At 31.7% G+C, this 57,671-nt stretch carries 52 protein-coding genes (1 of these 52 running past the window's edge); 38 read left to right on the top strand and 14 right to left on the bottom strand.

Annotation, left to right across the window (positions count from 1 at the left end):
• On the top strand, positions 1–903 hold the 3' portion of the coding sequence (locus tag ABI549_RS02970; RefSeq protein WP_348074966.1) for a L,D-transpeptidase family protein. The gene continues 798 nt to the left of window position 1, outside the view; the window shows 903 of its 1,701 coding nt (coding positions 799–1,701); its start codon lies off the left edge, out of view; the stop codon is at positions 901–903.
• Here ABI549_RS02970 and ABI549_RS02965 read toward each other — a convergent pair.
• Positions 892–1,599, bottom strand: coding sequence for a murein L,D-transpeptidase catalytic domain family protein (locus ABI549_RS02965; RefSeq protein WP_348074965.1), 708 nt, complete (start codon positions 1,597–1,599; stop codon positions 892–894). The genes ABI549_RS02970 and ABI549_RS02965 overlap by 12 nt on opposite strands.
• 206 nt (positions 1,600–1,805) lie before the next feature.
• Between ABI549_RS02965 and ABI549_RS02960 the strand changes: the two genes are divergently transcribed.
• Together ABI549_RS02960 and gpmI are read left to right on the top strand one after the other, a co-directional pair.
• Entirely contained in the window at positions 1,806–4,280 is a 2,475-nt protein-coding gene (locus ABI549_RS02960) for a DUF5916 domain-containing protein (protein WP_348074964.1), read from the top strand.
• Positions 4,281–4,442: 162 nt separating this feature from the next.
• Entirely contained in the window at positions 4,443–5,960 is a 1,518-nt protein-coding gene (gpmI, locus tag ABI549_RS02955; RefSeq protein ID WP_348074963.1) for a 2,3-bisphosphoglycerate-independent phosphoglycerate mutase, read from the top strand.
• A gap of 62 nt (positions 5,961–6,022) precedes the next feature.
• Here the strand turns inward: gpmI and ABI549_RS02950 are convergent, their stop codons facing one another.
• Positions 6,023–7,300 (bottom strand): acetyl-CoA hydrolase/transferase C-terminal domain-containing protein, encoded by a 1,278-nt coding sequence (locus ABI549_RS02950; RefSeq protein ID WP_348074962.1) that lies wholly within the window; start codon positions 7,298–7,300, stop codon positions 6,023–6,025.
• 147 nt (positions 7,301–7,447) lie between these two features.
• On the opposite strand from ABI549_RS02950, the gene ABI549_RS02945 reads away from it, so the two are divergent.
• From ABI549_RS02945 to ABI549_RS02890, 12 genes are all read left to right on the top strand, one after another.
• A complete protein-coding gene (locus ABI549_RS02945; RefSeq protein WP_348074961.1) occupies positions 7,448–8,122 on the top strand; it encodes a TetR/AcrR family transcriptional regulator in 675 nt (224 codons plus the stop codon).
• Positions 8,123–8,126: 4 nt separating this feature from the next.
• Positions 8,127–9,788, top strand: coding sequence for an ATP-binding cassette domain-containing protein (locus ABI549_RS02940; RefSeq protein ID WP_348074960.1), 1,662 nt, complete (start codon positions 8,127–8,129; stop codon positions 9,786–9,788).
• A 5-nt stretch (positions 9,789–9,793) separates the two neighbouring features.
• Complete coding sequence (locus ABI549_RS02935; protein ID WP_348074959.1) at positions 9,794–11,158, top strand: biotin/lipoyl-binding protein; 1,365 nt, start codon at positions 9,794–9,796, stop codon at positions 11,156–11,158.
• Complete coding sequence (locus ABI549_RS02930; protein WP_348074958.1) at positions 11,155–12,546, top strand: TolC family protein; 1,392 nt, start codon at positions 11,155–11,157, stop codon at positions 12,544–12,546. Before ABI549_RS02935 ends, ABI549_RS02930 begins: the two co-directional genes overlap by 4 nt.
• 47 nt (positions 12,547–12,593) lie before the next feature.
• On the top strand, positions 12,594–13,412 hold the full coding sequence (gene map / locus ABI549_RS02925) for a type I methionyl aminopeptidase (protein WP_348074957.1): 819 nt from the start codon (positions 12,594–12,596) through the stop codon (positions 13,410–13,412).
• A 32-nt stretch (positions 13,413–13,444) separates the two neighbouring features.
• Positions 13,445–13,891, top strand: a complete 447-nt coding sequence (locus ABI549_RS02920) for a GxxExxY protein (RefSeq protein WP_348074956.1) — start codon at positions 13,445–13,447, stop codon at positions 13,889–13,891.
• Positions 13,892–13,941: 50 nt separating this feature from the next.
• On the top strand, positions 13,942–14,715 hold the full coding sequence (locus tag ABI549_RS02915) for a methyltransferase domain-containing protein (RefSeq protein ID WP_348074955.1): 774 nt from the start codon (positions 13,942–13,944) through the stop codon (positions 14,713–14,715).
• A 59-nt stretch (positions 14,716–14,774) separates the two neighbouring features.
• Positions 14,775–16,028: a DUF5103 domain-containing protein gene (locus ABI549_RS02910; RefSeq protein ID WP_348074954.1), complete on the top strand. Its 1,254-nt coding sequence runs from the start codon at positions 14,775–14,777 to the stop codon at positions 16,026–16,028.
• 69 nt (positions 16,029–16,097) lie between these two features.
• Entirely contained in the window at positions 16,098–16,484 is a 387-nt protein-coding gene (gene apaG, locus ABI549_RS02905; protein WP_348074953.1) for a Co2+/Mg2+ efflux protein ApaG, read from the top strand.
• Positions 16,485–16,522: 38 nt separating this feature from the next.
• On the top strand, positions 16,523–16,954 hold the full coding sequence (locus ABI549_RS02900; protein WP_348074952.1) for a hypothetical protein: 432 nt from the start codon (positions 16,523–16,525) through the stop codon (positions 16,952–16,954).
• 159 nt (positions 16,955–17,113) lie between these two features.
• Complete coding sequence (gene pruA, locus ABI549_RS02895; protein ID WP_348074951.1) at positions 17,114–18,739, top strand: L-glutamate gamma-semialdehyde dehydrogenase; 1,626 nt, start codon at positions 17,114–17,116, stop codon at positions 18,737–18,739.
• 187 nt (positions 18,740–18,926) lie between these two features.
• Complete coding sequence (locus tag ABI549_RS02890) at positions 18,927–21,941, top strand: T9SS type A sorting domain-containing protein (protein WP_348074950.1); 3,015 nt, start codon at positions 18,927–18,929, stop codon at positions 21,939–21,941.
• Positions 21,942–21,982: 41 nt separating this feature from the next.
• On the opposite strand, the gene rsmG is transcribed toward ABI549_RS02890, so the two are convergent.
• Positions 21,983–22,612: a 16S rRNA (guanine(527)-N(7))-methyltransferase RsmG gene (gene rsmG / locus ABI549_RS02885; protein ID WP_348074949.1), complete on the bottom strand. Its 630-nt coding sequence runs from the start codon at positions 22,610–22,612 to the stop codon at positions 21,983–21,985.
• 105 nt (positions 22,613–22,717) lie between these two features.
• Between rsmG and ABI549_RS02880 the strand changes: the two genes are divergently transcribed.
• From ABI549_RS02880 to ABI549_RS02840, 9 genes are all read left to right on the top strand, one after another.
• A complete protein-coding gene (locus ABI549_RS02880; protein ID WP_348074948.1) occupies positions 22,718–23,818 on the top strand; it encodes an acyl-CoA desaturase in 1,101 nt (366 codons plus the stop codon).
• Between the two features lie 82 nt (positions 23,819–23,900).
• Complete coding sequence (locus tag ABI549_RS02875; protein WP_348074947.1) at positions 23,901–25,088, top strand: pyridoxal phosphate-dependent aminotransferase; 1,188 nt, start codon at positions 23,901–23,903, stop codon at positions 25,086–25,088.
• Between the two features lie 50 nt (positions 25,089–25,138).
• Complete coding sequence (gene purT, locus ABI549_RS02870) at positions 25,139–26,302, top strand: formate-dependent phosphoribosylglycinamide formyltransferase (RefSeq protein ID WP_348074946.1); 1,164 nt, start codon at positions 25,139–25,141, stop codon at positions 26,300–26,302.
• 3 nt (positions 26,303–26,305) lie between these two features.
• Positions 26,306–26,455, top strand: a complete 150-nt coding sequence (locus ABI549_RS02865; RefSeq protein ID WP_348074945.1) for a hypothetical protein — start codon at positions 26,306–26,308, stop codon at positions 26,453–26,455.
• 4 nt (positions 26,456–26,459) lie between these two features.
• The gene (locus ABI549_RS02860) at positions 26,460–26,780 is read left to right on the top strand and encodes a DUF6370 family protein (RefSeq protein ID WP_348074944.1); all 321 of its coding nucleotides are present in this window, start codon (positions 26,460–26,462) and stop codon (positions 26,778–26,780) included.
• A 293-nt stretch (positions 26,781–27,073) separates the two neighbouring features.
• Positions 27,074–30,319 carry a LodA/GoxA family CTQ-dependent oxidase gene (locus ABI549_RS02855; RefSeq protein ID WP_348074943.1) on the top strand — a complete coding sequence of 1,082 codons (3,246 nt, stop codon included), beginning with the start codon at positions 27,074–27,076 and terminating at the stop codon, positions 30,317–30,319.
• 21 nt (positions 30,320–30,340) lie between these two features.
• On the top strand, positions 30,341–31,486 hold the full coding sequence (locus ABI549_RS02850; protein WP_348074942.1) for an FAD-dependent oxidoreductase: 1,146 nt from the start codon (positions 30,341–30,343) through the stop codon (positions 31,484–31,486).
• 235 nt (positions 31,487–31,721) lie between these two features.
• Positions 31,722–33,422, top strand: a complete 1,701-nt coding sequence (locus ABI549_RS02845; RefSeq protein ID WP_348074941.1) for a DUF262 domain-containing protein — start codon at positions 31,722–31,724, stop codon at positions 33,420–33,422.
• Positions 33,423–35,423 (top strand): DUF262 domain-containing protein, encoded by a 2,001-nt coding sequence (locus tag ABI549_RS02840; protein WP_348074940.1) that lies wholly within the window; start codon positions 33,423–33,425, stop codon positions 35,421–35,423.
• 493 nt (positions 35,424–35,916) lie between these two features.
• On the opposite strand, the gene ABI549_RS02835 is transcribed toward ABI549_RS02840, so the two are convergent.
• Complete coding sequence (locus ABI549_RS02835) at positions 35,917–36,801, bottom strand: phospholipase A (protein ID WP_348074939.1); 885 nt, start codon at positions 36,799–36,801, stop codon at positions 35,917–35,919.
• A gap of 139 nt (positions 36,802–36,940) precedes the next feature.
• Here ABI549_RS02835 and ABI549_RS02830 point away from each other — a divergent pair, with 139 nt between their 5' ends.
• The 7 genes from ABI549_RS02830 (at position 36,941) to ABI549_RS02800 (ending at position 40,262) form a co-directional block, all read left to right on the top strand.
• On the top strand, positions 36,941–37,516 hold the full coding sequence (locus tag ABI549_RS02830; protein WP_348074938.1) for a Crp/Fnr family transcriptional regulator: 576 nt from the start codon (positions 36,941–36,943) through the stop codon (positions 37,514–37,516).
• A gap of 78 nt (positions 37,517–37,594) precedes the next feature.
• Positions 37,595–38,311, top strand: coding sequence for a pirin family protein (locus ABI549_RS02825; RefSeq protein WP_348074937.1), 717 nt, complete (start codon positions 37,595–37,597; stop codon positions 38,309–38,311).
• Positions 38,312–38,349: 38 nt separating this feature from the next.
• Positions 38,350–38,634: a GNAT family N-acetyltransferase gene (locus ABI549_RS02820; protein ID WP_348074936.1), complete on the top strand. Its 285-nt coding sequence runs from the start codon at positions 38,350–38,352 to the stop codon at positions 38,632–38,634.
• A gap of 55 nt (positions 38,635–38,689) precedes the next feature.
• The gene (locus ABI549_RS02815) at positions 38,690–39,097 is read left to right on the top strand and encodes an OsmC family protein (protein WP_348074935.1); all 408 of its coding nucleotides are present in this window, start codon (positions 38,690–38,692) and stop codon (positions 39,095–39,097) included.
• 2 nt (positions 39,098–39,099) lie between these two features.
• Positions 39,100–39,327 carry a (4Fe-4S)-binding protein gene (locus ABI549_RS02810; RefSeq protein WP_348074934.1) on the top strand — a complete coding sequence of 76 codons (228 nt, stop codon included), beginning with the start codon at positions 39,100–39,102 and terminating at the stop codon, positions 39,325–39,327.
• Positions 39,328–39,735 carry an AtaL-like protein gene (locus ABI549_RS02805; RefSeq protein WP_348074933.1) on the top strand — a complete coding sequence of 136 codons (408 nt, stop codon included), beginning with the start codon at positions 39,328–39,330 and terminating at the stop codon, positions 39,733–39,735.
• Complete coding sequence (locus ABI549_RS02800; RefSeq protein ID WP_348074932.1) at positions 39,735–40,262, top strand: NAD(P)H-dependent oxidoreductase; 528 nt, start codon at positions 39,735–39,737, stop codon at positions 40,260–40,262. Before ABI549_RS02805 ends, ABI549_RS02800 begins: the two co-directional genes overlap by 1 nt.
• Positions 40,263–40,296: 34 nt before the next feature.
• Here the strand turns inward: ABI549_RS02800 and ABI549_RS02795 are convergent, their stop codons facing one another.
• Positions 40,297–41,931, bottom strand: a complete 1,635-nt coding sequence (locus ABI549_RS02795; protein ID WP_348074931.1) for a hypothetical protein — start codon at positions 41,929–41,931, stop codon at positions 40,297–40,299.
• A gap of 123 nt (positions 41,932–42,054) precedes the next feature.
• Between ABI549_RS02795 and fabD the strand changes: the two genes are divergently transcribed.
• From fabD to ABI549_RS02780, 3 genes are all read left to right on the top strand, one after another.
• Positions 42,055–42,927, top strand: a complete 873-nt coding sequence (gene fabD, locus ABI549_RS02790) for an ACP S-malonyltransferase (RefSeq protein WP_348074930.1) — start codon at positions 42,055–42,057, stop codon at positions 42,925–42,927.
• Between the two features lie 81 nt (positions 42,928–43,008).
• Entirely contained in the window at positions 43,009–43,686 is a 678-nt protein-coding gene (locus tag ABI549_RS02785) for a peptidoglycan DD-metalloendopeptidase family protein (RefSeq protein ID WP_348074929.1), read from the top strand.
• A gap of 58 nt (positions 43,687–43,744) precedes the next feature.
• Positions 43,745–44,005 (top strand): hypothetical protein, encoded by a 261-nt coding sequence (locus tag ABI549_RS02780; protein ID WP_348074928.1) that lies wholly within the window; start codon positions 43,745–43,747, stop codon positions 44,003–44,005.
• A gap of 37 nt (positions 44,006–44,042) precedes the next feature.
• On the opposite strand, the gene ABI549_RS02775 is transcribed toward ABI549_RS02780, so the two are convergent.
• The 5 genes from ABI549_RS02775 to ABI549_RS02755 form a co-directional block, all read right to left on the bottom strand.
• Complete coding sequence (locus ABI549_RS02775; protein WP_348074927.1) at positions 44,043–44,945, bottom strand: EamA family transporter; 903 nt, start codon at positions 44,943–44,945, stop codon at positions 44,043–44,045.
• A 115-nt stretch (positions 44,946–45,060) separates the two neighbouring features.
• Positions 45,061–46,224 carry a hypothetical protein gene (locus ABI549_RS02770; RefSeq protein WP_348074926.1) on the bottom strand — a complete coding sequence of 388 codons (1,164 nt, stop codon included), beginning with the start codon at positions 46,222–46,224 and terminating at the stop codon, positions 45,061–45,063.
• A gap of 161 nt (positions 46,225–46,385) precedes the next feature.
• A complete protein-coding gene (locus ABI549_RS02765; protein WP_348074925.1) occupies positions 46,386–47,087 on the bottom strand; it encodes an AraC family ligand binding domain-containing protein in 702 nt (233 codons plus the stop codon).
• 56 nt (positions 47,088–47,143) lie between these two features.
• Positions 47,144–48,157, bottom strand: a complete 1,014-nt coding sequence (gene galE, locus ABI549_RS02760; protein ID WP_348074924.1) for a UDP-glucose 4-epimerase GalE — start codon at positions 48,155–48,157, stop codon at positions 47,144–47,146.
• Between the two features lie 78 nt (positions 48,158–48,235).
• Positions 48,236–49,366 (bottom strand): DegT/DnrJ/EryC1/StrS family aminotransferase, encoded by a 1,131-nt coding sequence (locus tag ABI549_RS02755; protein WP_348074923.1) that lies wholly within the window; start codon positions 49,364–49,366, stop codon positions 48,236–48,238.
• 140 nt (positions 49,367–49,506) lie between these two features.
• On the opposite strand from ABI549_RS02755, the gene ABI549_RS02750 reads away from it, so the two are divergent.
• The 3 genes from ABI549_RS02750 (at position 49,507) to ABI549_RS02740 (ending at position 53,414) form a co-directional block, all read left to right on the top strand.
• The gene (locus ABI549_RS02750) at positions 49,507–50,736 is read left to right on the top strand and encodes a glycosyltransferase N-terminal domain-containing protein (RefSeq protein ID WP_348074922.1); all 1,230 of its coding nucleotides are present in this window, start codon (positions 49,507–49,509) and stop codon (positions 50,734–50,736) included.
• 67 nt (positions 50,737–50,803) lie between these two features.
• Positions 50,804–52,945, top strand: coding sequence for a S46 family peptidase (locus tag ABI549_RS02745; protein ID WP_348074921.1), 2,142 nt, complete (start codon positions 50,804–50,806; stop codon positions 52,943–52,945).
• Positions 52,946–53,159: 214 nt separating this feature from the next.
• The gene (locus tag ABI549_RS02740) at positions 53,160–53,414 is read left to right on the top strand and encodes a hypothetical protein (protein WP_348074920.1); all 255 of its coding nucleotides are present in this window, start codon (positions 53,160–53,162) and stop codon (positions 53,412–53,414) included.
• Positions 53,415–53,612: 198 nt separating this feature from the next.
• Here ABI549_RS02740 and ABI549_RS02735 read toward each other — a convergent pair whose 3' ends face one another.
• The 3 genes from ABI549_RS02735 to ABI549_RS02725 form a co-directional block, all read right to left on the bottom strand.
• The gene (locus ABI549_RS02735; RefSeq protein WP_348074919.1) at positions 53,613–53,969 is read right to left on the bottom strand and encodes a DUF1508 domain-containing protein; all 357 of its coding nucleotides are present in this window, start codon (positions 53,967–53,969) and stop codon (positions 53,613–53,615) included.
• A gap of 78 nt (positions 53,970–54,047) precedes the next feature.
• Complete coding sequence (locus ABI549_RS02730) at positions 54,048–55,211, bottom strand: iron-containing alcohol dehydrogenase (protein ID WP_348074918.1); 1,164 nt, start codon at positions 55,209–55,211, stop codon at positions 54,048–54,050.
• 4 nt (positions 55,212–55,215) lie between these two features.
• On the bottom strand, positions 55,216–55,992 hold the full coding sequence (locus ABI549_RS02725) for a type 1 glutamine amidotransferase domain-containing protein (RefSeq protein ID WP_348074917.1): 777 nt from the start codon (positions 55,990–55,992) through the stop codon (positions 55,216–55,218).
• Positions 55,993–56,080: 88 nt separating this feature from the next.
• On the opposite strand from ABI549_RS02725, the gene ABI549_RS02720 reads away from it, so the two are divergent.
• Entirely contained in the window at positions 56,081–56,977 is an 897-nt protein-coding gene (locus ABI549_RS02720) for a LysR family transcriptional regulator (protein ID WP_348074916.1), read from the top strand.
• Here the strand turns inward: ABI549_RS02720 and nadD are convergent, their stop codons facing one another.
• Positions 56,978–57,559: a nicotinate (nicotinamide) nucleotide adenylyltransferase gene (nadD, locus tag ABI549_RS02715; RefSeq protein ID WP_348074915.1), complete on the bottom strand. Its 582-nt coding sequence runs from the start codon at positions 57,557–57,559 to the stop codon at positions 56,978–56,980.
• Between the last annotated feature and the right edge of the window lie 112 nt (positions 57,560–57,671).

Genomic DNA, 57,671 nt, shown 5'->3' with positions numbered 1-57,671 from the left:
GGAAAAGGAACTATTTTAGCGTTAAACTTTACTAAAGACCAACGAATCGAACAAATTATTGCAAATTTAGAACGTTGGCGATGGTATGCGAGCGATTTTGGTAAAAACTATCTTTTAATAAATATTCCAGATTACACTTTACTTGCTATTAAGGACAATGACACCATGCAAAAACAAAGAGTGGTTGTAGGAAAAGACACGAGACAAACACCCATTTTAGAATCGAAAGTCACTAACATCAATTTAAACCCAAACTGGACCGTTCCGCCAACTATTCTCAAAGAAGATATTTATCCAGATGCTATAAAAGACAAAGGAGTTTTTAAGAGAAAAGGACTCACAATTATAGACAACAAAAACAATGAAGTTAATCCATGGGATTGGAAAATGGAAGATGCCAAGAAATACAAATACGTTCAAAATCCTGGGAGAAACAGTTCATTAGGACTCATGAAAATAAATTTTCCAAACAAATTTTCTGTTTACCTACACGACACTAATCATCGGAATTTTTTTACTTTTACTTACAGATCTTTAAGCTCAGGCTGTGTAAGACTAGAAAAACCACTAGAAATGGCTGCTTATCTGATAAATAATCCGGAAAAATGGGATTTAAAAACCATACAAGACACTACCGATATTAATTATTATAACAAACTTCAAAAACTAAAAGAAAAGAGAATTGCAATAAAAAACGCAAAACTCTTAGCAAAAAACCCCCTATTAGTTATTCCTGAAAAAGTATATCCAAAACCAGAGCTAAAAACAATAGTAGTAAAAATTTCTGATGATATTCTTATTCACCAACTATACTGGACCGCATGGTCAGAAAGAGGATCATTAGAGTTTAGAGAAGATATTTATTCTCTAGATTCTGATTTGTATAGTAAACTAAGAAATTAATTTAGATGTGATTTCGTAACTTCTGCTTGGATGATAAATAAATATACAAGATTTATCTTTGATAGTTTTAATAATTTGAGTTTTTAAAGCTTCCGGAATTGCTGGACAGCCCTGACTTCTTCCTAAATAACCTTGCGATTTTAGTATTGACGGATTAGCATAACTAGCACCATGAATAACAACAGCTCTAGAACGAGCATTACTGTTTATTCCTTTTTCTTGTCCGTCAAGTTTCAATGACAATCCGTGTTTTCCGTTGTAAGTTTCTCCAGTTGTATAAAAGCCTAAACTACTCTTGTTAGAACTAGCAGAATTTGAAAAACTATTAGCATACTCTCCGCCAGAATTCATGCCATGAGATACTACTGTATTATATAATATTGTATTATTAGACAAATCAATAACCCAAAGTCTTTTCTTTGTAGATGACAAACTAAAATCAATCACTGTCAAAATATCTTTTTGAACAAGTCCTTTTTCTTTTAACGCATAAAAACCTTCCATTGCTTTTTTGAAGCAAGTAATTTGTGGCAATGCAAAGTGATTAGAATCTAGAGAATGATAAATAATTTCAATCCTAGCCGAAATGTTATTTGCTGTTGCACTAGCAAGTAATTTTGGATCCGTGTTTGTAGTACTTTTTGGGGCAAAAGACATGAAAAACACTAAAAGAAGGGGCAAAATTCTATAAGTCATTGATAATGTATTAATTGTGTTGTTGTTTGTACATGGCAAATATGTAATAAAAAATATTAGCAACCAAATTTTTTTGTTCTTAATCGGTAAAATTTAACATTTCGTCGATTTTTTGTATTTAGTATTTTAGTTAAACAAATCATAAATAACAAGCGCTCACTAAGAATATTTATAAATTTGTCGGCATCATCAAAAAATCAAAAATTATGGCTTACAGACTAATCATCATATTAGCATTATTGTTTAATAAAAATCTCTACTCACAAAACAATTCTATTTCCGACACAGAAAAACAGTCCAATTCTTTAACTTCAGAAAAAAAGAAACTTAATACAATACCATCAGACGAAAAAGTTTTGATAGATGGAGAGCTAGATGAATCTATCTGGCAAAAGGCCGAAATTGCAACTAACTTTGTTATGTTTGAACCAGATAATGGGAAGCCAATTGCTCAAAATAAAAAAAGTGATGTCAAAATAGTTTACGATAACGAGGCTATATATATAGGTGCAATGTTATACGACAACGAACCAAACAAAATCATGAAAGAAATCACACAGCGTGATAATGACGGCTCATCTGATTTTTTTGGCGTAAGCATAAACGGCTATAACGATGGTCAGCAGGAATTTCGTTTTTATGTAACAGCAGCAGGCGTACAATTAGATTGTAATTCTAACTCACAAACTGGCGAAGATTTTTCTTGGGATGCTATTTGGGAAAGCAAAACTAAAATAACTGACAAAGGATGGATTGTTGAGATGAGAATTCCTTATTCGGCACTTCGTTTTTCAAAAGAAAGTGTCCAAACTTGGGGAATTAATTTTCTAAGACAAATTCGTCGTGACAGACAATTATATACCTGGACACATATTGATAACAAAAAAGGATCCTTCGAACAACAAGCAGGAGAATTACATGGTATAGAAAACATAAAAACACCAACTAGGTTATTCTTTTTCCCATACGCATCTATTTACGTTAGTAATGACAAAAAAAATGGGACAAAAACAGAACTAAAAGGTGGTTTAGATATAAAATACGGAATAAACGATGCCTTTACACTCGATGCAATCCTAGTACCAGACTTTGGTCAAACAGCTTTAGACAATCAAATTTTAAATCTTGGTCCGTTTGAACAACAGTTTAACGAAAATAGACCTTTCTTTACAGAAGGTACAGATTTGTTTAGTAAAGGAGATTTATTTTATTCGAGAAGAATTGGTGGAAGACCATCATTAAGGCGAGGTGGGTTAAACCAAGAAAAAGAAACTAATGAAATTATAGAAGAATACCCCTCAAAAGTAAACTTACTAAATGCGCTAAAAATTTCTGGGCGTACAAAAGGAGGACTAGGTATTGGTTTTTTAAATGCAATTACTCAAAAAACTGAGGCGACACTTTTAGACACGATTTCTCAAACTAAACGAAAAGTCATCATCGAACCCATAACTAATTTTAGTATTCTAACATTAGACCAACGCTTTAATAAAAACTCATCAGTTTCATTAGTAAATACGAATGTAACTCGAGATGGGGAATTTAGAGATGCGAATGTAACTGCTTTAGTATGGGATTTAAATACTACAAAAAATACATTTAATCTTTCAGGAGATTTCAAGTATAGTAATGTAAACGAATACAAAAATTTAGACGACAGAAAAGGCTATAATACCTCCTTAAATTTCGCAGAGACTAGCGGAAAAATACGCTTTAATGTTGGCGCTAAATATGTATCTAAAGAATATGACAACAATGATTTAGGAATAAATTTCATAACAAATTACAGTAGCGTATCGGGAAATATTAACTACCGAATGCTAAAACCATCAGAAAATTTAAACGCATTTAGGCTAAACTGGAATGTATATACTGAGTACGAAAATATAACTGGTAAATTACAAGGATTAAACTTAAATACAAACTACCATTTTACTACAAAAAAGAACAATGGATTTGGAGTTGGATTCAATTCAAAACCCATAAATACCTATGATTTTTACTCACCAGGAGCAGAAGGACGATTTGTTACAATTCCTAAAAATTATGGCGCTTGGGTTTATTATTCATCAAATTACAATAAAAAATTTGCAGTAGATATAGAACCCTATTTTACAGAATATTTTGAAGGAGATCGCATAGAATACGGGATAAGTTTTGGCCCAAGATATCGTCTAAACAATAAAATATCTTTTATACTAAACTATAATTTTGGCAAACAAAACAGCGACAGAGGATTGGTAGATTATCAAGGAGACAATATTATTTATGCCCAAAGAGACGTAAATTCATCTACACTAGCATTGTCTACTAAATATGCTTTAAATAACAAAATGACCATCAATATCAACTCTAGATACTACTGGTCTTATGTACAAAACGACAAATTTCTTTCGCTACAAACAAATGGAACCCTAATTGACAGTGATTACACTAATTCTCTAAATCAGGATTTCAACACTTGGAATATAGACTGCTCTTACTCGTGGTGGATATCCCCAGGAAGCCAACTTAACATGTTATATCGCAACACATCTTTAAATAGTCTTTCAGAAATTCAGAATATAGATAAAAACGTATCTCACAATTTCAACTCCTTATTTGGAGACAAACTGCAACATACTTTTTCAATTAGTTTACGATACTTTTTAGATTACAATAGAGCAAAAAGCTGGATATAATTCGTTAAATTTGTAGCTATTCCTGCTGTACACTATATCTTTTCCTTGCTAAAGAAGCAAGAAAAAGGATGTCATTACCATCAGGGCTAAAAAATTGAAATCAATATCAAACTGTATAAGCTTTATTAATTCTTAGCGAACTTTGTAGTTAAATCTCAAAAAATGAACAAAAAAGTAATCCTAATGATTCTCGATGGCTGGGGAAAATCTCCAGACCCAAAAGTATCCGCAATAGACAATGCCAATATTCCGTTTATAAATTCGCTTTACAAGAATTATCCCAGTGCACAACTGCGAACCTACGGACTAAACGTAGGACTTCCCGAAGGGCAAATGGGAAATTCCGAAGTGGGGCACATGAATCTTGGTGCAGGACGAATTGTATATCAAGATTTAGCAAAAATAAATTTAGCTGTTGCTAATCATACCCTAAGTAAAGAACAAGTCTTAATCGATGCTTTTCAGCATGCAAAAGAAAATAACAAACCAGTACATTTTTTAGGACTACTTTCAGATGGTGGCGTACATTCTCATACTTCTCATTTACGAGGATTATTAGATGCCGCACAAGATTTTGGATTAGAAAAAATATTTATTCATGCCTTTACCGATGGTCGAGACGTAGATCCAAAATCTGGAGCGAAATATCTAGAAGAAATTGGAAATTACATATACAATACTCCTGCAAAATTAGCATCAGTTATAGGTCGTTATTATGCAATGGATCGTGACAACCGTTGGGAAAGAATAAAATTAGCCTATGAATTATTGGTTAATGGAAAAGGAAATCATTCTAAAGATGCTGTTTTATCAATATTAGACAGTTATCACAAAAACATTACAGATGAATTTGTTGCTCCAATAATCATGGTCGATAACAATGATAATCCTATTGCAACAATACAAGATGACGATGTTGTTATTTTCTTTAATTTCCGAACAGATAGAGGAAGAGAACTTACCGAAGCCTTATCACAACAAGATTTTCACGAACAAAACATGCACAAACTCAATTTGTACTATGTTACGCTCACAAACTATGACGAAACTTATAAAAATGTAAACATTGTTTACAACAAAGACAATATAACCGAGACACTAGGAGAAGTTCTAGAAAAAGCGGGTAAAAAACAAATCCGAATTGCTGAAACCGAAAAATACCCGCACGTAACTTTTTTCTTTTCTGGCGGACGAGAACAACCTTTTGTTGGAGAAAGTCGCATCTTAAAAAATTCTCCAAAAGTAGCCACATACGATTTGCAACCAGAAATGAGCGCTTTCGAACTTGCTGATGCTTTAATACCAGAATTAGAAAAAAAGGAAGTAGATTTTGTATGTCTTAATTTTGCAAATGGCGATATGGTAGGTCACACAGGAATTATGGCTGCAGCTATAAAAGCATGCGAAGCTGTTGACAAATGTGTCGAAAAAGTAATTACATCAGCATTAGCAAACAATTACACTACCATCGTAATTGCCGATCACGGAAATTGTGAAACCATGATAAACCCTGATGGCACACCAAACACAGCACACACAACAAATCCTGTTCCTATTATTTTAGTTGATAAAGATTTAAAAACAATTCATGATGGTGTTCTTGGAGATATTGCTCCCACTATTTTAGATCTAATGGGAATCGAAAAACCAGAGGTTATGACACGAAAATCTTTATTATAATTTACAAAAAATGATGAAACTGAAAAGTTTCATCATTTTTTTATTTAGTGACATATTGTATGTTAAAATTTACCGTTAATCATTTCAAAGTAGGCTTTTTCAATCCATTCCTGATGATTCGGATGTGCAATTTTAACCATTTGAGAAACGCGTTGAATTAATGTTTTTCCATATAAATCTGCAATTCCGTTTTCGGTAATTACATAATGAACATGAGATCGAGTAGTTACTACACCAGCTCCTTGTTTTAAATACGGAACAATTCTACTATCACCCTTTTTAGTAATTGAGGGCAATGCAATAATTGCTTTTCCTCCATCACTTAAAGATGCTCCCCGAATAAAATCCATTTGTCCGCCCACACCAGAATACATTCTCGCACCAATAGAATCGGCACAAACCTGACCTGTAACATCAACTTCAATAGCCGAATTAATCGCTACCATTTTTGGATTTTTCCTAATTTTTGAAGTGTCATTTACATAAGATGACTCTCTCATTTCAACAAAAGGATTGTCATTTACAAAATCATATAATCGTTGAGAACCAATAAGAAATGTAGCCAAAGTCCTTCCTCGACAAATCCCTTTATAATTGCAATTAATCACATCTTTTTCGATTAAATCTATAACGCCATCAGAAAACATTTCAGTATGCAATCCAAGATTTTTATGATTCGTTAATTTAGTTAAAGCCGCATTTGGAATAGATCCAATTCCCATTTGCAAAGTACTTTTGTCTTCAATAAGTGAGGCAATATAGGTTCCTATTTTATCCTCAATAGGAGAAATAGCATCCATTTCATGTCCATATATTGGCGTGTCAACTTCAACTAAATAATCTATTTCAGATACATGAAGAATTCCATCACCAAAAGTTCTTGGCATTTTTGAATTAACCTGAGCAACCACAGTTTTTGCATTTTCAATAGCTGCTAATGTTGCTTCTACAGAGACCCCAAGAGAACAATATCCATGAATATCCGGAGGCGAAACATGAATAAAAACAACATCTAACGGAACTACTTTTTTTCTAAACAGATAAGGCAGTTCGCTCAAAAAAACTGGCGTATATGATCCGTTACCCGCAGCTAAGGTGTGTCTAACATTTTTTCCAATAAAAAAAGAATTAACATGAAAACTTTCTGACAATTCAGGATTTGCATAAGCGGCTTCCCCTTCTGTATGCAAATGACAGATTTCAACATTTCTTAGTTCAGAAGCTCTTTCGGTCAGTGCTTTGGTTAGTATAGTTGGTGTTGCTGCTGCAGCCTGAACATAGATTCTATCATTAGATTTTATAATTTTTACAGCCTCTATAGCTGAAACATATTTATTCATAATAATTACATTTTGGTATAAACTTAGGATTATAAAGTTACTCTAAATATGACAAAACTCATCTGATAAAACAAAAACATATAAATAAAAGTTAAAATCTCATTATTAACAGTATTACTATTATATTTGCATAAATATATATCAATTATGAATAGTATACTTTCAAATATAAAAATTCAAATAAACGAAAAACTGTATCAAAAAGATCCTGAAACATCAATTTTAGGAAAAAAAATAATTGAACACAGCATTATCCTTATCGATGAAATCGGTTTTGATGATTTTACTTTTAAAAAACTAGGCGAAAAAATAGGTTCTAATGAAAGTTCCATTTACCGATATTTTGAAAACAAACACATGCTTTTATTGTATCTATCATCTTGGTATTGGAGTTGGATAGAATACCGAATGGTCTTATCTACAAACAACATAGAAAACGCATTTGAAAAATTAAAAATTGCTATTACGATTGTTACAGAAAAGATTATCGATGATCGTACTACAGAGCATATAAACGAATCGATATTAAATAAAATAATAATTTGTGAATTTACTAAAACGTTACTAACCAAAGAAATCGACGAAGAGAACAAAGAAGGTTTTTTCCTAGTATACAAACGAGTCATCAATAGAATTGTAAGTATAATTGATCAAGTAGATTCTAACTATCCCTTTGCAAAATCTTTAGCATCTACAATAGTTGAAGGTTCATTACATCAACATTTCTTGAGAGATCATCTTAAAACAATAACTAATTGTAATCAGGAGATTACGCCCACTGACTTTTATTTAAATCTTATATCATCAATGTTTAAAAAGTAAAAATATGTCTCCACTAAAAAGATTTTACAACCTTTTGTCATTAGACAAAAAAGATATTTACCAGGTATTCTTTTATGCCATTTTTGCAGGATTAATAAGTCTATCCTTACCGTTGGGAATCCAAGCCATAATTAACTTTTTACAATCTGGAAGAGTTAGTGTGTCATGGATTATTCTAATTATTCTTGTTGTAATTGGTGTTGCATTAGTGGGCATACTATCGTTAATGCAACTTCGAATTACCGAAAATTTACAGCAAAAACTTTTTGTTCGTTCCTCATTTGAGTTTGCGTATCGGTTACCAAAAATCAATTTTGAAGAAATGTATAATGTTTATCCACCGGAATTAGCTAATCGTTTTTTTGATACATTAACCATACAAAAAGGAACTTCTAAATTATTAGTTGACTTTTCCGCGGCATTATTACAAATATTTTTTGGCATCATACTCTTGTCTATATACCATCCTTTTTTTATAGTTTTTGGTTTATTATTAATGATTCTTTTATATATAATTTTTAAATTTTCATACAACTCTGGATTAGAAACAAGCTTGAAAGAATCAAAATTTAAGTATAAAGTAGCGGGTTGGCTTCAAGAAATAGCAAGAAATAATACTAGTTTCAAAAACAACTTAGCTTTTAATTTTTCACTTCAAAAAAATGATAATTTAGTGAGTGATTATCTAACATATAGAGAAAAACATTTTAATATTATAAAAAGACAATTTAGTCAATTAATTATTTTTAAAGTTGTCATCACATTAAGTTTATTACTAATTGGAGGATATTTAGTTTTAAACCAACAAATGAACATTGGACAATTCGTTGCTGCAGAAATTATTATTTTACTTGTTATTAATTCGGTTGAGAAAATAATAGTTGGTTTAGAAACTTTTTATGATGTGCTAACTGCTGTCGAAAAAATTGGACAAGTTACTGACATGAACATTGAGGATAGTGATGATGTAGAAGAAAACGCATCTAATTATTCGAATATTTCTATAGAAACCGAAAAACTTTGTTTTAGATTCCCAGACTCACTAAATGATATTTTAAGTTCTATAAACTTAAAAGTAGAACAAGGAGAAAAAATAGTATTAATTGGTGAAAACGGATCTGGAAAATCAACACTAATGAGAATACTATCGAGCACAATTAATCAAACTTCTGGTTCTTTTATTGTTAATGACAATACATTCAGAAAAATAAACCTAAACCAATATCGAAGTCAAATAGGAAAAATTACTCATGGAGAAACTCCATTTGAAGGAACAATCTTAGAAAATATAACTTACAATGATAACACTTTTACAAATGAAAATTTAAAATGGGCTTTAGATGCTGTAAAATTGACTTCATATATTAAAACTTTACCAAAAGGATTGGATACTAAAATACATCCCGAAGGAAAACAACTCTCTTCATCAAATGCCCAAAAAATAATATTAGCAAGAAATATCATTAAAAAACCTCGGATTTTAATTTTTGAAGATGCCACAGATTTAATGGATGAGCCTATAGCAAATGAAATAATTGATTTCCTTTTATCTGATAAAAACGATTGGACTGTAATAGTTTCTTCTAAAAATAGTTATTGGTTAAATAATGCAACAAGAATAATTACTATGAAAAATGGTGAAATTTTTAATGATTCAAAAAAATAATAGATATGCTAAATCTTTCCAACAATATCAAATCTAAAATTGATCAAAAATCGATTCAAAAATTTAGAACCATACAAAACTTAAGAGATAGACCTCATTATAAAATTTTAAATAAAATTATACTTTTTGTATCGGTTTTAGGGGTTATCATTTTATTTCTTCCATGGACACAAAACATTTCTGGTAGCGGTTTTGTAACAACCTTAAAGCCAAATCAAAGACCTCAAACTATACAGTCTGCAATTGCTGGAAGAATTGAAAAATGGTATATAAAAGAAGGCGATTTTGTAAAAAAAGGAGATACAATCTTATTTATTTCTGAGATAAAAGAAGATTATTTTGATCCTAATCTAGTAGAGAATACTAAAAATCAAGTCGAAGCGAAAAAAATGTCGTTAGAATCTTATGATGGAAAAGTATCTTCATTAGCATCTCAAATTAATGCTATTGAAAACGAAAAATCACTAAAACTAGAGCAAGCAAAAAATAAAATCAAACAATCCCTACTAAAAATAAAAAGCGACAGTATGGATCTAGAAGCTGTAAAAACACAATTAAAAATTGCAAATACACAATTTATCAGATCTTCACAATTAAATAAAGAAGGTTTAAAACCTCTTACCGATGTCGAGGAAAAAAGATTAAAACAACAAGAAGTAGAAGCAAAAATTATTACACAAGAGAATAAATTTTTAACAAGTAAAAACGAATATATTAATACTAAAGTCGAAATCAATCGAATTTTAGCCGAATATTCCGAAAAGTCAGCAAAAGCTAGAAGTGATAAATTTACAGCTCTAAGTAATCAATACGATACCGAAGCGCAAGTAAATAAATTACAAAATCAATATGTAAATTACAGCATTAGAAATGGCATGTATTACATCAAAGCACCTCAAAGTGGTTATATAAATAGATCACTACAATCAGGTATTGGAGAAACTATAAAAGAAGGAACTTCAATAGTTAGTATCATGCCTGCCAATTACGAAATCGCTGTAGAAACCTATGTTTCTCCAATCGATTTACCTTTAATTTCTAAAGGCGAAAAAATAAGAGTTTGGTTTGATGGCTGGCCAACTATTGTTTTCTCTGGATGGCCTGATATGTCATATGGCACTTTTGGTGGTGAAATAATTGCTATAGAAAATTTTATTAGTGAAAACGGGAAATACCGCGTCCTTATTGCTCCAGATGATAATGAGGCAAAATGGCCAAAACAATTAAGTATTGGATCAGGTGCTCAAACCATGGCACTATTAAACAATGTCCCAGTCTGGTTTGAAATCTGGAGAACATTAAACGGATTTCCTCCCAATTACTACAAGCAAAGCATTAAAAAAGATAACAAAGAAAAAAATAAAAAATGAGAACCTACTCCCTTTTATTCTTACTATTTACCTTTGGAATTACATTTGCACAAGACAAAAATTTAAATGAATTATCATACAATGAGTTTTTAGGTTATGTGAAAAAATTTCATCCTTTGGTCAAGAAAGCAAATCTAGAATTAAACATGGCTCAAGCAAATTTGATGATGGCCAGAGGTGCGTTTGACCCAAAATTTGAAGTAGATCTTTCAGAAAAACAATTTAAAAACAAAGACTACTACTCTAAATTAAATGGAAGTTTTAAAATCCCCACTTGGTATGGAATAGAAATTAAAGCGGGTTTAGACAGCAATGACGGTTTGTATTTAAATCCTGAAAACTCAACATCAAATCAAGCATTAACTGCCATTGGAATTTCAGTTCCATTAGGACAAGGTCTTTTTATTAACCAACGAATGGCCGATTTGAAGAAAGCTAAAATTCAATACAATTTGAGTCAATCTGAAATAAAATTACAAGCCATAACCGTTTTATACGATGCTTCGTTGACTTATTTTAGTTGGAAAAAAAACTTTACAGAAGTTAAATTATATGAAAAATATAACAAACAGGCTAATTTAAGGTACATAGCTCTAAAAAAATTAATTGAACTGGGCGATAAACCAGCCATTGACAGTATTGAAGCTAGTATTATTGTAAAAAACAGAACTCTAAATCTTTTGGATTCACAATTAAAACTTGCAAAAGCAAAACTAGAACTTTCTACATTTCTTTGGCTAGAAAACAATACTCCAGTCGAGATAAAAGAAGATTTAACTCCAGAAGAAATACTCGATACAACAATAGAAGAAACCTTAAACACAAATCAACCTATAGCTTCTGAAAAAACATTAGACAATCACCCAAAAATAAATGCGCTACAAAATAAAATTGAAATATTAACTATTGATAAAAAACTCAAAGCAAACATGCTTCTTCCAAAAATAGATATTAGTTACAGTTATTTATCTGAACCTAAATATTTCGATAGTTATCAATTTAACAATTATAAAGTTGGCGTAAATTTTTATTATCCTTTGTTTCTTCGTAAAGAACGTGGTAGTTTAAAACTAGCTCAATTGAAACTACAAGATGCTCAATATTCGTTAAATTTAGAAAAAGTACAATTGGAAAATAAAATAACTGGCTATAAAACAGAAATTCAATCTATAAAAAGTCAAAAAAAAATCATTCATAGTTTAGTAAAAGATCATATTCAGATGCTCAATTCAGAAGAGAGATTATTTTCATTCGGGGAAAGTTCTGTTTTCTTAATAAACACAAGAGAAAACAACTTAGTTAGCGCACAATTATCCGAAATAACACTCGAAAACAGGTACTTCGTTTCCCATGCCGAACTATTCAAAATCATAGCAAATCCTAATTAAAAAAGATATAAAAAAATCGTTACTTTTGCAATCTTAAAATTCATAAAATGATTATCCAAAAGAGTCGTGAAGAAATAGAGTTAATGCGCGAAAGTGCACTAATCGTATCTAAAACATTAGGAATGATTGCTTCTGAAATAAAAGAAGGTATAACTACTTTACATTTAGACAAACTAGCAGAAGAATTTATTAGAGATCATGGAGCCGTTCCAAGTTTCTTGGGATTATATGGTTTTCCAAACTCACTTTGTATGAGTCCAAATTCGCAAGTGGTACACGGAATTCCAAACAATATCCCTTTGCAAAGTGGTGATGTGATTTCGGTCGATTGTGGTGCTTTCAAAAATGGTTATCATGGCGATCACGCTTATTCTTTCGAGATTGGTGAAGTCGCTCCAGAAACCAAAAAATTATTACAAGTTACTAAAGAATCCTTATACATAGGAATAAGAGAATTCAAAGCTGGAAACAGAGTGGAAGATGTTGGAAATGCCATTCAAAAATATACCGAATCTCATGGTTATGGAGTCGTTCGTGAACTAGTAGGTCATGGTTTGGGTCAAAAAATGCATGAAGATCCAGAAATGCCAAATTACGGAAAACGAGGTCGTGGAAAATTATTTATAGAAGGCATGGTCGTTGCTATCGAGCCTATGATAAATCTAGGAACTAAAAATATCAAACAACACAAAGACGGCTGGACAATAACTACTGCCGACGGAAAACCTTCTGCTCACTTCGAACATGATGTTGCGCTTATTGATGGGAAACCAGAATTGCTTTCAACTTTCGCATACGTTTACAAAGCTTTAGGAATTGTAAGTAATGAGGAAAATGAATTTAGAAAAGTGCCGTTGGTAATTTAAAGAGAATTATTTCAAAATAAAATTTCACAAAGATGCACGAAGAAGACACAAAGATTTCAAATATGCAAGGAGATTTTGAAAAAATATCTCCCGAAATTCAAGCATTATCATATAAAATAATTGGTCTTTCAATAGAAGTTCACAGACAACTTGGCCCTGGATTATTGGAGTCTGCTTACCAAGAATGTTTGTTTTATGAAATTATAAAAGCAGGGTTGAAAGTCGAAAAAGAAAAAGCATTACCTATAGTTTATAAAGAAATTGAAATAAATCAAGGTTACAGAATAGATCTATTAATTGAAGATAAATTGGTTATAGAATTAAAAACAGTTGATAATTACACTTCTGTTCACTTTGCGCAGATTTTAACTTATTTAAAATCAGGAAAATATCCACTTGGCCTCCTAATGAATTACAATAGTATAATTTTAAAAAATAGCATAAAAAGATTTATCAACACTTCATTAATTAAGGAATAAAAAAACTTAGCGAACCTCTGTGTTTTCTTTGTGAATCTTCGTGAAAACCTATGAAAAAACTATTCAAACTAATCCTCAATACAATCCCACGACCTATCTTAATCAGATTGAGTTACGTGGCTCGTCCTGTTTTAGCATTACTTCTAAAAGGAAGCAAATTTACCGATCCAATAGATGGAAAAAGCTTCAGAATGTTCTTGCCTTACGGTTACGGATCACAAAGAAATAACGTATTATCACCAAGTACGCTTTCATTAGAAAGACATCGCTTATTATGGTTATATCTCAAAAATGAAACTGATTTTTTCACCTCAAAAGAAAAGAAAAAAGTACTGCATTTTGCGCCAGAACAAGCATTTTACAAATTATTTCGAAATCAAAAAAATCTAGAATACACCACAACCGATTTGTTTTCGCCTTTGGCAGATGTAAAAGCAGATATTTGCAATTTACCTTTTGATGATAATCAATACGATATCATTTTGTGTAATCATGTTCTAGAACATATTCCTGACGATACGAAAGCAATGCAAGAATTATTTCGAGTGCTTAAACCAGGCGGAATGGCAATTCTTCAAATTCCGCAAGATTTATCTAGAGCAACCACTTTTTCTGACGATACGATTATCGACCAAAAAGAACGTGCCAAAATTTTCGGACAATACGACCACGTTCGCATTTATGGTCGAGATTATTTTGAAAAATTAAGAAGTATTGGTTTTACAGTTATCGAAGAAGATTATACAAACAAAATTGCGCCCGAATTGGTAGAGAAATATTGTTTAGCAAAAGGCGAAATTATTCCTGTTTGTTTCAAAAAATAATAAACTAGCACAATATTCGTTCTAAAAATCATATATTTACTTCTGTTGAAATTAAAATCATGGCAAAAAGAGTGTTTTTCTTTTTTATAACAATATTTTTTGTAGGTTCAGTAGTTGGTCAAACAATTTCTGAAACATTTCCTCCATTTAATATAAAAACGGTTACTTTCACACAAAGCACCAATAATGTTATTCCAGTTTTTAGATTAGGCGAACAATTCCAACTGAGTTTCGATGATTTATTTGGCACCGAAGAAGATTATTATTACACCATCACACAATACAATTACAACTGGACTCCAACCCTATTAACTAAAAACGAATATATAAACGGAACCGATAATCAGAGAATTCAAGATTACGAAAATTCGTTCAACACATTACAAATTTATTCTCATTACAGACTAAATTTCCCTAACAATTACACCCAAATAACAAAAAGCGGAAATTATCTCGTTTCTATCTTTAACAGCAATAGAGAACTTGTATTTACTAAAAAATTTATTCTTTACGAAGATATTGTCGATGTACCAATGCAAATAAAAAGAGCACGAAATGTTGCAGACAATAAATACAAACACAATGTTGAATTCAGTATCAAATCGAATCAAATTCTGTTTCAAAATCCAGTTCAAAACGTCAAAGTTATTTTATTACAAAACGGAAAATGGGACAATGCCATTGTCAACGTAAAACCACAATATACCATTGGCAATGATTTGATTTTTAAATACGATAAAGAAACACAGTTTTTTGCAGGAAATGAATATTTATATTTCGACAACAAAGAAATTCGTGCTGCAACAAACACAATAGCCAGAGTTGATTCTAATAGCGGTTTGTACAATTCTCATTTGTATACAGACAGCGCTAGAAAATACAAACCCTATACTTTTTATCCTGATGTAAACGGAAATTTTAAACTCCGAAATCTAACCGCTCAAAATAACGAGGTGGAAGCCGATTATTCATGGATATATTTCTCTCTTTTTGCGGCTGATGCCAATGCAAGCACAAACATTTATGTAACAGGAATGTTTAACAACAATATCCTTTCTGCCGAAAACAAAATGGATTATAATGCGGAAAAAGGTATTTTTGAAAAAGCAATTCTAATAAAACAAGGATTCACAAATTACAATTATACCGTTTTAGATTCTCAAAATAACATTTCCGACAAAGATGCGATCGACGGGAATTTTTACGAAACCGAAAATCAATATACAGCTATTGTTTATTATCGTCAAAACGGAGATTTATATGACCGAGTTATTGGCAAAGGCAATGCAAATTCTGTTAATATTACCAACTAAAAAATTAACACCTCAATAATACATTTGCTTTTATAAAATTTATAACTTTGTACAAGTAGATAAACAGTTATGGTAATCCAAATCACAAGAGGTATCAAGATTTCGGTCTTAACGACTTTTGAAGGCACTTACTTCAAAAACAACAAAATGCATTTTGCATTCAGCTATAATATTACCATAGAAAATCACAGCAAAGACTCTGTACAACTCACAACCAGACACTGGGAAATATACGATGCTCTAAACTATCTAGAAATTGTAGATGGCGAAGGCGTAATAGGCAAAAAACCCGTGTTAAAACCAGGCGAAACCCATACTTATAGTTCAGGTTGTTTGCTTTGCGCACCATTTGGCACGATGAAAGGACATTTTGAAATGATTAATTTTACCACCACAAAATCATTCAAAGTAATTGTTCCAGCTTTTAGATTAAATGCTCCATTTGCATTGAATTAGAAGGTAATTTGAATCTTATAAGCCATTTAAAAATCCCTATGAAAAAATATTTACTTTTAGTTTTGGCTTTTATATTATTTTCAAGTTGTAATAGCACTAAAATTGAAAATTCCAAAACAAATTTTTCATTAGAAAAATTATGTGATGAGTGGTTATATGTAAATAGCTATGAGGGAATTTTAACAAAAATCGACACATTAAACAAAGAAGTGAAAAAGTATAAATACTATACTCCTTCTTTAACATATAGAAAAGAAGGAACATACACAAATTATCAAGGAGACTATCAAGATAATGGAACATTCATTTTTAATAAAAAGACTGGTATTATAAAGGAATTTTATAATATGGGAAGTACTAAAGTTGAATCTCAATCTCGTTTAACCTATTTAGACAACGGATATCTCTTAATGGTTGTTTTTGAAAATGAAAAAGAATCAACAAGTACATTTTTCTATAAAAAAAGATAAATGACTGTTAACAGTTGTTTCTTAATATTGTATATTTAATTGGAATTGTATTTTTTTTATCACATCTAAAAATTTCTATTATCAGATTTTCCTTTGTACTTTTGTGTAGATTTTTTAATTTAAAAATCTAATCAGTCTAACAATCTAACAATCTAAAAAATGTTAAAAGGATTTTTCAATATACCAAAAGCTGTAAACGAACCCGTAAAATCATACGCGCCTAACTCACCAGAAAAAGCAGCAGTTCAAGCGGCTTACACAAAAATGTGGAACGAAACCATCGACGTGCCTTTATACATTGGGTCGGAAGAAATTCGTACAGGAAATACAAAAAACATGTCGGCACCACACGATCACCAACATATCGTGGGAACGTATCATTTATGTGAAAAATCTCATATAGAAAAAGCCATTGCTAATGCTTTAGAAAGCAGAACGAAATGGGCAAGCATGGCGTGGGAACAACGTGCAGCTATTTTCCTAAAAGCAGCCGAACTAATTGCTGGACCATATAGAGCAAGAATAAATGCGGCAACAATGATTGCACAATCTAAAACGATTCACCAAGCAGAAATTGATGCTTCATGCGAGTTAATAGACTTTTTACGTTTCAACGTAGAGTTTATGACACAAATATACCAAGACCAACCAGCCTCAAATTCAGACATGTGGAACCGTGTTGAATACAGACCTTTAGAAGGTTTTGTTTATGCTGTTACACCATTTAACTTTACAGCAATTGCAGCAAATCTACCTGCAAGTGCCGCTTTAATGGGTAATGTTGTCGTTTGGAAACCAAGTGATAGTCAAGTATTTTCTGCAAAAATTATTATCGATGTTTTCAAAGAAGCTGGTGTTCCTGACGGCGTAATTAATGTTGTTTTTGGCGATCCAGTCATGATTACTGATACGGTTTTGGCTTCGCCAGATTTTGCAGGAATTCATTACACAGGTTCTACTTTTATTTTCAAAGAAATCTGGAAAAAAATTGGAACAAACATTCACAACTACAAAACTTACCCAAGAATTGTAGGAGAAACAGGAGGAAAAGATTTTATTGTAGCGCATCCATCGGCTAACGTAAAACAAGTTGTTACGGCAATTACTCGTGGTGCTTTCGAATTTCAAGGGCAAAAATGTTCAGCAGCTTCAAGAGCTTATATTCCACAATCTATGTGGAACGCAGTAAAAGAGCAATTAATTACTGATGTGAATTCGATGAAAATGGGTTCGCCAGAAGATTTTGGTAACTTTGTTACAGCCGTTATTCACGAAGGTTCTTTTGATAAATTAGCTGGTTTTATAGACCAAGCTAAAAAAGATGCTGACGCAGAAATTATTGTAGGCGGAAATTATGACAAATCTAAAGGTTACTTTATAGAACCAACCGTAATTGTTACTACAAACCCTAAATATGCCACTATGGAAACCGAGCTTTTTGGTCCAGTAATGACTATTTATATATATGAAGATAAAAACTGGTCAGAAACTCTAAAATTAGTCGATTCAACTTCAGAATATGCTTTAACTGGTGCGATTTTAAGTCAAGATCGTTATGCAATTGAAGAAGCTACAATAGCTTTACAAAATGCTGCAGGTAATTTCTATATCAATGACAAACCAACTGGAGCTGTAGTAGGAATGCAGCCATTTGGTGGCGCTCGTGCTTCAGGAACAAATGACAAAGCAGGTTCTGCACAAAACTTATTGCGTTGGGTTTCTCCTAGAACTATCAAAGAAACTTTTGTCACACCAGAACATTATAGCTATCCATTTTTGGGATAATTTCATACAAAAAAATATTATTTGCAAAAGCCTGACTGTGTCAGGCTTTTTTATTTTACATAAACTAAATATGTGCATAAAAACTTGTTAATTATTAAATATTTTATATATTGTGTAAAAAATTTATTATGCATGCATAATATTTTAACTGAAAAACAACCAAAAACCAAAAAAACCATTTGACATTATGAAAATAAAATACTTACTACTTTTTCTGCTTTTAGCAGGGATTTTACAAGCTCAAGAAAAGAAGAAAGTTGATTTTTCAAAATTAGACCGAAGCGGAATGAAAACCTCCTTGCTTCTTACTGATGTAAAGCCATTTTCTGTATTGGCACAAGAAAATGATACTTACGGAATGTATAGTTTTCATCAATCCTACAAAGAATTAGAATTATCGGATACTAAGAAAAGATTCCGAAACAGTGATTTAATCAAATCTGAAATGAGATTAGAAACAACTTCGGAAGTTGTTAAAATAGGTTTAATCCATACCGATTTCGAGATTATAAGCAAAAAAACTTACGACGAAGGATTAATAAAAATCACTAATAATGTAGTAACCCGTAATTCTAACGCTTATATTTTCGATAAATACTCAAACACTATAATTGCACCGCTTACACTACGAAAAAAAGGCGTTGAAACTACTTTTCAATTAGATAGTAAAATGTTTGTAAATACCACTTCAAACAAAATTACTTCGATAAAAGCAGATTTCGGTGACGGAAGAGGATTGGTTAATGTGTCTTTCGACAAAAACATTTCTGTCGTTTACCCAAGTGAAGGTCAAAAAGAAATAGTTTTTAATATCTTATTTGCAAATGGGGATTTGAAAGTTAGAAAATCTTCATTAACCGTTACTTATTCGAATGAAGATACTTTAAGATTATTTAGACGAGCACCAACATTAATCACCGCAACAAGAAATCCAGATTTAGCAATTTATGGTGCTACCGATTTCTCACCAGGAAAATGCGAATATGAAGTTTTTTTAAGCCCTGACGGAATTCTTGACAAGCCAATATTTGTAGTTGACGGTTTCGATCCATCAGATTCTAGAAACACAGCAGCAGTTTATAACTTATTAACTTATACTGATGCCGGTGGTATAACTAGAAATTTAGGCGACAAAGTAAGAGCCGAAGAGGGTTTTGATGTTGTTATCGTAAATTTTCCAACTTACACCGATGCTGCTAATAAAGTTATAGATGGTGGTGCCGATTTTATAGAAAGAAACGCATTATCATTAGTAACTGTTATCGAATTAATTAACTCCCAAAAAATTGGTACCGAACAAAATGTCATTATAGGACCAAGTATGGGCGGTTTAGTTTCCAGATATGCTTTACGTTATATGGAACAAAATAGTCTAAACCCTCAAACAAGACTTTGGGTATCTTTTGATTCTCCTCATTATGGTGCTAATGTACCTATTGGCTTACAACATTTATTTAATTATTTCGCTTATGGTTATGGTGATGTTGATGCAGTAAAACCATTAGTAGATGGTATGTTGCGTTCCCCAGCTGCAAGACAAATGCTAGTAGATCATTTTGACGCACACACTACGAGCATCGTTGGAGTAAGTGATCCAAGAGTTCCTACAACAGGATTGCCATTAACCCCAACCGGTGCGCCAGGTTATAGAAATAATTTTCAAAACAGAATAAATACAATGGGTTTCCCACAAACCACTAGAAATGTTTCTATGACTAATGGAAGTGGTGTAAATGCAAAATTTAAAGCAAAAAACGGAACGGATATACTCCCAGGATTTGATCTGATAGGAACCGCAGCAAGTCCTGCTAACATAGATACTGGAACTGTTTTTGGATTAAATACCAGAGCGCAGACTTTTTGTGAGTTTATGCCTAATGCGAATATTCAAGAAACCATCGTTGATGTTAAAATTCAAGCACAAATTTTCTTTTGGGTAACCCAAGACACTTTTATTGCCTCTGCCAAACAAAGTGCAAACACAGCTAGTGTAGATTCGGCATCTGGTGGTTTGTTTGATATGAGTGGTTTAGCGGCTTCGTTAGGCACCGGAAATGCAGTTCTAACTAACTTTCTTGGCGCTATGAAAGCTGATTATTTTAGTTTTATTCCAACTGTTAGTGCTATGGCACTTAATGTAGGTGGCGTAATTACTGCCAATCAGCCCAATTATTATTTTCCAATTAACTTAGGTGTAAAAGACACTCCTTGGGACGGAATAAATACAGTAACATCGAACACAACACCTTTCAAAAATTGGTTCATGCCACCTACAAACGAAGGTCATGTTAAAATCACACAGGAAAATGTAGATTTTATTTGGTGCGAAATTGTAAAACCCGATTTCAATTTTGCTTTAAGTACACCAAGTTCTGTTGTGGCTTGTAACGGAAGTAACGCTTCATTTACATTTAATCACAATAATTTACACGGATGCTTGTCTGCAACTACATTCTCTACAACTGGTGCTCCAGGAGGTTCGACAATTACATTTAATCCAACAACCATTTCTACAAGCGGAACTGTAACAATGAATGTAACTAATATTACACCTGGAACTTATACAATTATGGTTTCGGCAAACAATAATCCCACAAAAACAGTTCCTGTTACCATAACTATTTATCCTAGTAATCCAAACCTAAACGGGCAAACACAATCGAGTGTAAACAGCGGAAGTTTTATTTCTGGAACAAGCGTTACTGTTACCCAAGGTGCTAATTTAGAGTTAAAAATACCTACAAATTTATATAACGGAACTATCGAATGGTTTGACCCAACTGGGGCTTCAAGAGGAACTACAAATCCTATAATCACATCGATTGTAGACAATAGCAATGACGAAGGTATTTGGAATGCAAGAGTTGCTTTTACAAATGATTGTGCAAGAATGGCAATAACTAGCGTACCTTATCAGGTTATTGTAGATAATGTTTTAGGAACAAATAATAATGAATTTAAAGGATTGTCTATTTATCCAAATCCTAGTAACGGGATAATTACAATTTCAAGCAGTAGTAATTTGTCTGATGCAAATGCTCGAATCGTAGATTTAAGAGGGCGAATAATTTTAGATAAAAAACCAATTGTTTTAAATCCGAATAATCTGCAAATAGACATTTCAAATTTATCGCAAGGTTCTTATTTTTTAATTCTTGAAAACGATAAGAATAGAACAGTGAAACAAATCATAAAACAATAAATTTCAATAAAAAAAAGCTCCGAAATACTCGGAGCTTTTTTTTATACTTTATATTTCAATGGTACGTGAACTACTTTTTTAGTTTCGAAAAATTCATCTTCAAAAAAATCTGAAATATTATATTCCGTAGCTTTTGGGAAATCTTTCAATTCTTCAGTTAAATCTCCTCCTTTTAAATAAAGTATCCCGTTTTTTAATTCGTGTTTATTGTTTTTTTTGATTTTATCTTTTATCCAAGAAACAAAATCTGGCATGTTTGTTACGGCTCGACTTACGATAAAATCGAAATCTCCTTTTACATTTTCGGCACGAATTTGTTCCGCTTTCACGTTTTTAAGTTCTAACGCTTCGGCAACAACCTGAACCACTTTTATTTTTTTCAGAATAACATCTATCAAATAAAAACGAGTTTCTGGAAATAAAATGGCTAACGGAATTCCTGGAAATCCTCCACCTGTTCCAACATCAAGAATATAAGTTCCTGCTTCAAATTTTTGAATTTTGGCAATAGCTAAAGAGTGTAAAACGTGTTTGGTGTATAATTCGTCTATATCTTTTCTAGAAATTACATTAATTTTAGCATTCCAATCGTGATATAACGCTTCTAATTTTTGAAATTGTAAAATCTGATTTTCGGTCAAATCGGGGAAATACTTCAAAATTTCTTCCATCTTTATTTTTTTAACAAAAGTAATACTTTACAATCAAAATTTTTATCTCAATTTTAACTATCAAAAAAATAATAATAATTACCTTTGTCAAATATTTAAAATTATATGGATAATAACACCCCAACTTTTGCAAAGCAAGATAACTTAAAGTTTTTTAGAACATTAAATTCTAGAGTTAACAATTACTTTAAAGAAAAAAATATTCAAAAAACAGGAAACTGGAAACTATATCTTAAAACATTTATTTTGTTTTCGGTATTTTTAGCTCCTTATTTTATTATAATCACATTACCGAATATTCATTTTGGATTATTTTTTGTCCTTTCAATCCTTATTGGAATTGGAATGGCTGGAATTGGAATGAATGTTATGCATGATGGAAATCACGGTTCCTATTCGAATAAAAATTGGATAAACAAAATAATGGGAGGAAGTATATACATCCTAGCAGGAAATGTTTACAACTGGCAAGTACAACACAATGTTTTACACCATACATACACTAATATTCCTGGACATGATGAAGATTTAGATGCTGGTCGTGTTATTCGTTTTACTAAAGAGGCTAAATGGGAACGTTTTCATAAATTTCAACATTATTACTCTGTTTTCTTATATGGTTTATTAACTTTCAATTGGTGTCTAACTACCGATTTTAAACAGATGAAAGGATATCTAAAAAGAAAATTGTCTTATGGAGAGCCAAAAAGCGCAAAAATTTTATGGACGACTTTAGTAATTACTAAAATAATTTATTTTTCAGTTTGGATTGTAATCCCAATGATTGTTGGCGTAACATGGTGGAAAGTATTAGTTGGTTTTTTTGTAATGCATTACACCGCTGGATTAATATTAAGTATTGTATTTCAGTTAGCTCATATTATTGATGACACAACAAATCCTAATCCTAATGAAGAAGGTGAAATGGATAACACTTGGGCTATACACCAATTATTTACTACTGTAAATTTTGCGCCAAAAAATGCTATTGTTAACTGGTACACTGGAGGATTAAATCACCAAGTAGAACACCATCTTTTTCCTAATATTAGTCATATTCACTACGGAAAAATTGCAGATATAGTAAAACAAACTGCAAAAGAATGTGATTTACCTTATCATGAATATAAAACGATGACAAGTGCTGTTATTGCTCACTTCAAGCATCTGAAAGACTTAGGACAAAAACCTTTGCTTACAGCATAAAAAATCTAAAACTTAAGACGCGCAATTGCGCGTCTTTCTTTTTTAATCTATATTTGTACATACTAAAAACAAACAACAATTCATGGAAAATCTTCTTTCGGATAGAATAAACAATTTAACAACTTCTCAAACTTTAGCAATGGCAGCATTAGCTAGAGAATTAAAATCTCAAGGAAAAGACATCATTAGCTTAAGTTTAGGCGAACCAGATTTCAACACACCCGATTTTATTAAAGAAGCAGCGAAAAAAGCTATCGACGAAAATTACAGCACTTACACACCTGTAGAAGGATATGCAGAACTTAGAGAAGCTATCTGTAGAAAATTTAAGAGAGATAATAATTTAGATTACAAACCATCTAATATTGTAGTTTCTACAGGAGCAAAACAATCATTATACAATATTGCACAAGTGATGATTAATGATGGTGACGAAGTAATTCTTCCAGCTCCATACTGGGTTTCTTACTACGAAATCATCAAAATGTCTGGCGGAATTCCTGTTGAAGTTCCAACATCTGTAGAAAGTGATTTCAAAATTACACCAGCACAATTAGAAGCAGCTATCACCCCAAAAACTAAAATGATTTGGTACAGTTCTCCTTGTAATCCAAGTGGTTCAGTATACAGTCGTGAGGAATTAACGGCTCTAGCCAAAGTTTTAGAAAAACATCCAAACATATTTATCGTTTCGGACGAAATATACGAACACATTAACTTTTCAGGAACATTTTGTAGCGTAGCCTCAATCTCAGGAATGTTCGACAGAACAATCACTGTAAATGGTGTTGCCAAAGCATTTGCCATGACAGGTTGGAGAATCGGATATATTGGCGCTCCTGAGTTTATTGCAAAAGCATGTACAAAAATGCAAGGACAAGTAACTAGCGGAGCCAATAGTATAGCACAAAGAGCTACTATTGCTGCAGTCGATGCCGATCCAAAAGTCCTAAACGAAATGGTTTCAGCTTTCAAAAGTCGTCGTGACTTAGTCGTAGGATTAATTAAACAAATCCCTGGGTTAAAACTAAATACGCCCGAAGGTGCCTTTTATGTATTCCCAGATGTTTCTTCTTATTTCGGAAAAACACTACGTGGAACAACCGTAAACAATGCCGACGATTTCTCCATGTATTTATTAGGCGAAGCCAATGTAGCAACCGTTACTGGTGATGCTTTTGGCAACCCAAACTGTATAAGAATCTCCTACGCAACCAGCGAAGAATTACTTACAGAAGCCATTCGAAGAATAAAAGAAGTGTTAGCTTAATATATTGCCTCAAGGAAACTTGGGGCTTTTTTATTTCAAAAATATTACAAATGTCAAAAATATTATTACTCGGTTCAGGAGAATTAGGAAAAGAATTCGCTATTGCTGCGCAACGAATTGGACAAACCATCATTGCGGTCGATAATTACGAAAACGCCCCAGCAATGCAAGTCGCTCACGGTTTTGAAGTCATCAATATGCTCGATGGTGCTGAATTAGACAGAATAGTTGCCAAACACAAACCTGATTTTATTGTTCCCGAAATAGAAGCCATCCGCACTGAACGTTTTTATAATTACGAAAAACAAGGAATTACGGTTGTCCCTTCAGCAAAAGCGGGAAATTTTACAATGAACAGAAAGGCGATTCGTGATTTAGCTTCTAAAGAGTTAGGTTTAAAAACTGCCAATTATCGTTATGCAACTTCTGCCGAAGAATTACAAAAAGGGGTAGAAGCAGTCGGAATGCCTTGTGTTGTAAAACCATTGATGAGTTCGTCTGGAAAAGGACAATCAACTATAAAAACAGTTGAAGATATGGAGAAAGCTTGGAACTATGCCGTAGAAGGTTCTCGTGGTGATGTGGTAGAAGTGATTGTAGAAGCTTTTGTGAAATTTAATTCCGAAATAACTTTATTAACCGTTGCTCAAAATAATAATCCAACTTTATTTTGCGCGCCAATTGGTCATCGTCAAGAACGTGGCGATTACCAAGAAAGTTGGCAACCAGCCAGAATTTCCGACAAAGACCTACAAGAAGCACAAAATATGGCGAGAAAAGTTACCGAAGCGCTCGGCGGTGCAGGTCTTTTTGGTGTCGAATTTTTCTTAACTGATGATGGCGTATATTTTTCAGAATTATCTCCTCGTCCACACGATACAGGAATGGTAACATTAGCTGGCACACAAAATTTTAACGAATTCGAACTGCATTTACGAGCTATTTTAAGTTTGCCGATTTTTGAAATTACTTTAGAAAAAGCAGGAGCCAGCGCTGTTGTTTTAGCCTCTGAGAATTCAAATAATCCAACCTATTCTGGCATAGAAAATGTCGCATGTTTACCCAAAACCGATTTTAGAATTTTCGGCAAACCAACCTCAAGACCCTACAGAAGAATGGGCGTGGTTTTAGCAAACGATACTTTAGAAACTCCTATCGAAGAAATTGTAGAACGTGCTAAAAAAATTGCTACCTTAGTAACAGTAAATTCATAAATTATGAAAAAAATATTTTTAGTACTCATAACATTATTATTCTTGACTTCTTGTGGACCACATAGATTAAGTTGTGGTCCTGGAAAAAGATGTGTCGAGAGTTCTAAAAAAAGTAATCTTGAAAAAATTAAAGAAAGCAAAGTAAACGTTTAAAATTATGAAAAAAATAGCCACACTATTATTATTTCTTACTGCATTTCTAATTAATGCACAAGAGAAAAAAAGCACTCAAAAAATACAACTAGTCGAAGTTTCATGTGGGCAATGCAAATTCGGCATGACTCCAAAAGGCTGTGATCTCGCTGTTCGCATAGGTGGTAAATCTTATTTTGTAGATGGTGTAAAAATAGACGAACATGGAGATGCGCATGCCAAAGACGGTTTTTGTGAAGCAATCAGAACTGCAGAAGTGATTGGCGAAATAAAAAAAGGTCGTTTTGTGGTGTCTTATTTTAAATTACTTCCTAAGAAAATGTAATGACATTGGTACTTAAAAACATTTCTAAACATGTTTCTCTTAAACCTCAAGAGGAACATGTTTTTTTTTATCAAAAACTGAAACGAAAAAATATAAAGCAAAAACGATTTTATTAAGTGCTGGCGAAATTGCCAAATGTACTTATTTTGTAAACTCTTTAATTTTAGGAAATTTCATATAAATGATAGTATTTTTCTACTAAAAAAAATGAAAAACACGTATTTATACCCTATTTTAAAATAACCGAATGAGCTATGTTTGTGACACAAAACGACAATCAAAACTCATAAAAAATGGCTAAAAAAGAAACCAACTCAGAAAAATTAAATATATCGAATAGCACTAATAACAAAACAACTTCATCAAAAAAACCTACAGCAAATAATGTGGCTTGTTGGGATAGCGATGGCAATATAAAAGTAGTTACGCAACGTCTCGAAGAAATGTTTGTCGAACTAGGACAAAAAACCCGTATCGAAAGCGGACAGCAACCAGCTGAACGTCCTGTTTTTCGAAAACAACACGGAATTGGTTACGGGACTTTTACAATAAATAAAGATATTGATCCTAAATACAAAATCGGAATCTTTGCAGGTAGCTCCTACGAATGTGCCGTTCGCTTCTCTAGTGATACCAGCCCTTCTTCACCAGATTTGCATTCTACTTTAGGTATTGGCTTAAAGCTTTTTGGTGTCGATGGTCCTAAACTTTTGGGTACAGGAACTAACGCCGATTTCATTTTCCAAAATATTGATCGTTTTTTCGCTCGTGATGCACAACAAATGTGCAGTTTTACTACAGCTGGAGTTATTGACAAAGATTACGATTCGTACATCAATAAACATCCAAAACTGGCGTCCATTCTTAACGCCATGAACAAAGAAGAAGCCAGTTGTCTGAGTGCTAGTTATTGGGCAATTCTTCCTTTTAAATTAGGTGAAAAACAAATTGTAAAATACCGCCTAGTCCCTGAAGATACCTATCATGGTGCTCCATTTGACGATAACAATTATTTAGCCCTTGATTTACAACAACGCCTTCGAACTAAATCGGCCAAATTTCGTTTTGAGATTCAGTTGCGTACCAACGATAAAACCATGCCTCTAGACGATGCACAAGCCGTTTGGAGCACAGAGGAAAGTCCTTATATCAGTATTGCAGAACTTTATTTTCCAGAACAAGACATTTGTGCCATTGGTCAATCTGAATTTGGCACAAATCTTTCGTTTAATATTTTCCGCACACTAAAAGAACATGAACCACTAGGTTCTATTGCTGCTGTACGAAAAGTAGTGTATGCAGCCAGTTCAGAAGTTCGTCATCAAGCAAACGGACAATCGACCCAAGAACCAGAAAAAGTTAACCGCCCTTTCAAAGGTAATGTAGACGAAAATAGTGATTGTATCGTTAAAGCAGGAATCTACCCTCCTATTGGCGTGACACGTGTAGGTAATAGTGAAAACGAGTACTTTATTGGCCCATTGGTTTCAGAGCCTGTACCAATGTCTGGTGATAATGCGTATCGTGATAATACTGGCGCATTAAAACGACAAGCTGCACAATTTAGAATATACGGTTTAAATGCCGCTGGAAAAGCCATCAAAGAATTAACAGCAGCCAACTCAAAAATCGTTTGGCATTCGCATTTAGCCAATCAAAAGGCCTCTTGGTATCAATTTCAAATTGCGCTGGACATTCCAGATGCTGCTGATGCGCCACCTTCATTACTTCGAAACATTGATATAAAAGATAGAAACTCACTCATTATTGATGGTGGCAAACAAACCATAAACAAACCAAATGTAACAAACGGGCATCAATTTGTAGGGAAATTTCAAGAAAAGCCCGTTTATCTAGGTGAAATGCGTACCGATGAAAAAGGGCGTTTAATTATGCTTGGTGGTCATGGTCTTTCTGAAAATTTAAAAGGAGATATTGCCATTACTTTTGCCAACAACGAAGGCTGGTATGATGATATTTCAGACGGTCCCGTTACTGCCGAAGTAGAATATAATGGTGTGGCGCTTAAAGTAGATCCTGCTTGGGTTGTTTGTGCACCACCTGATTATGCTCCTATGCAAAAATCCGTGAGAACCATGTGGGATTTAATGCGTGATGTAGCTATAACCTCTGGTATGATGCCGCGTCCTGTTCGACCTTCATTTACTAAGGACATCTTGCCTATTTTTGAACGAATGACAAATTTACAATGGGTAAATGCAGCCTTTGCGGCGGCTTTTGGTTGGGGTGGACAATTTGATTATACTACCTCAAAATGGAAGGTAAAATTAAACGATCCTTCTTCTGCCAATATAGAAATGCGACGTACGATTTCGAATAATTTCAGAAGATACGACACTTCAGGAGCAGAAGCACCTCAATTATGGCCTTGGCTTTACGGTGATGCCATTAGCATCCCAACAGTAGGTTCTATGAGACAAAATTCTGTGTTATCCGACTTACAATTATCTTTTATAGACCAATGGGTAAAAGGAGATTTTGATGCTGATTACATAGACATGACGGGTTGCCCTCATGTGCCAGAACCCATTACTTTAGATAAATTACCTGTTGCCGAACAACCTGATATGATGACCAAAGCCGCTATGGAATTTTGTTTGGCAGATGCCTTTCACCCAGGTTGCGAAATGACATGGCCTATGCGAACTGCTGGTATGTATATGGCACCGTTCCGATTGCTTCATGCGCCTAAAACGCCGTTGGTTGACAGCAGTTATTATGGTCCAATGATGAATAGCGATGTGTTTACTTTAGCCAAAGGACCTTTGTTGGGCGGACAAGTCGCTGGTGGAATTAGTCGCTGGATGGCTATTCCATGGCAAACGGATACTGCTAGTTGTAGAGATGGTTATACTTCATCTTATGACCCTTATGTCCCTACATTCTGGCCTGCTCGTGTGCCGAATAATATTTTAGACGAAGCCCGCTATAATGAAGTGATAAATGACAATAATGCTGAAGAAACACGCAAACAAGCTTTTGCTTTCCGTAAAATGTGGTTAGACGATTTACCACTTGACGGGCAAGACCCAACTTATACCAATCAGATTAATAGTATGGTTAAATATTTTGATAAATTGGCTGTCGTACAACCTAGAAAAGGCGTGTTAAATGATGAGAATTTCCCACCCGAAATGCAAGTGGGTATTACACCAACTCCAGAGCAAGAAGCCACTTTACTCAAAGAAGCTATTAAGGATTTAGAGGCACTCTTAAAAAGCAAAAAACCGCTTAGCAAAGCCATTCAAAATACCCTTAAAGCAGCAACTACGGACTTATCACATAAAGAATTGTTTACAGAACAAGACGTATTATCTTCTGCCAAAGACCAATTGATTACTTTAGTTGAAAACGAATTAAATCAAGATTTTGCTGCTACACCAAGTGTGCAAAAATTACTGAATTTACTAAATTCTAAAGCTTCTACATTGGCAAAAGCCAAACATCCAGGCAGTAATAAAATAAGCTTGGCAGGCACAGACAAAGGAAACCGTTTTAGACGTTACTCACCAAGATAATTGTAAAAAAACATTTTATAAATGAGTATAAAATCGGTTACAGAAATAGATATTGTTATAATAGGCGGTGGCATTGCAGGTTGCACTGCTGCCATCGCTCTTTCTAAAAACTATACAGTAGCATTAATCGACAAAGAGTTACAACCTGTTGATCGCATTGGCGAATGTTTGCCACCTGCTGCCCGACGCATTCTAAAACAACTAGATTTATTAGAGGGTCTAGAAAACGAAGTATATATTGCTAACAAACAAGTGCAACAAAAAAACACAGGAACGCAATCGTATTGGGGAAGCGAAACGAGTACTATTGTAGATCATTTGCGCAATCCCGATGGTTTTGGTTGGCAGTTAAACCGAAAAGAATTTGAACTCTATTTGCGAACAAGTGCACAACAACGTGGGGTTCACTGCTTGTTTGGGTATAAACTTCACGAGGCTACTTATGATACTAACCATTGGACTATTTGTATCAAAGACTCCGATGCATTACTAGAACCCGCAACGGAAACCATTAGCGCTAAGTTTGTTATAGACGCAAGTGGTAGACAATCTCATTTTGCACGAACATTAGACATTAAACGAGAATCTCTTGACAAACTTATTGCCACTTGGGCCATTGTAGTCAATCATGAAACCATAACCATGAGTACTATTTCGTCTTGCGAACAAGGCTGGTGGTACAGCGCACCATTACCCAATAATAAAAGAGTTATAGCGTTTCAAACCGATTCTGATTTGATAGAAAGAACGCAAATAAAAACTGCCGATTCCTTTTTGCAATTGGCAAAAGGTAATAAACAAATGGCTAGTATTCTTGCCAAAAATAAGCAGCCCATACAATTTCAGGGCACAGTAGCCGCTAATTCTACTAGGTTGCATCAAGTAGTAGGTAAGCAATGGGCAGCACTTGGCGATGCGGCGCTAAGCTTTGATCCGCTTTCGTCCCAAGGCATGTTTAACGCCATGGCAAGTGCCCTACAGCTTACAGAGCTTCTACAAAAGCACCAAATAATAGCACTATCAGACAAGAAGCAAGAAGCCGCATTCCAAGCGGACTACACCCAACAAATTAACCATATTTGGGAGTATTACCTCAAACATAAAACCCTTTTTTACAGCCATGAAAGACGTTGGTGCCAGTCCGAATTTTGGAGAAGAAGGCAATGAGTGGCATCCTTAGTCATTAAATTTAGAATATTATAAAACCACGAAGGTATAAGTGGTTTTCTGGTTGTTTTTTGGTTAAAGTTGAGAAAAGGTAGTTTTTAATGAGAAACACTTGAGTAAAATAAGTAATGAAAAGAAGATGGATGGGGTTTTTAGGGATTGGATAAAATAAAAATTATATTTACAAGAATTAGAATTTTTACTTTTCGTTTAATTAAAAAATAAATTAAAATAAATGGCAAATGTATTAGAATTAAAAACAATCAATGAGTTATTACAATTTAATTTTTTTATACCTTCTTATCAAAGAGGCTATAGATGGAGTAAAAATGAAGTTATTGATTTATTAAATGACATTTCAGATTTTAAGCCGAGAGAAGTTGAAAATTCAGATCATAAAACTTGGTATTGTTTACAACCAATTGTAGTTAAGAAAAAAAAGGGGAATTTATTTGAAGTAATTGATGGTCAACAAAGATTAACTTCTATTTATTTAATTTTAACACATCTTAATCAATATAGAGGAAAGGGTAAATTAAAATTGTTTGAATTAGAATATGAAACAAGAAGCGAATCATCAACTTTTTTGAAAAAATTAGATGAAGATTTAGTACCTGACAATGAAATTAAAAATATTGATTATTTTTATATTACAGATGCATACAAAACAATTGATAATTGGTTTTTAGAAAAAGGAGACAGTTATGATGTATTTGAATTTACTTCTAAATTTATAAATAATGCAAAAGTAATATGGTACGAAAGTAATGAAGATGATTCAATTTCAATTTTCACCAGAATTAATGTTGGAAAAATACCATTAACTAATTCGGAATTAATTAAAGCCTTATTTTTAAATAGTTCAAATTTTGAAGATAGAAACAAGGAAAAAACTAAATTAAGACAATTAGAAATTGCTACAGAGTGGGATTTTATTGAACAATCACTCCAAAAAAATAGATTTTGGTATTTTTTAAATGGAAAGGAAAAATCTGTAAATAGGATAGAATTTATTTTTGAGATTATGAACGATGAAGTTGATAAAAATGATAAGTATGATACCTTTAGATTCTTTAACAAAAAATTTTATAATAAATCAAAAAAAACAATTGATAATAATTGGCAAGAAATTAAACAAAGATTTCAAAGATTTAGTGAATGGTTTGAAGAAAGAGATTTATATCATAAAATTGGATATTTGGTATGTATAAATCATAAGACAATAAAAGAACTTTACAATAAGTCAATTGATTTTACTAAATCTGAATTTAAAGATTATCTAGACTCATTAATTAAAGAAAGTGTTAAAAATATTGATCTAGAGAACTTGCAATACGAAGATAAAGAGAATGTTAGAAAAACTTTACTCCTTTATAACATATTAACTTTATTAAATAGTAAAATTGATAATTCATATTTTCCTTTTGATTTATTTAAAAATGGCAATTGGGATATTGAACATATTACATCAATCAAAGATTCCAATAATATACCTTCTGAAAAAACAAGAGAAGCTTGGGTAAGAGAATCTTCAGTCTTTATTGATTTGGATAATGATCTAGGAAGAAATTTAAAAAACAAAGTAGATAGTTTTAGTCAATTTAATGATGATGATAAATTCGCATTGCTTTATGAAGATATTATTTCTCATTTTAATGAAAAAATCGTTGAAGAGGACTTAGATCATATTTCAAATCTGACATTATTGGATTCAGAAACAAATAGAAGTTATAAAAATGCTGTTTTTCCAGTAAAACGTAAAACAATAATTGACAGAGATAAACAAGGTGTTTTTATTCCAATATGTACTAAAAATGTTTTTTTAAAATATTTTAGTGAATATCCCCCAAAAATATCTTTTTGGACTCAAGAAGACAGGAAAAATTATGAAAAAGATTTATTTAATGTTTTAAAAAACCACTTAAAATTAAGTTAAATGACTAACAATAAAAACCATAATTCAATTACTTTTTTAGATTTAATAAAAGGTGAAGATAAAATAGAAATTCCTATAATTCAAAGAGATTATGCTCAAGGAAGAGAAGATAAAAAGGAGATTAGAGATAATTTTTTGAATGCAATTTTTGAAAGCATTGATAATGAAACTGATTTAAAATTAGATTTTATTTATGGGAGTAAAGTTGATAATGTCTACCAGCCATTAGATGGTCAACAAAGGCTAACAACCTTATTTTTGTTACATTGGTATTCTGCTATAAAAGAGAACAAGATAATTGAAGCTCGGGATTTGTTAGTTAAGTTTAGTTATGAAACTCGAATAACTTCAAGAGAATTTTGTGAGGCATTAATAAAAAATGATGTTTTAATAGTAGATAATGATGACTTTCAAATAAGTACACAAATCATAAACTCAAAATGGTTTTTCCTTTCTTGGAAAAATGATCCAACTATTAATTCGATGTTGAGAACTTTAGATGCAATTCATAGTAAATTCTATAAAACTGAAAACATATGGAAAAAATTAACAACAGATAATCTTATAAGCTTTTATAACATAGATTTAGATGATATTGGATTAACAGATGATTTATATATTAAAATGAATGCCAGAGGTAAGTTATTAACTCATTTCGAAAACTTTAAAGCTAGCTTTGAAAAATATATTATAGATAATAAATGGGAGATTAATTTAAGCCCGATTGATACTTTTGCATTTAAAATTGATACAAAATGGACCGATTTCTTTTGGGCGAATTTTAAAAAGAATACTAAAATTGATACTGCATTAATGCGATTTTTATCAACTTTAACAATGTATAGAGTTGCAATTGAAAAAAACAGTGATAGAATTCAAATAATTCAAAGTCTACAGGATAATCAAAATAGTATAAAAAACAATTATATTTCAAGTGAAACCTATTCATACTTATGTCAAGTTCTTGAATATTATTCCAAAAATTACAGTGGTTTAGATTTGTCTATCAATTTTCCACTTTTTACTCATAAACCAAAATCAAATTTTTTAAGAGAAGTTGTTTTTGAAGACAATATTTACTCTGCAAATACTCAGAGCGCATCTTATAGCCAAAAAGCATTATTATTCGCACAAACAGAATATTTACTTAAAAATCCTGAATTTGACCACTCTAAATTTCTTGACTGGATGAGAGTGATAAGAAATATTGTTACTAGAGGTAGTATTCAAAAAGGTGGTAAAAGACAAGATATTATTAGAAGCCCTGAGGCTTTCGATCGTGTAATAAACTTAATTGTTGAATTATCAGAAGGATCAAATGATATATATGTGTTTTTATCCCAAGGAAATTTTTCTTCAGCTTTCGTAAGAGATCAAATAGAAGAGGAAAAAATTAAGGCAAAACTGATAATTGAAAATCCTGATTTTAAAAATGAAATTTTTGAAATGGAAGATTTATCATTTTTTAAAGGAAGGATTGATTTTGCATTTAAATGCATTGGATACAAAAATAATACTTCTAATTTTGACAAAGTTTCTTTTGTTCAAATAAAAAAGGCAATAATTGATAATTTTGGAAATGATGATAATTTACTAGATTTTTCAAACGATATAAGAAGAGCATTACTTACCATAGAAGATCATGGTGCATATAATTTTTATGAATATTGGTGGTCTAGATGGAATGTTAATGATGCAACTAAAAGATGTCTAATTGAAAACTATCGAGAATTAGAATATTATATTTATAACACTGATAAAAGTATATTTATCAATAAATTACTGAATAAATTAAAAGTTGAAACTCTTGATCAAATTTTAGAAAATTTTACTCCACCATTAAATATGCCTAATTGGAAATTAAGACTAATTAAAGAAAAAAAACTATTAGATACACAAAGCAAATCAAATTACATTGCAATTGATGAGAAAAATGACATTTGCTATTTATTAAGAAGTAAAAGACCTAGAGATATTGAAGGATGCGTTGAGATAAAGTAATATAATTAAAAATATAATGACCATCCAAGACCTAAAATATCAAAACCTCATCTTATAAATCATTTCGAGAAGTAAACAAACACAACACCTGACAGGTTTTAAAAACCTGTCAGGTATACACAAATCAAAACAAAATAACCATCCAAGACCTGAAACCTCATCTTTTTCGGGTTTGTTTCGGGAAGTAAGCAAACTCAACACCTAACAGGTTTTAAAAACCTGTCAGGTATAAACAAATCAAAACAAAATGACCATCCAAAACCTAAAATCTCATCTTTTTCGGGGTTGTTTCGGGAAGTGAATCGTTTGGGTTAGACACACCAACTCAGACCCAATATAAAAGCTGTTGTCTACCTAAGATGTAGTTTTTGTTTGTGTCAAAAAAATCCATTCGAAAAAATTGACACAGAAAGTGTGACAAAAATTTCTTTTTAAAAAAATTGTCACAAAAGTTGTGACAAAAAAAATAAAATAAATTTTTTGTCACAAAACCTTACCAATTAGAAAAAGACACTCCTAACCCAATAGTTGTTTGGCTCACATTATAATCTATTAACGTTTCGCCATATCCTTGAAAAACTTGAGCATGACCTCTCAAATGCCCGTGAATAGGAAACACGTAATTCAATTGTATGTTCCCTTTTTGCAATGTGCTAAAAGAATGAGACATAATAGTATAAAATTCGTGTCTGCCAAAAGTGGTTCCCATTTCTAACTCGCCATCGCCAATAAAAGTTGTGATATTTGGGTTTTCGTCTTCAGTATCTGGCAAACGATACCAAGGTCTAAAATTTACTTTCCAACGCTTATTTTCATACCCTATGTTAAGAATTATTCTATTCCAACTTCTAGAAGTAGGTATATCTTTCCCGTTAGATTGATGGTTTAAAATAACGCCAAAAGTTCTAATTCTTCCATTAAACAAATTTATTTTTACAGGAAAATTAAAAATTATTTCTGGTTCATAGTTTAGTTCCCTAAAAGCTCTAGAAAGTTTTTTATTATATACTTGCCAATGTGCTTTCTGAGAATAACCTACCCACAAATCGCCTCTTCCAAAAAAAAATCCCTGAATTAATTTACTTTTAAAACTTATTTGAAATTTAGCTTCAATCGAATTAAAAATATTTTTATCTCTAGTTTTAAATTCTCCACTTTCATTAAAAGGCTCCGAATTACTCTTACTAGACCAACGTGCTGCCGAAAAATAAATAGGCCGATAGGAAACCAATCGAAAATTTCCTTTTTTATCTATACTATCCAATTCCCATTCTTGTGATATGTTCTTTTTGATAATTATATTCTCATAATCAACTTGTGAAAACGAAGTGTAACTAACAAAAAACACCAATATCAGAGCTCTATTTAATCGCCACATTGCAAAACTTTTTAAAATATTATAAAGTCGCGAAGCTAACTACTGTAGAACCTATGTTTGTTATATAATTCTCACTTATGTTTGTATAATTATTTTATTATAACGAGGATAATGAAATCAAAATTGTATTTTTGAAGTAATGCAATCCATACTTCAAAACATAGCCAAACACGTTTCTTTAACTTCAGAAGAAGAAGCACTTTTTCTATCCAAAACCGAAACAAAAACATTAAAAGCCAAAACACTTTTATTGAATTCGGGCGAAATATCCAAACATACTTATTTTGTAAACTCTGGAATTTTACGAAGTTTTAATGTCAACGATAATATTATCGAGCATGTCTTGCATTTTGCTTGCGAAGGTTGGTGGATTGGCGATATGTATAGCTATATTTCTCAAAAACCAGGAAATCTTTTTATAGAAGTTCTGGAAGATGCCGAAGTGGTTAGTATTGCTAAAGAAGACCATAAAGAATTATATCTGCAAATTCCAAAATTAGAACGCTTTTTTAGGATTCTTGCCGAAAATTCATTGGTTTCTCACCAAGAACGACTCATGGATAATTTGAGTTTAACTGCTGAAGAGCGTTATGAAAAATTCTGTAAAAAATATCCAACTTTAATTCAAAAAGTATCTCAAAAAAACATCGCTTCTTATATTGGTGTTACTCCCGAATTCTTTAGTAAAATGAAAGCGCGTTTATTAAAAAAATAATTTCTTAATCTAGGTTAAGTGCCCTTCGTTTCTCTTCTGTGTAAATTTGTATCATAATAATTACTAAATTTATATATTATGAAAAATACCCTTTTACACAAAGCAAATACAAGAGGTCATGCCGATCATGGTTGGTTAAATGCTTACCATAGTTTTAGTTTCGCAAGTTGGTACAATCCAGAAAGAGTACAATTTGGAACATTACGTGTTTTAAATGATGATACAGTTGCCGCCGGAATGGGATTTGGCGAACACGGTCACGACAATATGGAAATTATTACCATTCCGTTAGAAGGCGATTTGGCACACAAAGACAGTATGGGAAATGCCGAAACCATCAAAACTGGAGATGTACAAGTAATGAGTGCTGGAACAGGAATTCGTCACAGTGAGTTCAATCCGAATCACGACCAACACACAAAACTATTTCAAATTTGGTTGTTTCCAAGAACTAAAAATGTAACACCAAGATACCAACAAATCACACTAGATGTAACTGAACAAAAAAATAATTTTGCGCAAATTCTTTCTCCAAATGCAGATGATGCTGGAGTTTGGATTCATCAAGATGCGTGGTTCCATTTGGCTGATTTTGATAAAGACTTCTCTAAAACCTACGAATTAAAAAAAGAAGGAAACGGAATGTATATTTTTGTAATTTCAGGAACAATTACTGTTGACGGGCAAGAATTAGAAACTCGTGATGGTTTAGGAATTACTAATTTTGAAACTTTAGAAATTAAAGCGACATCAGATGCGAAGTTTTTATTAATGGAAATCCCGATGGAACAATAATTAGTGTTCAGGTTTTAGTGTTCAGAAAAAAAATAAATATGACAGAAGAAGTGAAACTAAAAATTAATGATAAAAACGGAGCTTTTTACATTGAAATAGACGGAAAACAAGAAGCGTTAATGACTTTTGTTTTCGCTGGTGATGATAAAATAATTATTGATCACACAGAAGTGAATCCAGGAAATAACGGAAAGGGTTTCGGGAAAAAAATGGTGGCAAAAGCCGTAGAATTCGCCAGAGAAAAAGGGATTAAAATCATTCCACTTTGCCCGTTTGCAAAAAGTGTTTTTGATAAAACTCCAGAATTTAGAGATGTTTTATAAATAAAATTTATCCTACAAGGTTTTTGAAACTTTGTAGGTATTTATGTGAAAAATTATGACAAACCTATTAGAAAATAACATTACAGGAAATATTGGGGTGCAAAAATATTTGTGTACCATTTCTTGGCGAAGCGGACAATTAATCATGGATGAACCTGAAAGTATTGGTGGAAAAAATCTTGGCCCTGATCCGTATTCTACACTTTTGGCATCATTAGCAGGTTGTACTTTGTCCACTTTACGAATGTATATTGATAGAAAAGGTTGGGATATTCGAGAAATAAATATTTCATTAAATTTGTATCAAGAAAACAATCCTGAGTTAACCACAACCATAACAAGAGAAATCACTTTTTCGAATGCAATTGATGAAGAAACCAAAAACAGATTACTAATTATTGCAGAAAAATGTCCCGTTTCTAAAATACTAAAAAACACAGTTCTAATTAACACAACTATATAATCATGGATCCAAAAAATTTAAAAAAAGAATATACAAATGGTGAAGTGACCATTGTATGGGAATCTGGAAAATGTATTCATTCTGGAAATTGCGTGAAAAATAATCCTGATGTTTTTAAACCAAAAGAACAACCTTGGATTACGGCTAACAATTCTACTACAGAAAAAATTATCGAAACCATTAAGAAATGTCCTTCTGGCGCATTATCTTATTATTTGAATACTAAATAAATGGTTCAATTTTCAACAATTGTAAAGGCGCCTTTGGAAAAAGTTTGGGAACATCTAATTTTTAAAATTGAAAAACCTGAAAACTTTGTTCCAGGTGTAAGTAATGTAATTATTTTGGATAAAAACAAAGATTTTGTATCCAGACAAATGACAATTACTACCGAAGAAAATGCAGTTGTTATTAAAGAACAAATTACATTCATTCCATATAAAGTCCGCTTTTTGATATTGGAACATCCTAAATTTGAAGGATATGTAGATAATGACATCAAAGCTATTTCAGATAATGAAACAGAAATGACTTTTACCATAAATTGGATTGATAAAATAACCAAATCTGAAATTAATAATTTAGAAATGGTGAAAAATGCCGTATTAAAAACAAAAAATTATATAGAAAAAAATTAATGAAAAAAATTATCGCTTTTGGCGCTTCATCAAGCAAAACATCAATTAACAAACAATTTGCAACTTATACTGCGAATCAATTTAAAAATTCAGAAGTCGAAGTGCTCGATTTAAATGATTTTGAAATGCCGGTTTTTTCAACAGATAAAGAAAAAGAAAATGGAATTCCGCAATTAGCTCAAGATTTTTATACCAAATTAGGAAGTGCAGATCTAATCATTGTTTCTTTTGCAGAACATAATGGCGCTTATTCGGCAGCATTTAAAAACATTTTTGATTGGACCTCACGCATTAACATGAAAACTTTTCAAGAAAAACCAATGTTACTTTTATCTACATCTCCCGGGTCAAGAGGCGGAAGCTCTGTGTTAGAAATTGCAAAAAATCGTTTTCCATTTCAAGGTGGTGTTGTAAAAGGAAGTCTTTCGTTGCCAAGTTTCTTTGAAAACTTTGATACTTCTAACGGAATTATTAATCCCGATTTAAAAAATCAGTTATTAGGAATTATTAGTTCTATAGAATCTTAAAAAAAACGCCTGATTGAATTTCAGGCATTTTTTTTTACTTATTTTTATTTTTCATTGTTCTATTTTCAAATGTTGAAACATCAATTACTTCTTCGTTATCAACATCAAAAGAAATTTTTATACTATCACCAACAATAGTAACTGGCAATTGGTTTGATATTTGAGACGAACCCACAAATATATTTGGATAATCTTTTGTGGTAAAATAATAGAAACTATTTCCGTTTCTTACATCATTTGTAATTCTTGTAACAATAGATTTTAGTTGTTTTTTATTCGTTAAACTCGACGAATTCAATTTATTTCCAGTCATATTATATGCACTTTTAAAAGACGTCAACGCTTCTCGCATCGAATTTCCCACACCAACAATTGTGTAATCGCTAATGGCAACCATGGCATACATTTTCACCAATCCTCCATCGTCTTTCAATGTCATTACATACGTTGGAATATTATTGATATTGTACGGAATTGGTAATGACGATTTGTATCCTTTTTCCTGAACTTTTCCTTCTGCCGAACCTTGTGCCGCAAACTCAGTTGCGCCACTTTGTTTATAAAATGTAGTTTCTTTGGTTCTAGTATCAACTAAAACAAATCCAACTGCCGATTCTTCTTTTCCTACAGAAGTCAACCCAGTGTACCAATATGATTTATTGTTTTCTCCATAAATCAATGTTAATCCTTCGGTAATTTGTAATTTATCCGCATTAGAAAAATTCCAATAACCATGTACATAATTCCCCCAATCGTTTAACTGTTCTTCAATAAAATCAATAGGTTGTACACGATCAACCCATTTTGGCGCAGCGGCTATTTCATAATCAGTCATTGTTCCAGTTTGCGCATCAACAACTACAATTCCTATAGCATCATTTCCAGCAAAACCAATTTTTTTACTGTATTTTGTAGCCACCCAAAACGGATTTCCAGAATCGTCAATTTCAAAAGTATAATCTGTTAATCCAACAGTTGCATAGCCATTAAAATATAAATGTCGCTCTATTTGACTTCCAAAAAAAGCTTCTGGTTGGTATTTAATTTTAATATCTTTTCCTCCTATATTTTGAACCAACTTTACATCGCGTTCGTTGGTAGCAGAAACCATAACATATCCTGCCGTTCCTTCTTGATTGTTCATCCATTTAAAAAAACCCGAATGTAATAATGGTGCAACCCAATATAAATCTTTACCGACTTTTTGAACACAAAAATGTCCCAGTTCCACTTGACTTCCCAAAGCGGGTTGCGAACCCAGAATTTTTTCTCCTAGCAAATTTGCTAGCGCTTCGTCAACTACTCGAATCTCATCTATTGAAATTGGCGCAATATGATTGGAAATTTTAGTTCCGTCAGCAACTTTTCCTATCAAATTTTTGTAAGATTCGCTTCTAAACATCGGAAGACTTGTAAATAAAGGAAAAACAATTATATAAAACAGCAACAAACCAAGAGTAATGAGAAATATTTTCTTGGGTTTTTCAATCAATCGTACTTTTTTATCTTTTCCTACTTCAAGACGTGTGAAAAGAATAATTCCAATAATAGTAAGTACTAAAAGGATAATGGGCAGTCCCAAAAAACCATAATTCAATACTGGAAGATTAAAATAAAACAATAAAAAAGCAACAATAAAAATTACAATAATAGCTCTAATTTTTTTCATGACAGGGTTAAATTTTGTTCTCTAATTAGACGTAATAAAAAATTAAAGTTACATATTTAAATAAAATAGTATTTTTGCGAAGTTTTAGTTAATAACTAAACCTTAAACTTTTAAACGAAACTTATGAAAGCATACATATTTCCAGGTCAAGGAGCGCAATTTACAGGAATGGGCAAAGACTTATATGAAAATTCAGAATTAGCAAAATCATTATTCGAAAAAGCAAACGATATTCTAGGTTTCCGAATTACAGATATCATGTTCGAAGGAACTACTGAAGAATTGAAAGAAACCAAAGTTACCCAACCAGCCGTTTTCTTACATTCGGTAATTTTAGCAAAAACATTAGAAAATTTTAAACCAGAAATGGTTGCTGGACATTCTTTAGGAGAGTTTTCTGCACTAGTTGCTAATGGTACTTTGTCATTTGAAGATGCTTTATTATTAGTCTCAAAAAGAGCTTTAGCGATGCAAAAAGCTTGTGAAATAACACCTTCTACAATGGCTGCAGTACTAAACTTAGATGATAAAATTGTAGAAGACATTTGTGCTTCTATTGATGGTGTTGTGGTAGCAGCAAATTATAACTGTCCTGGGCAATTGGTTATTTCTGGTGAATATAAAGCCGTAGAATTGGCTTGCGAAAAAATGAAAGAAGCGGGCGCAAAACGAGCTTTAATTTTACCTGTTGGTGGTGCATTTCACTCGCCAATGATGGAGCCAGCTCGTGAGGAATTGGCTGCAGCTATTGAAGCAACAACTTTCTCTACTCCTACTTGTCCTGTATATCAAAATGTAACGGCAAGTGCAATTTCTGATGCAAACGAAATTAAAAAGAATTTAATTATTCAATTAACAGCTCCTGTAAAATGGACACAATCTGTAAATCAAATGATTGCTGATGGTGCTACAAGTTTCACGGAAGTTGGTCCAGGAAAAGTATTAGTTGGATTGGTTGGAAAAATTAATAAAGATGTAGAAACGTTTTCTGCTTAATTTTTAAATCGAATTTAAATACAATCCTCATAAGCATTTGTTTGTGAGGATTTTTTATATTTGGGAATAAAAATTCAATACATGTCGAAAATACTTGAATTATTTAATCAAATTGAAGCTTCAAAAGTTATTGCTTCTAACATTGATTATTCAGAATATATTCCTTTAGATTTATCCACTACAAATACCGAATTAAAAAAGCACAGTTTAGAAACCGCAGTAGATTATGAGCTTTTCATTCAAAACTATTTAGATAGTAACAAAGTGAAAATAGCTTATGGTGGTTATATAGAAACTCGAAATTTATATAAACGCAGTACTGTTTTTAAAAATGAATTAACCGATGAACGCAACATACACATTGGTTTAGACTTATGGATAAACGAACAAGCTACTATTTATTCCGCTTTAGAAGGAAAAATTCATAGTTTTCAAAATAATACTGCATTAGGAGATTATGGCCCAACAATTATTATAGAACATGAAATTGAAAATATTAAATTTCACACACTATATGGACATTTGAGTGAAGCTAGCTTAGTTGGTAAAAGTGTAGGCGATTTCGTTAAAAAAGGAGAACAAATAGCGACTCTTGGACTACCACCTACAAATGGTGATTATGCACCTCACTTACATTTTCAAATTATAATTGATATAGAAAATAAAACAGGTGATTATCCAGGTGTTTGCAATATCAAAAATCTAGAATATTATTCCATCAATTGTCCAGACCCTAATTTGTTATTAAAAATAAAGTAATTCATTGTTTTATTTATTTTGTAACTTAGACCAGATTAATAAATTAAATTTTATACCTATGAAAAAACTAATTCTATCGTTTGCAATTGCAACCCTAATTTTTTCTTGTAAAGAAGAAACAAAAGATAAAGTAGAAATCGCTACCGAAGCAGTAACTTCCGATGTAACAGAAAGTGTAGATTCTGCAAAAATTAAAACAGAAACTGTTTTAGATACTGTAAAATCAAAAACAGAAGAAAAATTAAAAAATGTAGTTGACAAAGGAGCTGATAAAGTTATTGAAGCTGCAGACAAAGTAAAAAAATCTGTTAAAAAATAAAAAAAAAGTCCTCATGAGTAATTTATGAGGGCTTTTTTTATTTCTGAATTTCTTTCTTTTTATAATTAATTATAAAAACTCCTAAAATAATTAGTACTGTTGCAATAATAAAATCGCTAGTAATTACTTCGTCAAGAAATAACCAACCTAAGAAAACAGCAATAATGGTATTAATATAATTTAAGATTGAAACTTGTATAGCTGTAACTCTTTTTAATGCATATAAATAACAAAAAAATGCCAAAACCGATCCGAAAATAGCTAAATATAAGGTTGCAAAAACACTTCTAAAACTCCATAAACTAACATCTACATTTGGAGAAAATATTAATGCTAAAAACAACTGAACAATCGCAGCAATTGCAAACTGATAAAATAAATTGAGTGCAATATTATTAGATTTATGAATATGCATTTTAGAATAAACAGTTCCTACTGACCAGCTTAAAATAGCGATACTCAAAAACAGAATTCCCGTTTTGTAGTTTGGTTCTAATATGGCACCTAATCCATCTCTAAAAATAAAAACTACCCCAAGAAAACCAATAATAACGCCTATAAAACCTTTAATACTTGGTTTTTGTAACCCAAATAAAATACTTCCGATAAAAATAACAACCGGAGATAACGCACTTAATATTGAGGTCAAACCACTTGGAACATTTTTTTCGGCAATAGTGGTAAAACCATTGGCAATCACAATCATTAATATTGCTGGTACAAATTGGTATTTAAAATTTTTCCAACCAATCCAAGACAATTCTTTTTTATAAAGTAAAATACAAAGGATAATGAATGATGCCAAACCTTGCCTCATAGAAGTAATGTACCAAGGCGGAATCGTTTCGACAGCAACACGAATCCCAAAATAAGTAGTTCCCCAAACGATTGCCACTACAATTAGGCAGAATAATAATTTGAAATCCGTTTTTTGGTTCATATTAAAAATGATAATAGACGAATGTACAATAATTTCAGCAAACCATGAAACTCATATAAAGGTCTAGCTAGCCACTAAATTCGTGTTATTCTTGTAGCAACAATTCAATATGTTTTTATTTTTCTTTATTAATTAATTCCCAGACTTTTTCATTAAAATTTGCTTTATTAATTCCTGTAAGCTTTTCTAATGATTGAAAATAGTTTTCGTTTTCTTTATTATATTTTCCACAACTTACAAATTCTAAAACACTTTTAAATCCTTTTTCTTTTTCAATTTTTTGAACAATCAAAGCATTTATTACATATTCTGCCATTAAATGTTTTTCTTTAGATTCGCCAAAATTGTCCATTTTACCATACACTTCTAACCAATTCTTTTGTTTGTCGTTGGCAACTTTCAATTTGAAAGTTTTAAAAATAGTATTCCAACTCATTCCCCAACTTCCCCCATAAAGATAAGCACAACCTTCATCGATTGGTTTATTTATAATTTTTGATGAAACCACATTTTTTAATCTTTCGTGCCACAAATCATGCAAGTCAAATGTATCAAATTTAGTTTCGTTATTGCCTTTAACAATTAATAACCTGTTCTCTGATTTTGAACTAAATGTACTCATTGCCTTACCATTATAATCTAACTTATATTCAACACCAATCATTTTTAGCAACTCTGGCATATCGGCTCCAAAATAAATATCTGTTTGTGAGTTGCTGGCATTTAGCTTTCTATCAAATGCTGCAACAGCTTTTGCATAATTTTTTGCTGTGGTTGTGTTTATTGCACTTTTATAATGAAAAATGCAATTATCAACTTTCATAGTTTCCCAACTTGAAGCGTTTCTTATTAATGTTGATGAAAACTTAAATCCATCATTTTCTTTGTGCGCAATCAACTCAAAACTAGCTCTTAACATTGGACTATTTTCATTTATACCAATGTAAGAAAGTTGTATGTAATATTCGAAATCATTTAATTTGACAACATTTGTTAAATATGGTTTAAAAAAATCCTCATTAAATTTACCGTTTTTTTCAATACCATTCATTTCATCAAGCAAAATATAGGTTTCTATATTTTCTTTGGCCCACACATTTGTATTTTCTTCATTTGGTTTTTCTTTTGCAATCAATAAATTATTTAGTGATAAAGTCAATTTTTTAGTTTCAATACTATCCTTTGGCATTTGAACTATTTTAGAAACATTTATCGTATTATTTTGTCCAATAGCAGAAAATGACAGAACAGCAAATAGTATTGTAAAAATATTTTTCATTGTAAGTTGTTTTTTTAATTATTTAAGACAAATGTAAATCTCATTTTTGTCTTATGCTTGTATAATATTGCAATTTCGTTTATAATCTGTTGGGGAAACATTTGTATAATATTTGAAGTATTTGCAAAATTGAGCATGGTCATAAAAACCAACTTCTAATGCTATTTCGCCAATAGAAGTACCTTTAATAAGTAAGTTTTTAGCATGATTATTCTATTCATTAAAATAAATGAGGCTGGAGTTAGTCCTGTTTTTTTCTTGAAATATCGTATGAATTGAAATTTACTCATTTTACTTTCAAAAGACATTTTGCCAATATCAATTTTATCTGAAAAATTTAAACGAGCCATTTCAACACTATCATCAATTGCATTTTTGCTTTGATTATCAATTATGATGTTTTTTTTTGTATAACCCCCAGAAATTAATATTTCAATTAAATTTTTTAGCTTCTGTTCCAAAAAAATTTCATTGCTTATCTCATCAAAAAAACGAGTTATAGAAGAAATAACCAAAGGATCAGTTATTAAATCATTTGTAAAATGTAAATTTCCATTATTTTTTCCAGCAACTTTTTTTGAAAAATAATTCAATATATCTGGATTCAAATAAATCATTTTATAAAGGCAATCTTCCGCATCAATATTTTTGTCAGAATGAACTTGATATGGATTTATTATACTAATACTATTAGAATGAACAAGTTGCGTTGTTTCTTCAATTACGCATTTTTTTATTCCTTTATTAAGCAAACCTATGCAATAAGTATCATGAAAATGATTTGGCAGATCGAACTTGCTAAACAATGACTCTTTTATTTCAATAGAATCAAATTGTTTATACTGGGTCGTTTTTAAATACATAAAGCTTTTTCTGAAATAATTTGTGGTTTAAAATCTTTCTTTACAGAAATGATAAATTAGGATCGAATTTTGACTTCCCATTTCCAAGCACTTGCTAATGCTTCTTCTAATGTCGATTGTGCTTTCCAACCCAAAACAGTATTGGCTTTATCGGTATTCGCATAAGCAGAAACTATATCACCTTCTCTTCGAGGAACTATTTTGTATGGTAATTTTCTTCCAGAAACTTTTTCGAAAGTGGTGATAACTTCTAGAACCGAACTTCCCGTTCCAGTTCCTAGATTGAAAGTTTCTACTTTATCCAAATTTTTCTTATTTAATAAACGTTGCAGCGCAATAACATGTGCTTTTGCCAAATCGACCACATGAATATAATCGCGAATACAAGTTCCATCTGGCGTTGGATAATCATTCCCATAAACTGATAATTCTTTTCGCAAGCCCATTCCTGTTTGCGTGATATACGGAATTAAATTTTGTGGAACTCCAATAGGCAATTCTCCTATTTCTGCACTTGGATGTGCTCCAATTGGATTAAAATATCGCAATAAAATTGAATTTATAGTACTGACTTTACAAACTTCAGTAATAATTTCTTCGCCTATTTGTTTTGTGTTTCCGTACGGAGAAATTGCAGTCTGAATAGGTGCATTTTCAGTAATTGGCATTTTTTCGGCTTGACCATAAACAGTACAAGATGAACTGAAAATAAAATTAGCTTCAGTTTTTTGTTGCAATTCTTGCAGAATATAAACCAATGTGTTAATATTATTTTCGTAATATAACAAAGGATTTTCGACACTTTCGCCAACTGCTTTTGATGCTGCAAAGTGAATTACTCCCTCAACATCGTTATGTTTTTTGAAAAAATTTTGAATGGAAGTTTTTTCTCTTAAATCTAATTTTTCATACAAAGGTATTTTGCCTGTAATGGCAACAATCCCTTTCAAAACTTCTTCAGATGAATTAGAAAGATTATCGATAATAACCACTTCGAAACCTTCCTTTTGTAATTCGACAACGGTGTGAGAACCTATAAATCCGAGACCTCCTGTTACTAGTATTTTCATTTTTTTGAGATAATAGAATAAAGAAACAAGAGAAAAGACACAACAAATCTTGTCTCTTTCTTCTTGTCTCTATTTTTCTTATTTTAAAAACTCTAAAACAGAATCGGTTATAAATTTTATTTGTTCGTTGTCAAGTTCTGTATGCATAGGCAACGACAACACTTGCTGAACTAATTGATTAGTTACCGGAAAATCTTCTTCTTTATATCTCGAATCTAAATAGGCTTTTTGAGAATGCAACGGAATTGGATAATAAATCGCACATGGAATATCTTTGCTTAACAAATAATCCATCAAACCATTTCGGTCCGCATCAATAATTCGTAAAGTATATTGATGAAAAACATGACAATCACAAATATCACAAATGTTTGGTGCTACAATATTTTTATGCCCTTCAAAAGCTGCTGAATATTTTCTAGCCGCATCTTGTCTGGCTTTACTATACGTATCTAAAAGTGGTAATTTTGCATTAAGAACAGCCGCTTGAATACTGTCTAAACGAGAATTTACGCCTACCACATCATGATGATAACGTACATACATTCCATGATTTACAATACCTCGAAGCGTGTGTGCTAAGTCATCATCGTTTGTGAAAATAGCGCCACCATCACCATAACAGCCTAAATTTTTAGACGGGAAAAATGACGTTGCTCCTACATGACCTATTGTTCCTGCTTTCTTTTTTGTCCCATCAGAAAATTTGCAATTGGCTCCAATAGCTTGTGCATTATCTTCGATTACAAAAAGATTGTGTTCGTTTGCAATTTGCATAATCGCTTCCATATTAGCAGCGCGACCAAACAAATGCACTGGAATAATAGCTTTCGTTTTTGATGTTATTGCTTTTCTAATGGCTTCAATGTTAATGTTCATATTGTACATATCAACATCGACTAAAACTGGTGTCAATTGCAAAAGCGCAATAGTTTCGACAGTGGCTGCAAAGGTAAAATCGGCAGTAATGACTTCGTCACCAGGTTTTAAACCAAGTCCCATCATAGCTACTTGCAAAGCATCGGTTCCGTTTGCACAAGGAATTACGTGTTTTACATCTAGGTATTCTTCAAGATTTTTTTGGAATTTATGAACTTCTGGTCCGTTTATGTAAGTATTTGTATCTAAAACTTCTTGAATAGAAGTGTTTACTGTATCTTTTATTTTTTCGTACTGACTTTTTAAGTCAACCATTTGAATTTTTTTCATCTTTTTATTTTAACCGCAAAGTTTACAAAGCTTTCACTAGGCTCACAAAGTTTTGAATTTAGAACAAAAATAGCAATTTTAGATTTATAGATATTATATAATGTAAAGAAAAATGTATTTTTGAAATCAAATTTTATTTAATGCTTTTCATTTATAATTTAATAGTTCATATTGCCAGTTTTTTATTAAAAATCGTGGCGCTTTTCAGTCCAAAAATAAAACTTTTTGTTGCTGGTCGAAAAACTGTTTTTACAACTTTAGAAAGCAAAATAAACTCAGAAGATAAAACCATTTGGTTTCACGCCGCCTCTTTAGGCGAGTATGAACAAGGTTTGCCCGTAATTGAAAAAATAAAAGAAAAATTTCCTGCTCACAAAATTGTGATTACCTTTTTTTCTCCTTCTGGCTATGAAGTCAGAAAAAATAATACTGTTGCTAATGTTACAGTTTATTTGCCTTTAGATAATAAAAGTAATGCGCAACAATTCTTAAAATTAGTGCATCCAGAAATGGTTTTCTTTATCAAATACGAATATTGGCCTAATTATTTGAATGAACTCAAAAAACAAAACATCAAAACCTATCTCATTTCAGGTGTGTTTCGAGAAAAGCAATCTTTTTTTAAATGGTATGGTGGTTTTTATAGAAAGGCTTTACGCTCTTTCGATTATTTTTTTGTGCAAAACGAAAGCTCTAAAAAACTCTTGCAAAGCATTGGTTTTACTAATGTGAAAATCTCTGGAGACACGCGTTTTGACAGAGTGGTTTCTATTTTAGAACGTGACAATTCATTAGATTTTATTGCCCAATTCAAAAATAACACAACAACTATTGTAATTGGAAGTTCGTGGCCGAAAGATGATAATTTATTGATTAACTATATTAATCAATCATCAAATGAGGTGAAATTTATTATTGCGCCGCATAATATTAAGCTAGAACAAATTCAAGAATTACAAAAATCAATTACAAAAAAAGCCGTTTTATTTTCGGAAAAAGACAATCAAGATGTCTCTAATTTTGATGTATTTATTATTGATACCATTGGAATTTTGACTAAAATATATTCTTACGCTGACATTGCATACGTAGGTGGTGGTTTCGGAAATCCAGGCGTTCATAATATTTTAGAACCCGCTACTTTTGGCGTTCCAATAATTATTGGTCCTAATTATTCTCATTTTGCAGAAGCAACTGCTTTGGTAAATATGACTGGTTGTATTTCGATTAATAATCAAAAGGAATTGAATGAAATTTTCGATAATTTAATTCAAAACCCAGATGAAAGATTTGAGAAAGGGCATATTTGTAGCACTTTTGTAAATATGAATAAAGGTGCAACAGAAGTGATTTTAAAACATCTTTCTTAATCAAAGCTAAAAAAACAACCCAAATAAATTAATTTCTTACATTGCAACCTTCAAAAAAATATTACTTATGAAATTTTTAAAACTATTCCTCCTACTATTCGTCATCCAAACACAAGCGCAACAAGGCGGCATGTGGATTCCTTCTTTACTAAATGGAATGAACGAAACAGAAATGAAAAACTTGGGCATGAAAATCTCTGCCGATGATATTTATTCGGTAAATCATTCGAGTTTAAAAGATGCTGTTCCACAATTTAACGGAGGTTGTACTTCGGAGGTAATTTCACCAAAAGGGTTAATTCTTACCAATCATCATTGTGGTTTTGACGCTATTCAAAACCATTCATCAGTAGATCATGATTATTTAACCAATGGTTTTTGGGCAATGAAAATGGAAGATGAATTACCAAATGAGAATCTTGTGGTTACATTTATTGTAAGTATAAATGATGTCACTACTCAAGTTTTAGATGGTGTTTCATCAATCACTTCGGAAGCAGAAAAACAAAAGAAGATTCAAGAAAATATTACTAAAGTTTCTGCGATTTTTGCAAAAGAAGCTTGGCAAGAAAATAAAGTACGTACTTTTTTTGAAGGAAATCAGTATATCTTATTTGTAACAGAAACTTTCAAAGACGTTCGATTAGTTGGTGCGCCACCAAGTTTGATAGGAAAATTCGGGTCTGATACGGATAACTGGGTTTGGCCACGTCATACGGGAGATTTTTCGATGTTTAGAGTTTATGCAGATAAAAATAATCATCCAGCAGCTTATTCTAAAGACAATGTTCCTTATACACCAAAACACTTTTTACCGGTTTCTTTAGACGGAGTTCAAGAAGACGATTTTACGATGGTTATGGGTTATCCTGGTAAAACTCAAGAATATTTACCATCATTTGCAGTAGCACAAATTGTAAATGAAACCAATCCTGCAAAGATAGAAATTCGTGATGCAGCGCTAAAAGTACAAGATGGTTTTATGAGAAAAGACAATGCTATCAAAATCCAATATGCTTCAAAATATGCTGGTGTTGCCAATTATTGGAAAAAATGGATTGGAGAAAGTCAAGGATTAAAAAAATCGAATGCTGTTGGAATAAAGCAAGATTTTGAAAAAGATTTTCAACAAAAAGTTATTGCAACTGGCAAACAAAACGAATACGGAAACTTATTACCCGAATTTGAGAAAAACTACAAAGAGATTACTCCTTATTCTTTAAGTAGGGATTATTTTATGGAAGTGGTGACCAAAAATACTGAATTATTGAGTGTTGGCTATAAATTATACCAACTCGAACAAGTATATACAACAAAAGGTGAACAAGCGTTTAATGACAGGAAAGAGAACTTAATTAAATCTCAAGAAGATTTCTTTAAAGATTTTAATGCAACTGTAGATGAAAAAGTTTTCGAACAACTTATTGCTCTTTATGGAAACAAAGCACCAAAAGAGTTTTTACCCGCTTCATTATTAAATGTAGATTACAAAAAACTAACAACCTTAATATACAGCAAATCGAAATTAGTTAATTATACAAATTTTAAAACACTTTTAAGTGGCGATGCAAAATCGGTATTAAAAAAATTGAACTCGGACAAAGGTTATGCTTTTGTAAAATCGTTGGCAGATAATTACAGTAAAAATGTTGCTCCAAAATACGACGAAATCAATTTAAAAATCACCGCTTTGCAAAGAACTTATATGAAAGCACAGTTAGAACTATATCCTAACTCACGTATTTTTCCAGATGCAAACAGTACTTTGCGCGTTACTTACGGAAAAGTAAAAGGATATGCTCCAAAAGACGCTACCTATTATAATCCCGTTACCTATTTAGATGGTGTTATGGAAAAATATGTTCCTGGTGATTACGAATTTGACGTTCCAAAAAAACTAATTGAGTTGTATAACAACAAAGATTACGGAAAATATGGGGAAAACGGAAAATTACCTGTTTGTTTTATAGGCACAAATCACACAACTGGCGGAAATTCAGGAAGTCCAGCTGTAGATGCTGAAGGAAATCTGATTGGACTAAATTTTGATCGTGTTTGGGAAGGTACTATGAGTGACATACATTATGATCCTTCAATTTGCCGAAATGTGATGGTCGACATGAGATATGTTTTGTTTATTGTTGATAAATTTGCCGGCGCAAAACATTTAATTGACGAGATGAAATTAGTTCACCCAAAGAAAAAATAAGTCATTAATAACCAATAGTTTAAAATCACTCAACCCTTTTTAAAGTAATTTTAAACTATTTTTTTAATATAAAAATTTTGGCACAGAAATTGTAAATAAATCACATGTTGACAAAGATTGATTTTTTTTTAAAAAAAGCAAAAAAAAAGTTTTACATATAAAAAATTTTATATCTTTGCAAAGAATTAATAATTAACCTTTATAATTAAGTAAGATGAAAAAAGTTGTTTTAAGTTTAGCTTTAGTAGCTATGATGAGTGTTTCTTTTGTATCATGTAAAGATGCTGCTGCTGAGGCTCCAGTAACTGAAGAAGCTGCTCCAGTAATGGAAGAAGCTGTTGATTCTGCAGCTGTTGTTGCTGATTCTGCTGCTACTACTGCTGTTGACGCTGCTGCTACTGCTACAGATGCTGCTGCAACTGCTACTGATGCTGCTGCAACTGCAAAAGATGCTGCTGCAAAAAAATAATTAGAATATAATTCTAAAAATTTTAAACCACGCCAATGGCGTGGTTTTTTATTTACAATAGTTTTTTTAGCTTGTAATAAAACATTTATGGCTAAAAAAAGAGTAAACCTTTCAATTCAAAAGAATTTGAAAAGTTTACCCTTTTTGATTCTACAGAAAAACAAAAGAGAATTTAGTTTAAAAAAATGAGTTGTTACTTTATAATAAATTTTCAAATAAAGCAAAGTCATTATTAGAAAAATCGAGTATCTCAGATTTTGATGTGTATTTTACAATCTCATCAATTCCTTTTTGCAACAACAATTGTGTAGTATATTTTCGACTAACAGCCATTTCCTTTTCACGTATAATTAGCCTGAAATAAAATTTATCTCTTGAAGATTTAAATCTTAAAAACACAGCCTCTCCTATCGAGTTTTTCAGGAATTCAATTTCATTCTCACATTCAAACTTTAGCTCAAAATTATTGCTCGTAAATATTACTTTTCCCCTTCTAGAAGTAAATTCAAACTTATATTCGTCGTTTACTCTTTTACTAATAACAAATGCACTCATAAATAATTGAAAATTTATATTTATATCTTACTTTATAGCTATAAATATTTATTTAATAAAACTAAAATAATTTTAGATTTAATAACTCTTTTCAACAATTAATTTTACTTTTTCTAAAGTAATATTTTGTTTTTCCCCTAATCCTAACCAACCTCTTTCTTCAAAACGATTTACTATAAAATTAGCTGTTTTATCAAAATCTTTGGTGTAATCAGATAACTTAGTTTGCATTCCCATTGCATGAAAAAATTCTATCGTTTTATTTATGGCTTCTTTTGCAACTTCATCTTCAGTTCCCGTTAAATTAAAAATACGTTTTCCATATTGTGCCAGTTTTCCTTTCTTAGTTTCAAACATTACGCGGTACAAATTAGGACCAATAACCGCCAACGTTCTAGCATGATCAATTCCGTACAAAGCAGTTAATTCGTGTCCAATCATGTGTGTTGCCCAATCTGAAGGAACTCCTTTTTGAATCAATCCGTTTAAAGCCATCGTGCAACTCCACATAAAGTTAGAAGCTAAAGCATAATCTTTTGGATTCTCAACAACTTTTGGCCCAACTTCAATTAAAGTTTGCAAAATACCTTCTGCAATTCGATCCTGAAGATATCCTTCGTGCGGATACGTTAAATACTGTTCTAGCACATGTGTATAAGCATCTACAACTCCGTTTTGTAATTGTCGTTTAGGCAACGATTCAATTACTGTTGGATCACAAATAGAGAATTTTGGGAATAAAGCAGAACCACCAAAAGCTAATTTTTCTTGAGTCGACTCAATAGTAACTACAGCCCCTGAATTCATCTCGCTTCCAGTTGCAGGCAAGGTCAGAATAGTCCCAAAAGGAATCACTTTAGATAAATCTTTAATTAAAAGTCTCTTTTGAAGAATATCCATAGGATTACCGTCAAAATGCGTAGCAGCTGAAATAAATTTTACTCCATCAATTACAGACCCACCACCTACAGCAAGAATAAAATCTATTTTTTGTTCTTTGATAACGGCAACTGCTTTCATCAATGTTTCAAAGTGTGGATTAGGTTCAATTCCTCCAAATTCAACAATTTCAAAACCTTTCAGATTATTCAGTACTTGTTCATGGATTCCATTTTTAAAAATACTTCCACCACCATAAGCCAAAAGAATTTTTGCTCCTTGTGGAACTAACGTAGCTAGTTTTTCAATTTGTCCTTTTCCAAAAATTAAATTGGTAGGATTGTATAATTCAAAATTTAACATAATCTTATTTTTTAGAATTCAATTGATTTAATAATTTTTCAGCAACTAATTTAGATGAAGCTGGGTTTTGTCCTGTAATTAACAAACCGTCTTCTACAGCATAGGGTTGCCAGTCTGCTACTTTTGAATAAGTTGCTCCATTCGCTTGTAAAGCATCTTCTAATAAAAATGGAACAACATCTGTCAAGCCAACAGCAGCTTCCTCTGTATTAGAAAATCCCGTTACTTTTTTACCTTTTACTAAAAATGCTCCGTTTATCTTTACATTTTTTAAAACTCCCGGCGAATGGCAAACAAAAGCAACTGGTTTATTATTTGTGTAAAATGCTTCTATTAAAGCGATTGAATTTTTATCTATTGCCAAATCCCATAATGGTCCATGACCTCCAGGATAAAAAACCGCATCATAATCAGCCTCTTTTACATCTGCTAATTTAAATGTATTTTTCAATTTAGACAATAACTCATTATCCAAATCAAATCTTTTAGTGTCTTCTGTTGCAGCAGATGGATCTTCACTTTTTGGATCAATTGGTGGCTGACCACCTAGTGGTGTTGCAATATCAATTTTCACTCCCTTGTCTAATAATTCATAATAAGGTGCAGCAAATTCTTCTGTCCAAAACCCTGTTTTTTCTCCTGTGTTTCCTAGTTTATCGTGACTAGTGAGAACAAATAATACCTTTTTCATACTTTTTTTATTTAATTTTTGTGCGTTTGCAGTTACTGTAAAGCAACTTATTGTTAGTACTACAATAGCAAATAATGCGATTTTTTTCATTTTTATATTTTGCTTTGTACAAATTTAAGGCGAATATGTTATTAGTAAAAATAATTTAAATTATGTTTGTGATAAATATATTTATGTCATGGTTAATCTAGAATGGTATCGAACATTTAAATCGGTATATAAAAACGGGAAATTTTCTTTGGCTGCCAAAGAACTATTTATAAGTCAACCGGCCGTAAGTCAACAAATATCAATGTTGGAAGCACATGTAGGTTATAAACTTTTCAATCGAAAATCAAAGGGTGTAGAGCCAACGGAATATGCTAAGTTACTCAATAATTTAATCATTGAAGCGCTAGACCGACTGGAAAATGTAGAAAATGGTTTTCGTGCCAAAGCATTTAATGCAAATCGATTAATTTCAATTGGAATTTCAAAACATTTAATGAGTAGCTTAGGAAGCAGTTTAATTTCAAAATTTGATTTTATAGATTTTAGCACTCATGAAAACGATGCACTTTTTGAGTTGGTAGACTCCAAAAAAATCGATTTTGCTATTGTCACCAAACAGTATGATACCTTTGATACTATTCAAAAAAAAGTTGGAGAAATCAAACAAGTTATTGTTGGTTCAAACACTATTGATACTTCCGAATTGAAAGCTAATATTAAAATTAATGATTTAGTATCAATCGAAAATTGGCTAAACAATCAAAAATGGTTCAGTCACAATGCACAAATTCCGCACATCAAATTATTCTGGCTATATGTTTTTAATAAAAAAAGACCTTCTATGATCCCTAATTATATTATTCCATCAGAATATGAAATGTTAGAAATAATTTCAAAAAATACAGGAATTGCTGTCGTTTGGTGTTGTAACGCAAAAAGTTTAATAAAAAATAACAAACTAAAATTGTTATGGGATAGTGAGCAGATGCCAAGTACCGAAGTATTTTTATTAGCTCGTAAAAATGATAATTTAAATACTATTTTTGAAAATATTGAACTAGAATTGAAAAAAAAGTTGGCTTAACTACTTCTTATAAAAATTATTATCATCTATATATTCCCAAACTTTAGTTGGCAATAAAGGTTGTATATTTTTTTTGTTTTTTATATTTTCACGAATAAATGTTGATGAAATCTCTACAATTGGCGCATCAATCATATGAATTTTTGGATTTTTTTTAAATTCAAAATTATCAATCTCTGATGAAACCCTAGGATAAACATATATATCATGATTTTGTATAATAATTTCATGATTTTTCCATTTATTAAGTGATCTTAGGTTATCCTCTCCCATAATTAGAGAGAATATGTGATTTGGAAATTTATCTTGTAAATATGCTAAAGTATTTATGGTATAATTAGGTTGTGGTAATTTAAATTCAATATCCGAAGGAATAATTTTCGAATAATCTTCAGTTGCCAAATGAACTAAATGCAATCTCTGGTAATCATTTAGTAAAGTTTCTTTCTTTTTTAATGGGTTATGAGGTGTTACAATCATCCAAATTTGATCTAAATCTGAGTGCTCTGCTATATGATTTGCTATAATTAAATGCCCAATATGAATTGGATTAAAACTACCAAAATACAAGCCTATTTTCATGAAATTATTATTTTTTGATTCATTAAAATCATCAAAGATATATTAAATCCTTAGTTCTATTTATGAAATCACAAAATATTTCAAACAAAAAACCCTATCCGATTTGGATAGG

Origin of the sequence: Flavobacterium sp. (assembly GCF_039932285.1) — a bacterium.
GTDB lineage: Bacteria > Bacteroidota > Bacteroidia > Flavobacteriales > Flavobacteriaceae > Flavobacterium.
Note: the sequence above shows the minus strand (reverse complement) of the source record. Positions and strands in the feature narration are given on the sequence as shown.

Coding starts and splice junctions, on each gene's coding strand:
- ABI549_RS02965 (WP_348074965.1), bottom strand. CDS start 1,599: ATGACTTATAGAATTTTGCCCCTTCTTTTAGTGTTTTTCATGTCTTTT.
- ABI549_RS02960 (WP_348074964.1), top strand. CDS start 1,806: ATGGCTTACAGACTAATCATCATATTAGCATTATTGTTTAATAAAAAT.
- gpmI (WP_348074963.1), top strand. CDS start 4,443: ATGAACAAAAAAGTAATCCTAATGATTCTCGATGGCTGGGGAAAATCT.
- ABI549_RS02950 (WP_348074962.1), bottom strand. CDS start 7,300: ATGAATAAATATGTTTCAGCTATAGAGGCTGTAAAAATTATAAAATCT.
- ABI549_RS02945 (WP_348074961.1), top strand. CDS start 7,448: ATGAATAGTATACTTTCAAATATAAAAATTCAAATAAACGAAAAACTG.
- ABI549_RS02940 (WP_348074960.1), top strand. CDS start 8,127: ATGTCTCCACTAAAAAGATTTTACAACCTTTTGTCATTAGACAAAAAA.
- ABI549_RS02935 (WP_348074959.1), top strand. CDS start 9,794: ATGCTAAATCTTTCCAACAATATCAAATCTAAAATTGATCAAAAATCG.
- ABI549_RS02930 (WP_348074958.1), top strand. CDS start 11,155: ATGAGAACCTACTCCCTTTTATTCTTACTATTTACCTTTGGAATTACA.
- map (WP_348074957.1), top strand. CDS start 12,594: ATGATTATCCAAAAGAGTCGTGAAGAAATAGAGTTAATGCGCGAAAGT.
- ABI549_RS02920 (WP_348074956.1), top strand. CDS start 13,445: ATGCACGAAGAAGACACAAAGATTTCAAATATGCAAGGAGATTTTGAA.
- ABI549_RS02915 (WP_348074955.1), top strand. CDS start 13,942: ATGAAAAAACTATTCAAACTAATCCTCAATACAATCCCACGACCTATC.
- ABI549_RS02910 (WP_348074954.1), top strand. CDS start 14,775: ATGGCAAAAAGAGTGTTTTTCTTTTTTATAACAATATTTTTTGTAGGT.
- apaG (WP_348074953.1), top strand. CDS start 16,098: ATGGTAATCCAAATCACAAGAGGTATCAAGATTTCGGTCTTAACGACT.
- ABI549_RS02900 (WP_348074952.1), top strand. CDS start 16,523: ATGAAAAAATATTTACTTTTAGTTTTGGCTTTTATATTATTTTCAAGT.
- pruA (WP_348074951.1), top strand. CDS start 17,114: ATGTTAAAAGGATTTTTCAATATACCAAAAGCTGTAAACGAACCCGTA.
- ABI549_RS02890 (WP_348074950.1), top strand. CDS start 18,927: ATGAAAATAAAATACTTACTACTTTTTCTGCTTTTAGCAGGGATTTTA.
- rsmG (WP_348074949.1), bottom strand. CDS start 22,612: ATGGAAGAAATTTTGAAGTATTTCCCCGATTTGACCGAAAATCAGATT.
- ABI549_RS02880 (WP_348074948.1), top strand. CDS start 22,718: ATGGATAATAACACCCCAACTTTTGCAAAGCAAGATAACTTAAAGTTT.
- ABI549_RS02875 (WP_348074947.1), top strand. CDS start 23,901: ATGGAAAATCTTCTTTCGGATAGAATAAACAATTTAACAACTTCTCAA.
- purT (WP_348074946.1), top strand. CDS start 25,139: ATGTCAAAAATATTATTACTCGGTTCAGGAGAATTAGGAAAAGAATTC.
- ABI549_RS02865 (WP_348074945.1), top strand. CDS start 26,306: ATGAAAAAAATATTTTTAGTACTCATAACATTATTATTCTTGACTTCT.
- ABI549_RS02860 (WP_348074944.1), top strand. CDS start 26,460: ATGAAAAAAATAGCCACACTATTATTATTTCTTACTGCATTTCTAATT.
- ABI549_RS02855 (WP_348074943.1), top strand. CDS start 27,074: ATGGCTAAAAAAGAAACCAACTCAGAAAAATTAAATATATCGAATAGC.
- ABI549_RS02850 (WP_348074942.1), top strand. CDS start 30,341: ATGAGTATAAAATCGGTTACAGAAATAGATATTGTTATAATAGGCGGT.
- ABI549_RS02845 (WP_348074941.1), top strand. CDS start 31,722: ATGGCAAATGTATTAGAATTAAAAACAATCAATGAGTTATTACAATTT.
- ABI549_RS02840 (WP_348074940.1), top strand. CDS start 33,423: ATGACTAACAATAAAAACCATAATTCAATTACTTTTTTAGATTTAATA.
- ABI549_RS02835 (WP_348074939.1), bottom strand. CDS start 36,801: ATGTGGCGATTAAATAGAGCTCTGATATTGGTGTTTTTTGTTAGTTAC.
- ABI549_RS02830 (WP_348074938.1), top strand. CDS start 36,941: ATGCAATCCATACTTCAAAACATAGCCAAACACGTTTCTTTAACTTCA.
- ABI549_RS02825 (WP_348074937.1), top strand. CDS start 37,595: ATGAAAAATACCCTTTTACACAAAGCAAATACAAGAGGTCATGCCGAT.
- ABI549_RS02820 (WP_348074936.1), top strand. CDS start 38,350: ATGACAGAAGAAGTGAAACTAAAAATTAATGATAAAAACGGAGCTTTT.
- ABI549_RS02815 (WP_348074935.1), top strand. CDS start 38,690: ATGACAAACCTATTAGAAAATAACATTACAGGAAATATTGGGGTGCAA.
- ABI549_RS02810 (WP_348074934.1), top strand. CDS start 39,100: ATGGATCCAAAAAATTTAAAAAAAGAATATACAAATGGTGAAGTGACC.
- ABI549_RS02805 (WP_348074933.1), top strand. CDS start 39,328: ATGGTTCAATTTTCAACAATTGTAAAGGCGCCTTTGGAAAAAGTTTGG.
- ABI549_RS02800 (WP_348074932.1), top strand. CDS start 39,735: ATGAAAAAAATTATCGCTTTTGGCGCTTCATCAAGCAAAACATCAATT.
- ABI549_RS02795 (WP_348074931.1), bottom strand. CDS start 41,931: ATGAAAAAAATTAGAGCTATTATTGTAATTTTTATTGTTGCTTTTTTA.
- fabD (WP_348074930.1), top strand. CDS start 42,055: ATGAAAGCATACATATTTCCAGGTCAAGGAGCGCAATTTACAGGAATG.
- ABI549_RS02785 (WP_348074929.1), top strand. CDS start 43,009: ATGTCGAAAATACTTGAATTATTTAATCAAATTGAAGCTTCAAAAGTT.
- ABI549_RS02780 (WP_348074928.1), top strand. CDS start 43,745: ATGAAAAAACTAATTCTATCGTTTGCAATTGCAACCCTAATTTTTTCT.
- ABI549_RS02775 (WP_348074927.1), bottom strand. CDS start 44,945: ATGAACCAAAAAACGGATTTCAAATTATTATTCTGCCTAATTGTAGTG.
- ABI549_RS02770 (WP_348074926.1), bottom strand. CDS start 46,224: ATGAAAAATATTTTTACAATACTATTTGCTGTTCTGTCATTTTCTGCT.
- ABI549_RS02765 (WP_348074925.1), bottom strand. CDS start 47,087: ATGTATTTAAAAACGACCCAGTATAAACAATTTGATTCTATTGAAATA.
- galE (WP_348074924.1), bottom strand. CDS start 48,157: ATGAAAATACTAGTAACAGGAGGTCTCGGATTTATAGGTTCTCACACC.
- ABI549_RS02755 (WP_348074923.1), bottom strand. CDS start 49,366: ATGAAAAAAATTCAAATGGTTGACTTAAAAAGTCAGTACGAAAAAATA.
- ABI549_RS02750 (WP_348074922.1), top strand. CDS start 49,507: ATGCTTTTCATTTATAATTTAATAGTTCATATTGCCAGTTTTTTATTA.
- ABI549_RS02745 (WP_348074921.1), top strand. CDS start 50,804: ATGAAATTTTTAAAACTATTCCTCCTACTATTCGTCATCCAAACACAA.
- ABI549_RS02740 (WP_348074920.1), top strand. CDS start 53,160: ATGAAAAAAGTTGTTTTAAGTTTAGCTTTAGTAGCTATGATGAGTGTT.
- ABI549_RS02735 (WP_348074919.1), bottom strand. CDS start 53,969: ATGAGTGCATTTGTTATTAGTAAAAGAGTAAACGACGAATATAAGTTT.
- ABI549_RS02730 (WP_348074918.1), bottom strand. CDS start 55,211: ATGTTAAATTTTGAATTATACAATCCTACCAATTTAATTTTTGGAAAA.
- ABI549_RS02725 (WP_348074917.1), bottom strand. CDS start 55,992: ATGAAAAAAATCGCATTATTTGCTATTGTAGTACTAACAATAAGTTGC.
- ABI549_RS02720 (WP_348074916.1), top strand. CDS start 56,081: ATGGTTAATCTAGAATGGTATCGAACATTTAAATCGGTATATAAAAAC.
- nadD (WP_348074915.1), bottom strand. CDS start 57,559: ATGAAAATAGGCTTGTATTTTGGTAGTTTTAATCCAATTCATATTGGG.